This window comes from Umezawaea sp., assembly GCF_057122925.1.
Genome location: NZ_DBNGPQ010000053.1, coordinates 1 through 57,671, shown reverse-complemented (window position 1 = coordinate 57,671; position 57,671 = coordinate 1). Strand labels below are relative to the sequence as shown.

At 70.9% G+C, this 57,671-nt stretch carries 48 protein-coding genes (1 of these 48 running past the window's edge); 23 read left to right on the top strand and 25 right to left on the bottom strand.

The genetic code is table 11. From position 1 onward, the window contains the following. Positions 1 to 890, bottom strand: the 5' portion of a protein-coding gene (locus AC156L_RS11950) for a CoA-acylating methylmalonate-semialdehyde dehydrogenase (RefSeq protein WP_330880284.1). Its footprint begins 601 nt before the window's first position; the window shows 890 of its 1,491 coding nt (coding positions 1–890); its start codon is at positions 888 to 890; its stop codon lies beyond the left edge, outside the window. Continuing rightward, a complete protein-coding gene (locus AC156L_RS11945; protein WP_330880286.1) occupies positions 887 to 2,194 on the bottom strand; it encodes an aspartate aminotransferase family protein in 1,308 nt (435 codons plus the stop codon). The genes AC156L_RS11950 and AC156L_RS11945 overlap by 4 nt, the downstream gene beginning before the upstream one ends. 107 nt (positions 2,195 to 2,301) lie before the next feature. On the opposite strand from AC156L_RS11945, the gene AC156L_RS11940 reads away from it, so the two are divergent. Continuing rightward, the gene (locus tag AC156L_RS11940; RefSeq protein ID WP_330880288.1) at positions 2,302 to 3,918 is read left to right on the top strand and encodes a PucR family transcriptional regulator; all 1,617 of its coding nucleotides are present in this window, start codon (positions 2,302 to 2,304) and stop codon (positions 3,916 to 3,918) included. Positions 3,919 to 3,958: 40 nt separating this feature from the next. Here the strand turns inward: AC156L_RS11940 and AC156L_RS11935 are convergent, their stop codons facing one another. Next, a complete protein-coding gene (locus AC156L_RS11935; protein ID WP_330880290.1) occupies positions 3,959 to 4,309 on the bottom strand; it encodes a hypothetical protein in 351 nt (116 codons plus the stop codon). A gap of 194 nt (positions 4,310 to 4,503) precedes the next feature. After that, positions 4,504 to 4,995, bottom strand: coding sequence for a hypothetical protein (locus AC156L_RS11930; RefSeq protein ID WP_330880292.1), 492 nt, complete (start codon positions 4,993 to 4,995; stop codon positions 4,504 to 4,506). Between the two features lie 157 nt (positions 4,996 to 5,152). On the opposite strand from AC156L_RS11930, the gene AC156L_RS11925 reads away from it, so the two are divergent. The 5 genes from AC156L_RS11925 to AC156L_RS11905 all read left to right on the top strand — a co-directional run bounded on the left by AC156L_RS11925 (position 5,153) and on the right by AC156L_RS11905 (position 12,016). Beyond that, complete coding sequence (locus AC156L_RS11925) at positions 5,153 to 7,060, top strand: tetratricopeptide repeat protein (RefSeq protein WP_330880294.1); 1,908 nt, start codon at positions 5,153 to 5,155, stop codon at positions 7,058 to 7,060. A 175-nt stretch (positions 7,061 to 7,235) separates the two neighbouring features. Further along, entirely contained in the window at positions 7,236 to 8,789 is a 1,554-nt protein-coding gene (locus AC156L_RS11920; protein WP_330880296.1) for an NCS1 family nucleobase:cation symporter-1, read from the top strand. Beyond that, complete coding sequence (locus tag AC156L_RS11915) at positions 8,786 to 9,628, top strand: nitrilase-related carbon-nitrogen hydrolase (RefSeq protein WP_330880298.1); 843 nt, start codon at positions 8,786 to 8,788, stop codon at positions 9,626 to 9,628. The genes AC156L_RS11920 and AC156L_RS11915 overlap by 4 nt, the downstream gene beginning before the upstream one ends. Then, positions 9,625 to 11,010 carry a dihydropyrimidinase gene (gene hydA, locus AC156L_RS11910; protein ID WP_330880301.1) on the top strand — a complete coding sequence of 462 codons (1,386 nt, stop codon included), beginning with the start codon at positions 9,625 to 9,627 and terminating at the stop codon, positions 11,008 to 11,010. The genes AC156L_RS11915 and hydA overlap by 4 nt, the downstream gene beginning before the upstream one ends. 13 nt (positions 11,011 to 11,023) lie before the next feature. After that, the gene (locus AC156L_RS11905; RefSeq protein ID WP_330880303.1) at positions 11,024 to 12,016 is read left to right on the top strand and encodes a TIGR03842 family LLM class F420-dependent oxidoreductase; all 993 of its coding nucleotides are present in this window, start codon (positions 11,024 to 11,026) and stop codon (positions 12,014 to 12,016) included. Between the two features lie 51 nt (positions 12,017 to 12,067). Here the strand turns inward: AC156L_RS11905 and AC156L_RS11900 are convergent, their stop codons facing one another. The 6 genes from AC156L_RS11900 to AC156L_RS11875 all read right to left on the bottom strand — a co-directional run bounded on the left by AC156L_RS11900 (position 12,068) and on the right by AC156L_RS11875 (position 17,205). Beyond that, a complete protein-coding gene (locus AC156L_RS11900) occupies positions 12,068 to 12,427 on the bottom strand; it encodes a helix-turn-helix domain-containing protein (protein WP_330880305.1) in 360 nt (119 codons plus the stop codon). Positions 12,428 to 12,648: 221 nt separating this feature from the next. Continuing rightward, positions 12,649 to 13,647, bottom strand: a complete 999-nt coding sequence (locus tag AC156L_RS11895) for an NUDIX hydrolase (RefSeq protein WP_330880307.1) — start codon at positions 13,645 to 13,647, stop codon at positions 12,649 to 12,651. Further along, the gene (locus tag AC156L_RS11890; RefSeq protein ID WP_330880308.1) at positions 13,644 to 14,777 is read right to left on the bottom strand and encodes a glycosyltransferase family 4 protein; all 1,134 of its coding nucleotides are present in this window, start codon (positions 14,775 to 14,777) and stop codon (positions 13,644 to 13,646) included. The genes AC156L_RS11895 and AC156L_RS11890 overlap by 4 nt, the downstream gene beginning before the upstream one ends. Further along, a complete protein-coding gene (locus AC156L_RS11885; protein WP_330880310.1) occupies positions 14,774 to 15,700 on the bottom strand; it encodes a phosphatidylinositol mannoside acyltransferase in 927 nt (308 codons plus the stop codon). The genes AC156L_RS11890 and AC156L_RS11885 overlap by 4 nt, the downstream gene beginning before the upstream one ends. Beyond that, positions 15,697 to 16,305 (bottom strand): phosphatidylinositol phosphate synthase, encoded by a 609-nt coding sequence (gene pgsA / locus AC156L_RS11880; RefSeq protein WP_330880312.1) that lies wholly within the window; start codon positions 16,303 to 16,305, stop codon positions 15,697 to 15,699. The genes AC156L_RS11885 and pgsA overlap by 4 nt, the downstream gene beginning before the upstream one ends. A gap of 60 nt (positions 16,306 to 16,365) precedes the next feature. Beyond that, a complete protein-coding gene (locus AC156L_RS11875; protein ID WP_330880314.1) occupies positions 16,366 to 17,205 on the bottom strand; it encodes a helix-turn-helix domain-containing protein in 840 nt (279 codons plus the stop codon). 174 nt (positions 17,206 to 17,379) lie between these two features. On the opposite strand from AC156L_RS11875, the gene AC156L_RS11870 reads away from it, so the two are divergent. After that, positions 17,380 to 17,934 carry a YceI family protein gene (locus AC156L_RS11870; protein ID WP_330880316.1) on the top strand — a complete coding sequence of 185 codons (555 nt, stop codon included), beginning with the start codon at positions 17,380 to 17,382 and terminating at the stop codon, positions 17,932 to 17,934. A 579-nt stretch (positions 17,935 to 18,513) separates the two neighbouring features. Here AC156L_RS11870 and AC156L_RS11865 read toward each other — a convergent pair. Genes AC156L_RS11865 through AC156L_RS11855 form a run of 3 tightly spaced genes read right to left on the bottom strand, consistent with a single transcriptional unit; the run spans position 18,514 to position 21,720 of the window. Then, the gene (locus AC156L_RS11865; RefSeq protein WP_330880318.1) at positions 18,514 to 19,050 is read right to left on the bottom strand and encodes an HIT family protein; all 537 of its coding nucleotides are present in this window, start codon (positions 19,048 to 19,050) and stop codon (positions 18,514 to 18,516) included. Positions 19,051 to 19,076: 26 nt separating this feature from the next. Next, positions 19,077 to 21,134, bottom strand: coding sequence for a threonine--tRNA ligase (thrS, locus tag AC156L_RS11860; RefSeq protein WP_330880320.1), 2,058 nt, complete (start codon positions 21,132 to 21,134; stop codon positions 19,077 to 19,079). 37 nt (positions 21,135 to 21,171) lie between these two features. After that, complete coding sequence (locus AC156L_RS11855) at positions 21,172 to 21,720, bottom strand: GNAT family N-acetyltransferase (RefSeq protein WP_330880322.1); 549 nt, start codon at positions 21,718 to 21,720, stop codon at positions 21,172 to 21,174. 150 nt (positions 21,721 to 21,870) lie between these two features. Between AC156L_RS11855 and AC156L_RS11850 the strand changes: the two genes are divergently transcribed. From AC156L_RS11850 to AC156L_RS11840, 3 genes are all read left to right on the top strand, one after another. Next, the gene (locus tag AC156L_RS11850; RefSeq protein WP_330880324.1) at positions 21,871 to 22,464 is read left to right on the top strand and encodes a hypothetical protein; all 594 of its coding nucleotides are present in this window, start codon (positions 21,871 to 21,873) and stop codon (positions 22,462 to 22,464) included. 98 nt (positions 22,465 to 22,562) lie between these two features. Further along, on the top strand, positions 22,563 to 25,040 hold the full coding sequence (locus AC156L_RS11845; protein WP_330880325.1) for a hypothetical protein: 2,478 nt from the start codon (positions 22,563 to 22,565) through the stop codon (positions 25,038 to 25,040). Positions 25,041 to 25,049: 9 nt separating this feature from the next. Continuing rightward, positions 25,050 to 25,394: a hypothetical protein gene (locus AC156L_RS11840; RefSeq protein ID WP_330880327.1), complete on the top strand. Its 345-nt coding sequence runs from the start codon at positions 25,050 to 25,052 to the stop codon at positions 25,392 to 25,394. A gap of 21 nt (positions 25,395 to 25,415) precedes the next feature. Here the strand turns inward: AC156L_RS11840 and AC156L_RS11835 are convergent, their stop codons facing one another. Genes AC156L_RS11835 through AC156L_RS11815 form a run of 5 tightly spaced genes read right to left on the bottom strand, consistent with a single transcriptional unit; the run spans position 25,416 to position 30,327 of the window. Beyond that, entirely contained in the window at positions 25,416 to 26,144 is a 729-nt protein-coding gene (locus tag AC156L_RS11835) for a FadR/GntR family transcriptional regulator (protein WP_330880329.1), read from the bottom strand. Further along, the gene (locus AC156L_RS11830) at positions 26,144 to 26,911 is read right to left on the bottom strand and encodes a 3-oxoacyl-ACP reductase (RefSeq protein WP_330880331.1); all 768 of its coding nucleotides are present in this window, start codon (positions 26,909 to 26,911) and stop codon (positions 26,144 to 26,146) included. Before AC156L_RS11830 ends, AC156L_RS11835 begins: the two co-directional genes overlap by 1 nt. Continuing rightward, positions 26,911 to 28,284, bottom strand: a complete 1,374-nt coding sequence (locus tag AC156L_RS11825; protein WP_330880333.1) for an aldehyde dehydrogenase family protein — start codon at positions 28,282 to 28,284, stop codon at positions 26,911 to 26,913. The genes AC156L_RS11830 and AC156L_RS11825 overlap by 1 nt, the downstream gene beginning before the upstream one ends. Then, positions 28,281 to 28,985 carry a gamma-glutamyl-gamma-aminobutyrate hydrolase family protein gene (locus AC156L_RS11820; protein ID WP_330880334.1) on the bottom strand — a complete coding sequence of 235 codons (705 nt, stop codon included), beginning with the start codon at positions 28,983 to 28,985 and terminating at the stop codon, positions 28,281 to 28,283. Before AC156L_RS11820 ends, AC156L_RS11825 begins: the two co-directional genes overlap by 4 nt. Next, positions 28,966 to 30,327, bottom strand: a complete 1,362-nt coding sequence (locus AC156L_RS11815; protein ID WP_330880336.1) for a glutamine synthetase family protein — start codon at positions 30,325 to 30,327, stop codon at positions 28,966 to 28,968. The genes AC156L_RS11820 and AC156L_RS11815 overlap by 20 nt, the downstream gene beginning before the upstream one ends. A 209-nt stretch (positions 30,328 to 30,536) precedes the next feature. Here AC156L_RS11815 and eat point away from each other — a divergent pair, with 209 nt between their 5' ends. The 7 genes from eat to AC156L_RS11780 all read left to right on the top strand — a co-directional run bounded on the left by eat (position 30,537) and on the right by AC156L_RS11780 (position 38,162). Further along, a complete protein-coding gene (gene eat, locus AC156L_RS11810) occupies positions 30,537 to 31,961 on the top strand; it encodes an ethanolamine permease (RefSeq protein WP_330880338.1) in 1,425 nt (474 codons plus the stop codon). Between the two features lie 59 nt (positions 31,962 to 32,020). Next, complete coding sequence (locus AC156L_RS11805) at positions 32,021 to 32,881, top strand: 3-hydroxybutyryl-CoA dehydrogenase (protein WP_330880339.1); 861 nt, start codon at positions 32,021 to 32,023, stop codon at positions 32,879 to 32,881. A 347-nt stretch (positions 32,882 to 33,228) separates the two neighbouring features. Further along, a complete protein-coding gene (locus AC156L_RS11800; RefSeq protein ID WP_330880341.1) occupies positions 33,229 to 33,648 on the top strand; it encodes a helix-turn-helix domain-containing protein in 420 nt (139 codons plus the stop codon). Continuing rightward, positions 33,645 to 34,166, top strand: coding sequence for a hypothetical protein (locus AC156L_RS11795; protein ID WP_330880343.1), 522 nt, complete (start codon positions 33,645 to 33,647; stop codon positions 34,164 to 34,166). Before AC156L_RS11800 ends, AC156L_RS11795 begins: the two co-directional genes overlap by 4 nt. Then, complete coding sequence (locus AC156L_RS11790) at positions 34,157 to 35,206, top strand: hypothetical protein (RefSeq protein ID WP_330880345.1); 1,050 nt, start codon at positions 34,157 to 34,159, stop codon at positions 35,204 to 35,206. Before AC156L_RS11795 ends, AC156L_RS11790 begins: the two co-directional genes overlap by 10 nt. A gap of 468 nt (positions 35,207 to 35,674) precedes the next feature. Continuing rightward, positions 35,675 to 36,769 (top strand): tryptophan dimethylallyltransferase family protein, encoded by a 1,095-nt coding sequence (locus AC156L_RS11785; RefSeq protein WP_330880347.1) that lies wholly within the window; start codon positions 35,675 to 35,677, stop codon positions 36,767 to 36,769. Between the two features lie 16 nt (positions 36,770 to 36,785). Then, positions 36,786 to 38,162, top strand: coding sequence for a tryptophanase (locus AC156L_RS11780; protein WP_330880349.1), 1,377 nt, complete (start codon positions 36,786 to 36,788; stop codon positions 38,160 to 38,162). Between the two features lie 78 nt (positions 38,163 to 38,240). Here the strand turns inward: AC156L_RS11780 and AC156L_RS11775 are convergent, their stop codons facing one another. The 5 genes from AC156L_RS11775 to AC156L_RS11755 form a co-directional block, all read right to left on the bottom strand. Then, positions 38,241 to 38,834, bottom strand: coding sequence for a GTP-binding protein (locus AC156L_RS11775; protein WP_330880351.1), 594 nt, complete (start codon positions 38,832 to 38,834; stop codon positions 38,241 to 38,243). Next, the gene (locus AC156L_RS11770) at positions 38,815 to 39,186 is read right to left on the bottom strand and encodes a DUF742 domain-containing protein (protein ID WP_330880353.1); all 372 of its coding nucleotides are present in this window, start codon (positions 39,184 to 39,186) and stop codon (positions 38,815 to 38,817) included. The genes AC156L_RS11775 and AC156L_RS11770 overlap by 20 nt, the downstream gene beginning before the upstream one ends. Further along, the gene (locus tag AC156L_RS11765; RefSeq protein ID WP_259628709.1) at positions 39,186 to 39,623 is read right to left on the bottom strand and encodes a roadblock/LC7 domain-containing protein; all 438 of its coding nucleotides are present in this window, start codon (positions 39,621 to 39,623) and stop codon (positions 39,186 to 39,188) included. Before AC156L_RS11765 ends, AC156L_RS11770 begins: the two co-directional genes overlap by 1 nt. A 41-nt stretch (positions 39,624 to 39,664) precedes the next feature. Further along, on the bottom strand, positions 39,665 to 42,109 hold the full coding sequence (locus tag AC156L_RS11760) for a sensor histidine kinase (protein WP_330880356.1): 2,445 nt from the start codon (positions 42,107 to 42,109) through the stop codon (positions 39,665 to 39,667). A 256-nt stretch (positions 42,110 to 42,365) separates the two neighbouring features. Beyond that, positions 42,366 to 43,295 carry an SMP-30/gluconolactonase/LRE family protein gene (locus tag AC156L_RS11755; RefSeq protein ID WP_330880358.1) on the bottom strand — a complete coding sequence of 310 codons (930 nt, stop codon included), beginning with the start codon at positions 43,293 to 43,295 and terminating at the stop codon, positions 42,366 to 42,368. A 347-nt stretch (positions 43,296 to 43,642) separates the two neighbouring features. Here AC156L_RS11755 and AC156L_RS11750 point away from each other — a divergent pair, with 347 nt between their 5' ends. Then, on the top strand, positions 43,643 to 45,010 hold the full coding sequence (locus AC156L_RS11750; RefSeq protein ID WP_330880360.1) for an amino acid permease: 1,368 nt from the start codon (positions 43,643 to 43,645) through the stop codon (positions 45,008 to 45,010). A gap of 976 nt (positions 45,011 to 45,986) precedes the next feature. Here AC156L_RS11750 and AC156L_RS11745 read toward each other — a convergent pair. Beyond that, positions 45,987 to 48,722: a BTAD domain-containing putative transcriptional regulator gene (locus AC156L_RS11745; RefSeq protein ID WP_330880362.1), complete on the bottom strand. Its 2,736-nt coding sequence runs from the start codon at positions 48,720 to 48,722 to the stop codon at positions 45,987 to 45,989. Positions 48,723 to 49,302: 580 nt separating this feature from the next. Between AC156L_RS11745 and AC156L_RS11740 the strand changes: the two genes are divergently transcribed. Further along, positions 49,303 to 50,568: a nucleotide sugar dehydrogenase gene (locus tag AC156L_RS11740; RefSeq protein WP_330880364.1), complete on the top strand. Its 1,266-nt coding sequence runs from the start codon at positions 49,303 to 49,305 to the stop codon at positions 50,566 to 50,568. A 13-nt stretch (positions 50,569 to 50,581) separates the two neighbouring features. Next, on the top strand, positions 50,582 to 51,793 hold the full coding sequence (locus AC156L_RS11735; protein ID WP_330880366.1) for a hypothetical protein: 1,212 nt from the start codon (positions 50,582 to 50,584) through the stop codon (positions 51,791 to 51,793). 259 nt (positions 51,794 to 52,052) lie between these two features. On the opposite strand, the gene AC156L_RS11730 is transcribed toward AC156L_RS11735, so the two are convergent. Beyond that, positions 52,053 to 54,191, bottom strand: a complete 2,139-nt coding sequence (locus AC156L_RS11730) for an ATP-binding protein (protein WP_330880367.1) — start codon at positions 54,189 to 54,191, stop codon at positions 52,053 to 52,055. A 91-nt stretch (positions 54,192 to 54,282) separates the two neighbouring features. Between AC156L_RS11730 and AC156L_RS11725 the strand changes: the two genes are divergently transcribed. The 3 genes from AC156L_RS11725 to AC156L_RS11715 all read left to right on the top strand — a co-directional run bounded on the left by AC156L_RS11725 (position 54,283) and on the right by AC156L_RS11715 (position 57,620). Next, positions 54,283 to 55,461, top strand: coding sequence for a hypothetical protein (locus AC156L_RS11725; RefSeq protein WP_330880369.1), 1,179 nt, complete (start codon positions 54,283 to 54,285; stop codon positions 55,459 to 55,461). A 300-nt stretch (positions 55,462 to 55,761) separates the two neighbouring features. Continuing rightward, positions 55,762 to 57,207 carry a DUF1996 domain-containing protein gene (locus AC156L_RS11720; RefSeq protein WP_330880371.1) on the top strand — a complete coding sequence of 482 codons (1,446 nt, stop codon included), beginning with the start codon at positions 55,762 to 55,764 and terminating at the stop codon, positions 57,205 to 57,207. 2 nt (positions 57,208 to 57,209) lie between these two features. Then, positions 57,210 to 57,620: an Imm1 family immunity protein gene (locus tag AC156L_RS11715; RefSeq protein ID WP_330880373.1), complete on the top strand. Its 411-nt coding sequence runs from the start codon at positions 57,210 to 57,212 to the stop codon at positions 57,618 to 57,620. Positions 57,621 to 57,671: the final 51 nt, after the last annotated feature.

The following is a 57,671-nucleotide window of genomic DNA, read 5'->3' as shown; positions in this document are numbered from 1 at the left end:
ACCAGCTCGTCGGCGACCGGGTCGACCGCGACGACGACGGAGATCGCCATGCAGCGCTCGCCCGCCGAGCCGAAGCCCGCCGACACCGCCGCGTCCGCCGCGAGGTCGAGGTCGGCGTCGGGCAGCACCACCATGTGGTTCTTGGCCCCTCCCAACGCCTGCACGCGCTTGCCGTGGGCGGTGCCGGTCTCGTAGACGTACCGGGCGATCGGCGTGGAGCCGACGAACGACACCGCCTTCACGTCCCGGTGCTCCAGGATCCGGTCCACCGCGACCTTGTCGCCGTGCACGACGTTCAGCACGCCGTCGGGCAGACCCGCCTCGGCGAACAGCTCCGCGATGAAGTTCGCCGCGGACGGGTCCTTCTCGCTCGGCTTGAGCACCACGGTGTTGCCGCAGGCGATGGCGTTCGGCACGAACCAGAGCGGCACCATCGCCGGGAAGTTGAACGGCGAGATCACCCCGACCACGCCGAGCGGCTGGAGGATCGAGTAGACGTCGACCTTGGTGGAGGCGTTCTCGCTGAAGCCGCCCTTGAGCAGGCTCGGGATTCCGCAGGCGAACTCGACGGCCTCCAGAGCCCGCTGGACCTCCCCCGCGGCGTCGGAGAGCACCTTGCCGTGCTCGGCGGTCACGATCGCGGTCAGGTCGGCCTTGCGGGCGTTGAACAGCTCGCGGAACGCGAACACGACCGACGCGCGCTGAGCGAGGGACGCGCCGCGCCACCCGGTGAACGCCGCCTTCGCCGCCGCCACGGCCTCGTCCACGTCGGCCGCGCTGGCGAAGTCGACCCTGGCGGCGACGCGGCCGGTGGCCGGGTCGTAGACGTCGCCGGAGCGCTCGGCGGTGCCGGTCCACGGCTTGCCGCCGATCCGGTGCGTGATCCTCACGCCGACGCCCCCTCGATCGCCCCGCGCAGCGCCACGAGGGCCTCCTCGACCTCGTCGTCGGTCAGCGTCATCGGCGGCGCGAGCCGGATCACGTTGCCGTACAGGCCGCCCTTGCCGATCAGGAGACCGCGCTCGCGCGCCCCTTCGAGCACCGCGACGGCCGCCTTCGGAGCGGGCGCGCCGTCCGCGTCCACCAGTTCGACGCCGATCATCAGCCCCTTGCCGCGCACGTCGCCGATGACCGGGTTCTCCGCCGCGATGGCCCGCAGGCCCTCGAACAGCCGGGCGCCGAGCTTCGCGGCGTTGGCCTGGAGGTCGTGCTCCAGCACGTAGTCCAGCGTCGCCAGGGCTCCCGCCGTGGACACGGGGTTGCCGCCGAACGTGGACAGCGAGTTCGCGCCGAGGCAGTCCATCAGGTCGCCGCGCGCCACGACACCGCCGATCGCGAGCCCGTTGCCGAGGCCCTTCGCGAACGTCATCGCGTCCGGCACCACGCCGTGCGCCTGGATGCCCCAGAAGTGCTCGCCGGTCCGGCCCCAGCCGGTCTGCACCTCGTCGGAGACCAGCAGGACGCCGTACTCGTCCAGCACCTCCTGGAACGCGGCGAACAGCCCGTCCGGCGGCAGGGTGAACCCGCCGACGCCCTGGATCGGCTCGACGATCATGCAGGCCACGTCACCGGACGTGGTCACCTCGATGACCTCGCGCAGGTCGTCCACGCAGGCCTTGACGTAGTCGGCGTCGGACAGGTGCCGGAACGGGCTGCGGTAGCGGTAGCCGCCGTGCACCCAGCTCACCTTGACCGGGCTCAGCGAGCTGGCCGACCAGCCGCGGTTGCCGGTGATCGCGACGGTCGCGAACGCGCGCCCGTGGTAGGAGTTGCGCAGCGCGATGACCTGGTCGCTGCGGCGGTACTGGGTGGCGAGCATGAGCGCCGTCTCGTTGGCCTCGGTGCCCGAGTTGGTGAAGAACACCTTGGCGTCCGGGATGCCCGACAGCTCGGCGATCTTCTCGGCCAGCTCCACCTGCTTCTCGATCAGGTAGAGCGTCGAGGTGTGGAACACGCCGGTCGCGAGCTGGGCGCGCACGGCGTCGCTGATCTCGGGGACGTCGTAGCCGACGGCGTTGGTCAGGATGCCCGCGAAGAAGTCGAGGTACGTGCGACCCTCGCGGTCGGTCACCCGCCTGCCGCTCGCGCTCGCGATCTCGATCGGCTCGTCGTAGTACAGGGCCATCCAGTTGGGCATGACCGCTCGGTGCCGGGCCAGCAGCTCCCGGTGCTTCCCCTGTTCTTGGGCAGCCATCAGCGTCCTCCGTGAGGTAGGTCCTGCTCAGGAGTCTGGTGGCGCGGGCGACCGCCCGCCATGCACAACGTGTACCGCTTTCGCGGTGACCGCATTACGTTGTGTCCATGTACCCGACGGTCGCCGAAGCGCTCGCCCTGCCGGTGGTCCGCCGCGGCGGTCCGACGGTGGTCGCGGGTGCCTCCGGGATGCAGGGCAGGGTGCGCTGGGCGCACGTCGCCGAGGTCGCGGACATAGCCCACCTGCTGCGCGGCGGCGAACTCGTGCTGACGACCGGGCTGCTGCTCCCGGCCGACGACGCGGGCCTCACCCGCTACGTCGACGACCTGGCCGCCGTGGGCGCCGCGGGGCTCGTCGTGGAGCTGGTGCGGCGGTGGAGCGAGGAGATCCCCCGCTCCCTCGTCGCCGCGGCCGAGAAGCACGGGCTGCCCCTGGTCACGCTCGCCAACGAGACCCGGTTCGTGACCGTCACCGAGGCCGTCGTTGCGCTGATCGTGGACGCCCAGCTCGCCGAGCTGCGGGCCGCCGAACAGGTGCACGAGACGTTCACCGCGCTGACGGTGGCGGGCGCCGAACCCGCCGAGGTGCTGCGCGAGGTGGCCCGCACCGCCGGGCTGCCGGTCGTGCTGGAGACGCTCGGCCACGAGGTGCTGGCCTACGACGCGGCGGGCGCGGACCCGACGGCGCTGCTCGCCGACTGGGGCCAGCGGTCCCGGTCGGTCACGGTGACCGAGCGCACCGCCTACCACCGGGACGCGGGCTGGCTCGTCACCGTCGTGGGCGCGCGCGGGGCCGACTGGGGCAGGCTCGTGCTGGTCTCCCCCGAGCCGCCGCCGCACCGGCACGTGGTCGTCGCCGAGCGCGCCGCGTCCGCGCTCGCCGTGCACCGCCTGGTGGCCCGCGACCGCGAGTCGCTGGAACGCCAGACGCACCGCACGCTGCTGGCCCAGCTGCTCGGCGAGGCGCTGCCGCCCGCGGACCTGTCGGCCAGGGCCGCCGCGCTGGGCGTGCCCCTGGAGCGCAGGCAGCTCGTCGGCGTCGCGATCCGCCCCGGCACGTCCCCGGCGCCCGCGCAAACCCTTGCCACGCAAGAGGTCCTGCGCGACCTCGCCGAGGCCACCGCGCTGGCGGCCCGGCGCGTGACCGTACCCGCGCTCGTCGGCGTCGTGGACGACACCAGCGTCCGGGCGCTGCTGTCCCTGCCACCTCAGGCGGGTCTGGACGGCGTGCTGCGACGGCTGGCCAAGGAGGTGCACCGGGTGGCCGCCACGACCCAGCACGGGCTGCCGGTGGTCGTGGCGGCGGGCACGACCGTCACCGTCGTGGCCGACGTGCGCCGCAGCCTCGGCGAGGCCGTGCACATCGCGGGCGCCGCGCTGCGGTCACCCGGCACCCGGCTCTACCACCGGCTGGACGACGTGCGCCTGCACGGGCTGCTGCACCTGCTGCGCGAGGACGAGCGGCTCCGCGCCTTCGCCGACCGCGAACTGGGGCCGCTCCTGGCCCGCGACACCAACCAGGGCAGCCGGCTGGTGGAGCTGCTGCGCCGCCTGTGCGAGCACGGCGGCAACAAGTCGGCCGCCGCGGCGGCGGCGCACCTGTCCCGCACGGCGTACTACCAGCAGCTGGCCCGCATCGAACAGGTGCTCGGTGTCTCCCTGGAGGACCCGGAGTCGATCCTGTCGCTGCACGTGGCGCTGCTCGTGCACGACCTGGGGTCGTGACGGTTCGGCCCGAGTCGGGGGCTCGGGCCGAACCGGTCCGTCAGGTGCGGTCCACGCGCGTCGGCGAGCAGACGTCCTGGAACTCGGTGTCCACGCACACCTGGTAGGTGATGCGCAGTCCGGTCGGGGTGTCGAGGTACCAGCGCGCGACCGAGCCCGGCCCGCCGCGGTTGTACCCGACGACCGGCGAGCTGCCCTGCACCTGCCACCGCGCGTAGACGGCGTGGCCGTCGTCGGCGGTGTCGTACAGGGTGAAGACGTGGGTCGGCGTGTCGAACGTCAGCCGTGCGCCCGGAACCACGACCTCCCCGCTGGCGGAGGCGACCCCGGACAGGCCGAGCACCGCGGCGGACGCGACGACGAGCACGGTGGTGATCCGGCGTACTGGCATGAGTTCCCCCTCGGTTCTCCCCGTCCCGCAACGGTAGCAACGCGGGGGACGCGCCCGCCGGGAATTCGGGAGGATCCGCGGATGTGCCGGGTGAGGGGGAATACCCCGCCGCCACAACGGAACGCCGACCGTCCACACGCGACAAGCCCATGACGCAGGTGCCACTGCGCCATGGGCTTGCGGGGGTGCGAGGTCTAGCCCAGACCGGGCAGCGACACCGGGAGGTTGCCGAGCTGCGGGAGCTGGACGGGCAGTTCATCGGTGCTCGGGAGCGTGTCGGTGCTCGGGAGCTGGTTCAGCGGGAGCTGGTTGAGCTGGACCTGGTCCGCGAGCGGCAGGGAGGAGGCCGCCGGGAGGGCGCGCGCCTCGGACCCGCCGAGCACGGCCGGGCTCTGGGGAGCGGGCAGCGCGTGCGAGGGGTCCGGGGCCTGGGGAGCGGGCTGCTGGAGCACGGTGGAGTTCCGCACGTCGGTGGGCGCGGGCAGCCCGACGGACCTGCCGCTCGCGATCTTGCCTGCCTGGTCCGTGACGGCGCTGGTCAGCTCGGGTCCCTGTCCGATCGCGCCCCCCAGACCGTCGAGCGACGGCGCGGGGGCGGCTGCGGCCACTCCTGCGAGCAGCGGCGAGGCGCCGACGGCGAGCAGGGCGGCGGCACGGAGGGAACCACGCGGGCGGGTACGAAACACAGTGTTCCTAACCTTGAGGGGACCTGAAGTGGTCTTCTCAGACATCGGCACGAACGACGTCGATCTACATCCACACGATGGGGTGATGCCCGCCGGGGCCCGGTTCCCCGCGCGGGAACCCTGGTGCGCCGAACCCGGCCGCGGGTAGAACTGTCCGATGGGCAACAAGGTCACCGGTGAGGTCAACGGCCAGGTCGTGCAGGCCGAGAGGGTCGGCACGGTGGTCCTGCACCAGGCCCCGGACCGGCCGACCGCCCTCAACGGGCTGCCCCCGGTCTCCGGCGCCTTCGCGGGCCGATTACCGGACCTGGAGGAGCTCGCCGCGGGCACCGGCCTGACCCTGGTCCACGGCCTCGGCGGCGTCGGCAAGACCGAGCTGCTGCTGCGGTACGGCCACCTGACCCGCTTCCCCGGCGGGAAGCTCTACCTCGACCTGCACGGCTACGACCCCGAGCACCACGTGGCCCCGTCGGAGGCGCTCTCCTCGCTGCTGTGGATGCTCGGCGTCGAGAGCCCGCCGGGCGAGGCGGAGCGGGCGGCCCTGTTCCGCACCGAGATGGCCCGCCGCGACCGCACGCTCCTGCTGTTGGACAACGCGTCGTCCACGGCCCAGGTCCGGCCGCTCCTGGTCGACGGCCACCGGGTGGTGGTCTCCAGCCGCAACACCCTCACCAGCCTCTCTGCCGACCAGCTCGAACTGGGCGTGCTGAGCCTGGCCGAGGCGGTCGAGCTGGTCGACGACGAGGAGATCGCCGAGCGGTGCGGGCGGCTGCCGCTGGCGCTGCGGATCATGGCCGCGCTGATCGAGTCCGACCCGGACAACGACTGGGCGGCGGAACTGCGCGAGGCGCGCCTGGACGTGCTGGACGACGGCGACGACCGGGCCGTGCGCGCGGCCTTCCGCCTGTCCTACGACGCGCTCGCCCCCGACCGGCGGCGGCTGTTCCGCCTGCTCGCCCTGCACCCCGGCGACATCGACGTCGCGAGCACGGCCGCGCTCGCGGACGTGCCGCCCACCAGGGCCCGCAGGCTGCTCGCGGACCTGCGGGCGGCGCACCTGCTGGAGCGGGACAACCGGTTCCACGACCTCGTCCGGCTCTACGCCCTCAGCTGCCTGGAGGACGAGGGGGTGCCCAACCCCGACGGCGTGGCGGCGCTGGGGCGGCTGGCCGCGTACTACCCGCGCACCGCCGCCGAGCACGCCGAGCACATCCAGAACCACCTCTGCGACCGGACGTCGCTCGCGTGGATGGACCTCAACCACGAGACCGTCCTGGCGATGGCGGTCCAGGAGCACCGGCGGGGCGGGAACGTGGTCCCCTTCGCCAACGCGATGTACCGCTACTTCTCCCTCCGCAAGCGCCTGGCCCCGTGGCTGCGGTTGCAGACCCTGGCCGTCGAGTCCGCCCGCGCGTCGGGCGACCGCGGGGTGCTGGCGAAGGAGCTGAGGCGGCTCGGCACGGTGCACCGGCACGCGCGGCGGTTCGACGAGGCCGTCGCACTGGGTCGGGAATCGCTCCGCCTGCACGAGGAGGCGGGCGACCGGATCGGCATCGGCTCCACGCTGGTCACGCTGTCCGCGACCTACCGGCTCATGGGCCGCCCGGACGAGGCGCTCGCCTGCTGCGAGCGGTCGCTGCGGATCAGGGAGGAGATCGGCGACCGGTACGGCCTGGGCATCACCCTCACCAACCTCGGCGCCACCCACCTGGTGCTGGGGAACCCGGACGAGGCCATCGCCCACTACCGGGAGGCCCTGGAGCTCCAGCGGCGGCTCGGGTACGAGGGCAGCGAGGCGATCACCCTGCACGACCTCGGCAAGGCCCACCACGCCAGGGGCGAGCCGGGCCCGGCCGTCGAGCACTTCCTCGCGGCCCTGCGGATCCACCGGCACCGCGACGACCGGTTCCAGGCGGGCGTCACGCTCAGGGACCTGGGCACCGTCCACCGCGAACTGGGCCGCCGCGCCGAGGCCGACGAGGCGTACCGCCAAGCGCTGGTCGCGTTCGAGGAGGTGGACGACCGGTACGACGCGCACGTGGTCCGGGAGCTGCTCAGCCGGTGACCGCCCGCGCCCCGAGCACCGGGGCCGGGTCGACGTGCAACCGACGGAGTGTTCACTGATCATGGCAAACGTGGACACTTCGACACTGCCCCCGGCGCACCCGCCATCCCAGGATTCCGGGATGGAACGCGCACACCGACCACGCTGTTTCACCAGCGTAACAGGGATGTGACCGATGGCCGTCGAGCCCTCAGAGCCCACCTCAGCAAGCCACATCACATCGACGAGGCAGATCAGCCACCCGGATGGGCGAGTCGAGCTGCGCGACTTCTCCGGGATCTCGGAGAGCCGGTACTTCAACCCCGAACTGGCCCCGGTGCCGCTGGAGCAGCGGACCTGGACGACGTACAACTTCTTCGCGCTGTGGATGGGGATGGCGCACAACATCCCCAGCTACACGCTCGCGGCGTCGCTGATCGCGCTGGGCATGGACTGGGTCCAGGCGTTCATGACCATCACGCTCGGCAACCTGATCGTGCTGGTCCCGATGCTGCTGAACAGCCACGCGGGCACGAAGTACGGCATCCCGTTCCCGGTGTTCGCCCGCGCGTTCTACGGGGTGCGCGGGGCCAACCTGGTGGCGCTGCTGAGGGCGTTCATCGCGTGCGCCTGGTTCGGCATCCAGACGTGGGTCGGCGGCCTGGCGCTGCACGTGATCGTGGGCAAGCTGGTCGGCGGCTGGTGGCTGGCCGCGCCGGAGGTGCTGGGGCAGAAGTGGACGCTGTGGCTGTGCTTCCTGGGCTTCTGGGTCGTGCAGATGCTGATCATCTGGCGCGGCATGGAGGCGATCCGCAAGTTCGAGAACTGGACGGCGCCGCTGGTGTCGGTCGGCTTCCTGGTCCTGCTGGCGTACGTGGCCGTGAAGGCGGGCGGCTTCGGCCCCATCCTGTCCGAACCGTCCAAGCTGGGCTGGGGCGCGGACTTCTGGAAGGTGTTCTTCCCGTCGCTGATGGGCATGATCGCGTTCTGGTCGACGCTGTCGCTCAACATGCCGGACTTCACCCGCTTCGGCGGTAGCCAGAAGAAGCAGGCGCTCGGCCAGGTGCTCGGCCTGCCGACGACGATGTCGTTCATCGCGATCGTGGCGATCCTGACGACGTCCGGCTCGATCGCCCTGTACGGCGAGGCCATCTGGGACCCGGCGACGCTCGCGAGCCGGTTCGACAACCCGCTGGTCGTGGTCGTCGCGCTGGTGGCGCTGGTGCTCGCGACGATCTCGGCGAACCTCGCGGCGAACGTCGTCAGCCCGTCCTACGACTTCTCCAACGCGTTCCCGAAGCGCATCACGTTCGCGGTCGGAGGGCTGATCACCGGCGTGATCGGCGTGGTGATCCAGCCGTGGCGGCTGATCTCCGACCCGAGCATCTACATCTTCGCGTGGCTGGGCTTCTACGGCGGCCTGCTGGCGTCGGTGGCGGGCGTGTTCATCGCCGGGTACTGGCTGCTCGGCGGGACCCGCATCGAACTCGACGCGCTCTACATGGACGGCAGGGGGGCCTACTGGTTCTCCGGGGGCTGGAACTACCGCGCGGTCGTCGCGACCGCCGTCGGCGGCGTCCTCGCGGTCGGCGGCGCCTACGGCGGCCCGTTCCCGGCCGACGGGCTGATCCCGTTCCTCAAGCCGCTCTACGACTACAACTGGGTGGTCGGCCTGGTCGGCGGACTCGTCACCTACCTGGCGCTGTCGCGGACAGCGGCCGACCGCAGCAACGAGGGAGTGATCAAGTGACGAACATCGTCCGAGCCGGCCTGATCCAGGCGAAGTGGACCGGCGACAAGGAGTCGATGATCGCGAACGCGGTCGCGGCCATCGCCACGGCGGCCTCGCGGGGCGCGCAGGTGGTCTGCCTCCAGGAACTGTTCTACGGCCCGTACTTCTGCCAGGTGCAGGACGCGGACTACTACTCCTACACCGAGCAGATCCCCGACGGTCCGACGACCCGGTTGATGTGCGAGGTCGCCGCGCAGCACGGCGTGGTGCTCGTGGTGCCCATGTACGAGGAGGAGCAGCCCGGCGTCTACTACAACACCGCCGCGGTGATCGACGCGGACGGCACGTACCTGGGCAAGCACCGCAAGAACCACATCCCGCAGGTCAAGGGGTTCTGGGAGAAGTTCTACTTCAAGCCGGGCAACCTCGGCTACCCGGTGTTCGACACCGCGGTCGGCCGGATCGGCGTCTACATCTGCTACGAGCGCCACTTCCCCGAGGGCTGGCGGGCGCTCGGCCTGGCGGGCGCGAAGATCGTGTTCAACCCGTCGGCGACCAGCCGCGGCCTGTCGGAGTACCTGTGGCGGCTGGAGCAGCCCGCCGCGGCCGTGGCGAACGAGTACTTCGTCGGCACGATCAACCGCGTCGGCGTGGAACCGCTGGGCGACAACGACTTCTACGGCCAGACGTACTTCGCCGACCCGCGCGGCCAGCTCGTCGGCGAGGCGGCGTCCGACACCGAGGAGGAGATCGTCGTCCGCGACCTGGACATGGACCTGCTGACGGAGGTCCGCGACCTGTGGGCGTTCTACCGCGACCGCAGGCCCGACACCTACGACTCGCTGGTGCGGCCGTGAGCACCCTGATCCGCGGTGGCACCGTCGTGAACGCGACGGGCGCGGTCGCCGCAGACGTGCTGGTGCGGGGCGAGAAGATCGCCGCCCTCGTGGCTCCCGGTTTCGAGGTCCAGGCCGACACCGTCATCGACGCGACCGGCAAGTACGTGATCCCCGGCGGGATCGACGGCCACACGCACATGGAGATGCCGTTCGGCGGCACGTCCAGCGCGGACACGTTCGAGACGGGGACGGTGGCCGCCGCGTGGGGCGGCACGACGACGATCATCGACTTCGCCGTGCAGGCCAAGGGGACCTCCCTCCTGTCCACACTGGACAAGTGGCACGCCAAGGCCGACGGCAACTGCGCCGTCGACTACGGGTTCCACATGATCGTCTCCGACGTCAACGACTCGTCGTTGAAGGAGATGGAGTCCTGCATCGACGCGGGCGTGAACACGTTCAAGATGTTCATGGCCTACCCCGGCGTCTTCTACGCCACGGACGGCGAGATCCTGCGCGCCATGCAGAAGGCCCGCGAGACCGGCGCCACGGTCATGATGCACGCGGAGAACGGCATCGCGATCGACCAGCTCGTCGCGCAAGCGCTCGCGAACGGCCGGACCGACCCCGTCCAGCACGGCCTCACCAGGCCGCCGGAGCTGGAGGGCGAGGCGACGTCGAGGGCCATCGCGCTGGCGAAGGTGACCGGTTCCCCGCTCTACATCGTCCACCTGTCGGCGTCGCACGCGCTGGACGCGGTGACGAAGGCTCGCGACACCGGCCAGAACGTCTTCGCCGAGACCTGCCCCCAGTACCTGTTCCTGTCGCTGGAGGACCTGGCGAAGCCGGACTTCGAGGGCGCGAAGTACGTGGCCTCTCCCCCGCTGCGCCCGAAGGAGCACCAGACCGAGCTGTGGCGCGGGCTGCGCACCAACGACCTGTCGCTGGTGTCGACCGACCACTGCCCGTTCTGCTTCAAGGACCAGAAGGAGTTGGGGCGCGGCGACTTCTCCAAGATCCCGAACGGGATGCCGGGCGTTGAGCACCGCATGGACCTGCTGCACCAGGGCGTCGTGCGCGGCGAGCTGTCCCTCGAACGCTGGGTCGAGATCAGCTCCACCACGCCCGCCAGGATGTTCGGCCTCTACCCCCGCAAGGGCGTCATCGCGCCGGGGGCGGACGCGGACGTCGTCGTGTACGACCCGTCGGCCGAGCAGACGCTGTCGGCGGCCACGCACCACATGAACGTGGACTACTCCGCCTACGAGGGCATGGAGCTGACCGGCAGGGTCGACACGGTGCTGTCGCGCGGCGCGGTCGTCGTGGACGGATCGGGCTTCCACGGCGGCGCGGGCCACGGCAAGTTCCTCGGCCGCGACCTCAACCAGTACCTGATCTAGGAGGGGTGGCGGCATGGACTTCGGTGTCGTACTGCAAACCGACCCGCCCGCGAGCGACGTCGTGGCGGGCATGAGATCCGCCGAGGACAACGGCTTCAGCTACGGCTGGACGTTCGACTCGGCCGTGCTCTGGCAGGAGCCGTTCGTCATCTACTCCCAGGTCCTGGCGAACACCACGAACCTCGTGGTGGGGCCGATGGTGACCAACCCGAGCACCAGGGACTGGTCGGTGACCGCGTCCCTGTTCGCCACCCTCAACGACATGTTCGGCAACCGCACGGTGTGCGGCATCGGCAGGGGCGACTCGGCGAGGAGGGTCATCGGCAGGCCCCCCGCGACCCTCGCCACCCTCGGCAGGGCCATGACGGTCATCAAGGAGCTGGCGGAGGGCCGGGAGGTCGAGCACCACGGCACCCCGGTCCGCATCCCGTGGGTGCGCGACGGGAAGCTGGAGATCTGGATGGCCGCCTACGGCCCGAAGGCGCTCAAGATGGTGGGCGAGCAGGCGGACGGCTTCATCCTCCAGACCGCCGACCCGGACATCGCCAGGTGGACCATCGGCTCGGTGCGCGACGCCGCCACGGCGGCGGGCCGCGACCCCGACGCCATCACCATGTGCGTGGCGGCGCCCGCCTACGTCGGCACGGACCTGGCCCACCAGCGGGACCAGCTCCGCTGGTTCGGCGGCATGGTCGGCAACCACGTCGCGGACCTGGTGGCGCGGTACGGCGACTCGGGCGTGGTGCCCGAGGCGTTGACCGACTACATCAAGGGCCGCGAGGGCTACGACTACAGCCACCACGGCAGGGCGGGCAACCGGTCGACGGACTTCGTCCCGGACGAGATCGTCGACCGGTTCTGCCTGACCGGCCCGGCGGAGGCCCACGTCGACCGGCTCCAGGAGCTCGCGGAGATCGGCGTGACCAACTTCGCCCTCTACCTCATGCACGACGAGAAGGACAAAACCCTGGCCGCGTACGGCAGCGAGGTCATCACCGCCGTGTAGCGGGGCGGCGTCCGGCCCCTCCCGCCACGGCGCGGGAGGGCCCGGACCGCGTCACCCGTCCACGACCCGCTGCCCGGCCAGCACCGCCACCATCGCCGCCCTGGTCGGCACGTCGAGCTTCGCGAAGATCCGCCGCAGGTGCGTCGACACCGTGTAGAGGCTGATCCCCAGCGCCGCCGCGATCATCTTGTTGGTGAACCCCAGCCCGACCATCCGCGCGACCTCGCGCTCCCGCGGGCTCAACACGGCCCCGTCCCCGCGGTCGGCGGGCGTCAACACGCACCGCACCCCCAACTCCTGCACGTCCAGCACCGGTGCCCCGCCCTCCAGCGGCCCCAGCTCGTGGACCCTCCGCACCAGCGCTCTCAGCAACGTGCGGACACGCTCGTCCTGCCCCACGACTTCCCCCACAACGCCTCCCCCGGCGTGATTCCCCGACCACCAGGAAAGCCGATCCAGTGGAGAAACGCGTCCCCAATACAGGTGACACCCGTTTGCCGCAGCGCACTCAGCCGAGTGCCCGGCGCGGCTCCACGAGGTACGGCCCGGCGTCGAAGCAGATCAGCGGGACCAACGCCGGGGCCGACCACGAGCAGCCCGAACAACCCGGTGGACCTCACCGGTCGGCACGGCTAGCGCACGGTCCGCAGCGACCCGTCCCACACCCCGCCGAGCACGTCCGGCAGCAGGTCGGCCAGCTGCACCGGGTACACGGCGTCCTCGGTCGCGCGCAGCTCGTCCGAGGACCACCAGCGGTGCCGCCGGATGGTCAGCCGCTCGACGTCGTCCCAGCCCGAGGTGTCGACCTCGAAGCCCTCCGGCACCGCGTCCGCGAGGAAGAACCACTCCTCGGCCGCGTAGCTCAGGCCGTCGAAGCTGAACACGGTGTGCCGCTTCCACACCGGCCCGACCAGGTCGGCCTCGGCGAGCTTCAGGCCGGTCTCCTCGGCGACCTCGCGCACGGCCGCCGCGCGCAGGTCCTCACCGGGATCGACGCCGCCGCCGACGGTGAACCAGAACGACTCCTGCGGCCTCGCCGGGTCGTTGCCCTCGAACAGCAGCACCCGTCCCGAGCCGTCCACGAGCAGCACGCGCGCCGACGTGCGGGGCGTGAGGACGGTCGACTCGGCGGCTTCGAGTGGTTCGGCGATCTCGAAGTACTCCGGCCGCGGCGCGGTGCCCGCGAGCTTGAGCCACCGGACGGCCCGCCTCCCGCGCAGCGACAGCGTGTCGCGCACGGCGTCGTTGTGCACCCGCCGCGCCAGCACGACCCGCTGCTCGGCGTCGGCCAGCTCCGCCGCCAGCACGGGGGGCAGGGCGGCGCGGTCCAGGTCGGCGAGCAGTCCGCTCAGCTCGTTCTCCGCGGCCTCCCGCTCGGCGCGCGGCGCGCGTTCCGCCCGGTCGGCCACGTTGCGCAGCATCGTCGCCTCGTCCGCGTCGAGCACGGCCGTGACGACGGTCCTGGTCACGACGGCGCGGCGGGCCAGTGCCGCGTCCAGGCCCGCCCAGGCGGCGTCCGTGCGCACGTGCAGCCGGTCGAGCCGGTTCGCCGTGCCGAGCACCCAGGGTCCGATGAGGACGACCAGCGCGAGGACGACCAGCAGCGTCGTCACGAACCACGAACTGGTCACTCCTCGGCCTCCCCGACGCGGCGCGGGTCGGCGGCCATGGCGCTCTCGTACACGCGCAGCACCTGGTTCGCGACGACGGACCAGTCGAAGGTCATCACCCGCTGCCGGGCGACCTCGACGAAGTCGGCGCGACGCCCCGCGTCGGCGAGCAGGTCCCGCAGCCCGTCGGCCAGCGCCGCGGAGTCCTCGACCGGCGTCAGCACCCCGGCCTTGCCGTCGTCCAGCACCCGCCGGAACGCGTCCAGGTCGCTGGCGGCGACCGCCGCGCCCGCGGACATCGCCTCGGTCAGGATGATGCCGAAGCTCTCGCCGCCGGTGTTCGGCGCGCAGTACACGTCGACGCTGCGCAGCGCGCGCGCCTTGGTCTCGTCGTCGACCTGCCCGAGCAGCACGATCCGCCGGGCCAGCTCGGGTCCGGCGTCCTTGAGCAGCTCCTCGTCGTCACCCCGCCCGACCACCAGGAGCTGGAGGTCCGGCAGTTCGGCGGCGAGCACGCGGAACGCCTCCAGCAGCACCTGCATCCCCTTGCGGGGCTCGGTGAAGCGGCCGACGAACCCGATCGTGCCGCCCTCGCGCGGGTAGCCCTCCAGCGGCTCCGCGTCGGCGAAGAACCCGACGTCCACGCCGTTGGGGATCTCGACCGCGTCACCCCCGAGGTGCTCGACCTGCACCCGCCTGGCCAGCGCGGACACCGCGATCCGGGCGGTGATCTTCTCCACGAACGGCTGGAGCACGACCTGGAACGCGGCCAGGATCTTCGAGCGCGGCGTGGAGGTGTGGAACGTGGCCACGATCGGGCCGTCCGCCACCATCAGCGCGAGGAACGACAGGCTCGGCGCGGTCGGCTCGTGCAGGTGCAGCACGTCGAAGTCGTTGTCGGTGATCCACCGCCGGACCCGCGAGTACGACACGGGGCCGAAGGAGAGCCGGGCCACGGAACCGTTGTAGGGGATGCCGACGGCGCGGCCCGCGGACGTGACGAAGTCCGGCAGCGCCGTGTCCTCGTCGGCGGGCGCCAGCACGTTCACCTCGTGGCCGAGGCCGATCAGCGCGCGGGCCAGGTCGACGACGTGCGCCTGCACCCCTCCGGGGACGTCGAGGGAGTACGGGCAGACGATGCCGACCTTCACGGCGACCCCCGCCTGCGGGCGAGGGCGCGCTGCCTGCTCTCCGGCAGGTCGGACAGCCAGAGCTTCTGGAGCATGTGCCAGTCGGCGGGGTGCGCGGCGATGTCGGCGGCGAAGACGTCGGCGAGCGCCTGCGTGGCCACCGGGACCTGCGCGGTGCCCGCGACCCGGATCGGCGGGTGGATGCGGAACACCCAGCCGTCCTCGGTGAACCACAGGCCCACCGGCAGCAGCGCCGCTCCGGTCGTCGCGGCCAGGTGCGCCGGACCGGCGGGCATCATCGTCTGCTCGCCGAAGAACGTCACCGGGACTCCGGTGGCGGTGAGGTCGCGGTCGGCCAGCAGGCAGACGACCTTGTTCTCGCGCAACCGTTCCGCCAGCACCTTGGCGGGCGCGCGGTCGCCGCCGGTCAGCGGCAGCACCTCGAAGCCGAGGGTTTCGCGGAAGTCGATGAACCGCCGGTACAGCGATTCGGGCTTGAGGCGCTCGGCGACCGTGGCGAACGTGCCGGAGTGGCCGACCAGCCAGACGCCAGCCATGTCCCAGTTGCCGCTGTGCGGGAGCGCGATGACCGCGCCCGACCCCTGCTCCAGCGCGGCGTCCAGGTACTCCTGGCCGCTGACGAGCGAGTCGCACGTGGCGTAGACGGCCTTGAGGTCCATCGACGGCAGCCGGAACGCCTCGCGCCAGTAGCGGGCGTAGGACCGCAGCGACTGGCGGACCAGCTCGTCGAGCTCCTTCTCCCCCGCCTGCGGCACGACGCGGGACAGGTTCGCGCGCAGCTGCCGGACCCCGGGCCCGCCGCGCGCGGCGGCCCGGTCCGCCGCGAAGTCGAACGCGCGGCGCACCCACTGCTCGGGCAGCACCCGGACGAGCTTCCAGCCCGCCGAGTACCCGAGCACGGCCAGTCTCTCCCCGATGCTCATCCGACGACCTCCGTGGCGGCGCGGTGCGCCGCGAGCAGGCGCTGCACGACCGTCGCGGCGGTCAGCACCGCGCACAGCCACAGCGCCACGTCCAGGATGTACGGCACCCCGAGCCCGGACAGGCCCGAGCCGACCAGCACGACGATCAGCCGCTCCGCCCGTTCGGCGAGGCCGCCGTCCGCGTTGAGCCCGGACGCCTCGGCGCGCGCCTTCACGTACGACACGACCTGGGCGGCGACCAGCGAGACCAGCGCCGCGACGGCCAGCCACCGGTTGCCGACGCCGAACGCGTACCAGGCCAGCGCCGCGAACAGGGCGCCGTCGGCGATGCGGTCGCAGCTCGCGTCCAGCACGGCGCCGAAGGGCGTGCCGCTGCCCTGCGCCCTGGCCATGGCCCCGTCGAGCAGGTCGAACAGCACGAACGCGGTGACCGCGAGCGCGCCGACGAAGAGCTGGCCGCGTGGGAAGAACCAGAGCGTGGCGGCGACCGTGCCGATGGTGCCCAGCACGGTGACGGAGTTCGGTGTGAGCCCGCGTCGGACCAGCCACGCCCCGATGGGATCGGTGACGCGCGAGACCGAAGCTCGGGCGAAGATGTTCAGCATGAGGCTGGGACTGCACCTACCGGCGGGGACGATGTGTCCACGGCAGAGTAACCGCCCAGCTCAGCCGAGCTGCCGGTGGTCCCTGGAGATTCGGGCGAGCAGCGCTTCGAGCTGATCGCCACGGGCCGCCAGGCGCTCCAGCCTGGTGAACAGCGCCACGTACTCGCGCACGTCGTGCGGGTCGGTGATGGTGGCGTTCCCGGTCAGCACGCTGATCGTCACCACCCGCTCGTCGTAGACCTGGAACCCGTGCAGCGCAACGAGGTTCGCGTCCGCGGACCACGGCACAACACCCAGCTGGACGTTGGGTCGGCGCATGGTCTGGGAGAGGTGGTCGATCTGGTCGCACATCAGGTCGGCGGACCCCATGCGCCACCGCAGCGCGCTCTCGCTCAGCAGGAAGATGAACTTCTTGTTCGGGTCGTCCAGCCGGGCGCGTCGGGCTCTCAGCGTCGTCACGGCGGAGTCCTGCTCGCGGCCCGGCGTGGCCGCCAGCACCACGCGGAGGTAGTTCTCGCTCTGGAGCAGGGACGGAACGCCCGCGAGCTGGAAGAAGCGGCTGGTGGTGGCGCGGGCCTCGATGCGGGCCACCGTCTGCTGGTGGCGGTGCGCCCCCCGGTGCAGGACCACCCGTCTGGTCTCGGCTTCGGCGTGGAGCTGGCGGGCCAGTTCGACGAGCTCTAATCGGGTCTCCCTCGTGGCGGACAACTCCGCCACCAGGCGTTCGACGTCGATCACCGACGGCAGCAACATGCCGTTCTCGATCTTCGAGAGCTTCGACTGGCTCATACCGGTCGCCTGCGCCGTGGCCGTACCGGTCATCCGGGCCTCGGTCCGCAGCCTGCGTAACTCGCGCGACAGTCGATCTCGCGCGAGCCTAGAGCGCTCGGGTGCGGTCATGGATCGCACCGTATCGAGCGGCGTGGAGCTTGACGATCAGCCAACCGGGTCTCCGATAGATCACCCGATTTCGGAGAGTGATCCATGACACAGCGGGGAATCACTTTAAACGTCAAGCGTTGTAGTTCAATGTTCAACCAGAGCCACTACGACCCCCTCACGGAGGACAACGCAATGACCACCGCCATCCAGATCCCCGGCTACGTCGCCGGCACCTGGACCATCGACGCCACCCACTCGGCCGTCTCGTTCAGCGTCCGGCACCTGATGGTCAGCAAGGTCCGCGGCAGCTTCCGCACGTTCGAGGGCACCCTGGTCACCGCGGAGAACCCCGCCGACTCCTCCGTGACCGCGACGATCGACCTGACGTCGATCGACACCAACAACGCGGACCGCGACAACCACATCCGCTCCGCGGACTTCTTCGAGGTCGAGAAGTACCCGACCATGACCTACCGCTCCACCGGCCTGCGCGCCGACGGCGACGACTTCATCCTCGACGGTGAACTCGACCTGCACGGCGTCGTGAAGAGCGTCCCGCTCAAGCTGGAGCTGAACGGCTTCGGCCCGGACCCGTACGGCGGCACCCGCGTCGGCTTCTCCGCCACCGCGGAGATCTCCCGCAACGACTTCGGCATCGACATCCACATGCCGCTCGACGGCGGCGGCGTGGTCATCGGCGACAAGATCGCCATCTCCCTGGAGATCGAGGCCGTTCTCCAGGCCTGATTCCCAGACATCGACAAAGGACCCCGCTGGTGGCGGGGTCCTTTTCGTTTTCTTGATCCGCCGGACGGGTGAAGACGGTCACTCGATCGGAAGACCCGGCTCAGCCAATAGATACGGAACCGGACAGAGCAGACTGGAGACGGAGACGGAGACGGAGACGGGAGCGAAACCGGACTCGGGCTGGGGCTGGGGCTCGGACTGGGACTTGAACAGATCGGGACCTGCCTGACCTGGCTGATCAGGATGTGTGCCGATTGACCGACAAACCGGAGGTCGGTGCCCTAGACCGTGGCCGATTTCACTCGGGGGATTTGCCCCTTACCCTGGTGGATCGGGCAGGCCACCGCCCCTGCCCGCAAGCCCGATCAAGGGGCAAATCCAGGGGCCCTCGAGTCAAATCGGCCACCCCGCTGGGACCAGCAGCCACCCGATCCGACGAGACCGACAGCCACCCGATCCGGATAGGACCAGCAGCTACCCCAATCCGACGAGGACCAGCAGCCACCCCGATCCGACGAGGACCAGCAGCCACCCCGATCCGACGGAACCGGCAGCCACCCGACCAGCCACCAAAGCCCCCTACTCCACCATCCCCCAAGAATCCGCCAGCATCTGCCGAGTCTCACCCAGCAACTGCGGCAGCACCTTCGTCTGCCCGATCACCGGCATGAAGTTCGCATCCCCACCCCACCGCGGCACCACGTGCTGATGCAGGTGAGCAGCGATCCCGGCCCCGGCCACCACCCCCTGGTTCATCCCGATGTTGAACCCGTGGGGCGCGGCGGCGTGCCGAACCACCCTCATCGCCTTCTGCGTGAACTCGGCGAACTCCACCGTCTCAGCCGCCGTCAGGTCCGTGTAGTCCGGCACGTGCCGATAGGGCAGCACCATCAGGTGCCCCGGGTTGTACGGGTACAGGTTCAGGATCGAGAACACCGCGACCCCGCGCGCCACGATCAACCCGTCGGCATCGTCCAGCTCCACCACCTGGCAGAACGGGCACCCGGCTGGCGACGACCCGACCGGTTTCCCCTCCCCCTTGATGTAGGACATCCGGTGCGGGGTCCACAACCGCTGCAACGCGTCGTGGACCCCGACACCGGCCTGCTCCTCCAAGCCGGAGCCCGCGGATCCCTCGGAACTCACTGCGCCGCCGAGACGGACTCGGCGGTCGGCGACGAGTTCTCCCGCCGCCCGATCCAGTCCACGATCGTCCGCACGGCGCTGTCCACCGGCACCCCGTTGATCTGCGTGCCGTCGCGGAACCGGAACGACACGGCACCGGACTCCACGTCGTTCCCGCCCGCGACCAGCATGAACGGCACCTTCTGCATGGTGTGCGTGCGGATCTTCTTCTGCATCCGGTCGTCCGACACGTCCACGTCGACGCGCACGCCACGGGCGCGCAGGGCGTCGCGCACCGCCAGCAGGTGGTCGACGTGCTCGTCGGCGATCGGGATGCCGACGACCTGCACGGGCGCCAGCCACGCCGGGAACGCGCCCGCGTAGTGCTCGGTCAGCACGCCGAAGAACCGCTCGACCGAGCCGAACAACGCGCGGTGGATCATGACCGGGCGCTGGCGCGTGCCGTCGCTGGCGGAGTACTCCAGCTCGAACCGCTCGGGCAGGTTGAAGTCGACCTGGATCGTCGACATCTGCCACGTGCGGCCCAGGGCGTCCTTGGCCTGCACGGAGATCTTCGGGCCGTAGAACGCGGCGCCGCCGGGGTCGGGCACGAGTTCGAGGCCGGAGTCCTCGGCCGCGACGCGCAGCGCCTCGGTCGCGGTCTCCCACACCTCGTCGGAGCCGACGTACTTCTCGTCGTTGCGGGTCGACAGCTCCAGGTAGAAGTCGTCGAGGCCGTAGTCCTTCAGCAGCCCCAGCACGAACGACAGCAGCGACTTCAGCTCGTCCTGCACCTGGTCGGGCGTGCAGAAGATGTGCGCGTCGTCCTGCGTCATGCCGCGAACGCGGGTCAGGCCGTGGATCACCCCGGACTTCTCGTACCGGTACACCGAGCCGAACTCGAACATCCGCAGCGGCAGCTCGCGGTAGGACCGCCCGCGCGACTTGAAGATCAGGTCGTGGAACGGGCAGTTCATCGGCTTGAGGTAGTAGTCCTGGCCCGGCTTGCGGACCGTGCCGTCCTCGTTGTGCTCGGCGTCGAGGTGCATCGCCGGGTACATGCCGTCCTTGTACCAGTCGAGGTGACCGGAGGTCTCGAACAGCGTGCCCTTGGTGATGTGCGGCGAGTAGACGAACTCGTAGCCCTCCTCGGTGTGCCGCTTCCGGGAGTAGTTCTCCATCTCCTGCCGGATGATCCCGCCCTTGGGGTGGAACACGGCCAGGCCGGACCCGATCTCGTCGGGGAAGCTGAACAGGTCCAGCTCGACACCGAGCTTGCGGTGGTCGCGGCGCTCGGCCTCGGCCAGCAGCTCCAGGTGCTTGTCGAGCGCCTCCTGCGACTCCCACGCCGTGCCGTAGATGCGCTGGAGCTGCGGGTTCTTGTCGTTGCCCCGCCAGTACGCGGCGGCGACGCGGCTCAGCTTGAACGCCGGGATGTGCTTGGTCGTCGGCACGTGCGGACCGCGGCACAGGTCGCCCCAGATCCGGTCGCCGGAGCGCGGGTCCAGGTTGTCGTAGATCGTCAGCTCGCCGCCGCCGACCTCCATGACCTCGGCGGTGTCCACGTCGGACTTGATGTCCACCAGTTCGAGCTTGAACGGCTCGGCGGCCAGCTCGGCCTTCGCGGCGTCGACCGACTCGACCACGCGGCGGGAGAACCGCTGCGAGCCCTTGACGATCTGCTTCATCCGCTTCTCCAGCGCGGCCAGGTCGTCGAGCGTGAACGGCCGTTCCACCTGGAAGTCGTAGTAGAAGCCGTCCTTGACCGGCGGGCCGATGCCCAGCTTGGCCTCGGAGAACTGCTGCTGCACTGCCTGGGCCAGCACGTGCGCCGTCGAGTGCCGGATGACCGCGCGGCCGTCCTCGGTGTTGGCCGCGACGGCTTCGACCTCGACGTCCACCCGCGGCACCCACGACAGGTCGCGGAGGTGCCCCTCGGGGTCGCGGACGACCACGATCGCGTCCGGCCCCTTCCCCGGCAGGTCGGCCTCGCGCACCGCCGCCCCCGCGGTGGTCCCCGACGGCACCACCACGCGCGGTGGGGTGACGACGGCTGCGGGACGCGACTCGGACACGGTGACTCCTAGGTGGGTGGGTGCAGGTGCGAACCCGTCAGATGTTATCGGTGCGCAGCGCGCCCATGAGCAGAGCGTCGTGCCACCGGCCGTCCCAGCGCAGCGCGTCGCGCTTGCGCCCCTCCTCCACGAAGCCGCACTTGAGGTAGGACGCGATGGCGCGCGGGTTGAAGTCGTACACCTCCAGCTCGACGCGGTGCAGGCCGATCACGTCGAACGCGTAGCGCAGGACGAGTCGGATCGCCTCGGTCCCGTAGCCCTCGCCCTGCTCGGCGACGAGCGCGATGCGGAAGCCCATGGACTCGTTGTCGACGTCGAGGTCGTTCAGCACGACGTCGCCGAGCAGCTTCCCGTCCTCGGCGCGCAGGACCGCCAGGTCGACGCGGTCGGTCTGCTCCCGGCGGGTCGCGGCGTACCGCTCGACGTCCTCGTAGGTGTGCACGCGGTGGGTGCCCGTCAGCCGGGTCACCTCGGGGTCCTTCCCGCCCTCGTACAGGTCGCGGGCGTGGGTGACGTCCAGCGGGACCAGGCGGACCCGCTCGCCCACGAGGGTCGGTTTGTCGATGACGGCGTGAACGTTGACCATGACGTCGATGCAACCCGGTCCGGGCCGTCTTGTCGCCTCATTTCCGCCTTTCAGGCGAGCGACAGGTTCTCCTCAGCGTCCGCACAGGTCAGGGGCGCACGCTGGCGGTGGGACCGGTGCCGGGCCGGCCCGCGAGACCAGGAGCGCGCCGTGCCCGACCCGAAGGACCTCCCTGGTTCGACCCCCGAACCGACACCTCGGCCACCACGGGCCGAGCAGCCGACGACGCCGCTGCCCTCGACCGACCCGCCGCCACGGCCCGCGCCCGAACCGGCGGCCGCCGCGGCGCAGCAGCCACCTCCCCAGCCCGCGCCGACACCCCGGCCCACCGCTGAGCCGCCCACCTCCGGCGCATCCCGGCCCACCGCCGAACCGCCCACCCCCGAAGCACGGCACCCCGCCGCAGCTCCCCCACCTCCCGGCGCACCGGGCCCGACCGCCCAGCAGCCCGCCGACCAGGTCTCGACCGCTGCCGAGGCACCTCCAGGAGCCCCGGCCCCGCTCCCCGCGCCCGCCCCGCGCCGCCGGTTCCGGCAGGTCGTCGCCCACCGCGCCACCCAACTGGTCGCCGTCGGCGTGCTCGGCCTGATCATCGGCGGCGGTCTCGTGGCCCTGCTGGACCGCGACGGCCACGGCGGCGGCCACGGCCGTCCCGGCATCTCGCGCACGGACGACCGGGGCGCGCCCGGCCCGCGCGGCGGCCACGGCCCGCGCTGGGACGACCACGGCCGCTTCGAGCGCTGACACCCGGCGGCCGCACGTCCGCGGCACCGTGCGACCGGTACCCGGTCGGGTTCCTCGAACACGACGTCGTGATCCACCGCGCCCACTAGTTTCGGGGGATGGATTTCTCCGTCTCGCGGCACGAGGGCGATCCGCTCGACGCCGTCGCCGCGTTCACCGGGACGCACGCTCTCGTCGTGGTCGCCGACCCGGCGTCGTGGGAGAGGATCAGCCTGGGCCTGGAACCGGGGCGGGCGACCACGACCGTGGTGTCCCGCCCGGCCAGGATGTTCACCGCCGTCGCGATCGACCTGCGCGACTTCAGGCAGTCGGCCCGCAAGGCGGCGCTCGCCCTCGTCACCGACGTGCCCGGCGACGTGCTGGCCGTGCACGAGAACAGCCGCTGGGGCAAGGCGGCCTCCACGAACTTCCGCAAGCAGCTCCTCGGGCTGGGCAAGCCGGTGGTGCTCTTCGTCGAGGGCTGGACGGAACTGCCCGGCCTCGACCGGACGGCCGTCCTCGTCGGGACCATCGGCGACACCACCGTGACCGGCTCGCCCGTGCGGGGCGCGGGGAGCGCCCGCGTCGACGACGTCCTCGCGCGGTTCGACTCCTCGCCCGGTCCCGTCCCAGGGCCATGGCGCGACGGCCCCGTCCCAGGGACATGGCCCGACGGCCCCGTCACGACCCCCTGGTCGGTGAACGTCCCGCAGGGCACCTCTGGCGGCACCTACCAGGGCGGTTCCCCGTACGACGGTCCTCACCAGGGATTCCCGCAGCCTCCCGCGTACGAGCAGCGCACCGACCGGCCACGCCTGCGCCCGGCCCGTCCGGAGGCGCGGGCGGTCAACTCGCTGGTCGTCGAACCGGGGCGGGACGACCCCGTCCCCGGCTCCGGGCCGCTCCGACCGGGCGCCGACTACGAGGTGCTGGTGAACATCGGCCCGCACCGCACCGCGAGCCTCCTCACCGAGGCGGACGCCCGCTGGCCCGCCGAGAACCTGCCGGACGGGGCCCTGGCGCTGCGCGCCGTGCTGAGCATGGACGGGACGCTCACCCCGCAGGTCGTCCGCTTCACCCTGCCGGACGACGGGTCCAGCTTCGTCTGCCACTGCGACGCCGGGCACGGCCCGTACTGCGCCCGCCAGCCCTGGGTGCGGTTCCCGATCACCGCGCCGGGAACGCCGACCGTGTGGACAGGTGAGCTGGTCGTCTACTACGGCGTGGTCGCCGTCCACTCCCAGCAGCTCGTGCTGCCCGTCGGCACGACCACCGACAGCGGCCCGCACGCCCGCCTGCTGCACCGCCTGACCAGCACCTTCGCCGACCTCGGCCCGCTCGCGGAACGGGCGGCGAGCATCCTGGTCACCGACGACGGCGCACGGGCGCTGGTCAACGGCGTGCGGTTCGCGGACAACCCGACGTGGATCAGCCCGAACGCCGCCGACAACGCCATCCGCGCGGCGCGGCAGCTCCTGCACGACATCCACCTGGCGGCGGGTCCGGTCAGCAGGATGGACGCCGACCACGGCAAGAGCCTCGCCGACTACACCACCGACCTGGCGAACCTGGCCAGGCACGGCGCGGTGCTCTACGACCGCCTGTTCCACGACAACGTCGTGTTCGACACCCTGCCCGACCTCATCAGGCACGAGGCCGCGTCCCGCGCCCGGCCCGCGGTCCTCAACATCGCCGATCCGGCGATCAGCAACCCCGACCGCGCCCACCCGGTCCCGTGGTCCCTGGTCTACGACCTGCCGATGCCGCAGGACCCGAACGGCGCCTACGCCGTGTGCCCGTCGGTCGCCCGCTTCGGCCCCGGCGCGCCCGCCACCCCGGTGCCGCCGCACTGCCCGGAACCCCACCACAGCGGCAACACGTTGTGCCCCTTCGGTTTCTGGGGCCTGTCGTGCGTGGTCGAACAGCCCGCGAGCACCGGTTCGGTCACCTGGCACGTGCACTCCGGCCGAGCACCGGCGTCGGTCGCGGTGGCCGTCGACCCCGGCCTCGACCCCCGCCTCACCGACGGCCACCTGACCGAGCTGCGAGCGGTGCTGCCACCCGGTTCGGTGGCGTCCAACCTGGTGACGTCGCCGGTCCAACTCGCCAGGGCGCTCGCACCGGAGACGATGGACATCGCCTACCTGTACTGCCACGGCGGCTACTACCGGCTCGCCGCGAACGCCCTGCCGTCCCCGGTGCTCCGCTTCGGCGGCAGCATGGTCGACCCGGTGGAGGTCTCCAACTGGAGGCGCGACCAGGCCGTCTGGCCCCGCCCGCACTGGCCGTCCCGCAAGCCGCTGGTGGTGATGAACGGCTGCCACACCTCGGAGATGACGACCGCGACGCTCTCGAACTTCGTGGACGCCTTCGCCAACCGCGCGGGCGCAGCCGGTGTGGTCGGCACCGAGGTCACCGTCGAGCAGGGCATGGCGGGCTGGGCGATGACCCGGTTCCTCAGCCTCCTGGTGGACGGTGCCGGCGCGGGCCAGGCGCTGCGAGAGGTCCGCTGGCACATGGTCAACCGGGGCAACGTGATGGGTTTGGCCTATACCCTTTACGCGGTCGCGGGGCTGCGCCTGCGACCGCCGTCCTGAGGGGGATAAATGGTGTTCGTGACCGCTGTCGGCGCGCTGCTCTTCGGTCTGGTCGTCGGGTTCATCACCTACCGGACCCTGGTGCGCACGACGGAGAAGGCCGCCATCACCGACCTGGTCGCCGTCGTGGGCGTGCTCGGCGGTGGTGTCGTGACCAACCTGTACGACCCGGCGGGTGAGCAGTTCGCCTGGTACGCCATCGGCCTCGCGCTCGGCATGGCCGCCTTCTTCCTCGCCTACTGGAAGATGAACGGCAAGAAGGCGATCGCCAAGGTCATGGGCGACGACACGATCGTCCTGGGCGCCCCCGCGCCGACGCCCGCCCCGCCCGACCCCACGGGTCCCCAGGCGTAGAGCCCGTCCAGTTCCCGGCCTCTAGCTGAGGAACCCCCGGAGCAGCGCGGCCGTGCCCGACAGGTGCTCGGCCATCTCGCGGCGCGCGGCGTCCGCGTCGCCGTCCAGGATGGCGGTGACGATCCGCTCGTGCTGCTCGTTGGAGTGCGCCAGGTTGGGCTCCAGCAACGGGATCGCGTCCAGCAGCTCGTTGGTCCGCATCCGGACGTCCGCGACGGCCGCGGTGAGCGACGCCGACCCGGTCGCCTCCGCGATGGCCAGGTGCAGGCGCGAGTCGCGGCGCCGGTACTCGGCCACGTCGGCCGCCACGCACTCGGCCAGCCTGCCGCGCAGGTTGCGGCGGTCGTTCTGGCCGAGCGACCGGCTCGCGGCGGCTTCGGCGGCCCCCGCCTCCAGGACCTGCCGCAGCGTCAGCGCGTCCGCGAGGTCCGCGCCGCTGCCCCGGTCCGGCGTGGGCTGGGGCAGCGGCAGGACCTCGTTGACGAACGTGCCGCCGTAGCGGCCCCGGCGCGACTCGACGTACCCGGCCTGCTGCAACGACCTGATGGCCTCGCGCAGGGTCACCCGGCTCACGCCGAGCCTGGTGGCCAGTTCGCGTTCGGCGGGCAGGCGTTCACCGGGCACCGCGACGCCCAGCCGGATCGCTTGCAGCAGGCGTTCGACGGTCTCCTCGAACGCGTTGCCCGCGCGGACCGGCCGGAACACCGCGGCGTCCGCGGTGGACGGTGCCTCCTGCCAGGGCTGGGCCATTACAAGGGCGTCACGTAGGCGCCGGAGATGCCGCCGTCGACCAGGAAGTTCGACGCGGTCATGAACGACGAGTCGTCGCTGGCCAGGAACGCCACCGCGGCGGCGATCTCCTCGGGCTCGGCGAACCGGCCGAGCGGCACGTGCACGAGCCGCCGGGCCGCGCGCTCGGCGTCCTTCGCGAACAGCTCCTTGAGCAGGGGCGTGTTCACCGGGCCGGGGCTCAGGGCGTTGACGCGGACGCCGTCGCGGGCGAACTGCACGCCCAGCTCGCGGCTCATCGCCAGCACGCCGCCCTTGGAGGCGGTGTAGGCGATCTGCGAGGTGGCCGCGCCCATCGTGGCGACGAACGACGCGGTGTTGATCACCGAGCCCCTGCCCGCGTCGAGCATGTACGGGATGACGTACTTGCAGCACAGGTACACCGACGTGAGGTTGACGCGGTTGACCCGCTCCCAGGCCTCGATGCCGGTGGTCAGGATCGAGTCGTCCTCGGGCGGCGAGATGCCCGCGTTGTTGAACGCGATGTCGATCCGCCCGTGCATCCCGTGCACGGCCGCGTAGAGCGAGCGCACGTCCTCCTCGTTGGTCACGTCGACCCGGTGGAACTTGCCGTCCACCTCCTTGGCCGCCGCCTCCCCCGCCTCGCGGTCGATGTCGACGATCACGATCCGCGCGCCCTCCGACGCCAGCCTGCGGGCGGACGCGAGTCCGATGCCGCTACCGCCACCGGTGATCACCGCGACGCGGTCTTCGAGCCGTCGTACCATCAGTTCTGCTCCTCAGACGAGATGAACACGTTCTTGGTCTCGGTGAACGGGTCGAGCGCGTCGGGCCCCAGCTCACGGCCGAGCCCGGACTGCTTGAACCCGCCGAAGGGCGTGGAGTAGCGCACGGACGAGTGCGAGTTGACCGACAGGTTCCCGGCCTCGACGCCGCGCGAGACCCGCAGGGCCCGCCCGACGTCACGGGTCCAGATCGAGCCGGACAGGCCGAACTCGCTGTCGTTGGCCAACCGGATCGCGTCGGCCTCGTCGGTGAACCGCAGCACGGACACGACGGGCCCGAAGATCTCCTCGACGGCGGCCGGGTCGGTGGGCGACACCGGCGCCAGGACCGTTGGCGGGAACCAGTAACCGGGCCCGGAAGGAGCGCTGCCGCGGAACGCCACGGGCGCGTCGGACGGCACGTAGGACGACACCCTCGCGCGGTGCGCGGCGGAGATGAGCGGCCCCATCTCGGTCTTCTCGTCACCGGGGTCGCCGACGACGACCCCCTTGACGGCGGGCTCCAGCAGCTCCATGAACCGGTCGTAGACGCTGTCCTGCACCAGGATCCGCGACCGCGCGCAGCAGTCCTGGCCCGCGTTGTCGAACACGCCGTAGGGCGCGGTGGCGGCGGCCCTCTCCAGGTCGGAGTCCGCGAACACGATGTTCGCCGACTTGCCGCCCAGCTCCAGGGTCACCCGCTTCACCTGGTCCGCGCAGCCCGCCATGATCTGCTTGCCGACGCCGGTCGACCCGGTGAACACGACCTTCCGCACGGCCGGGTGCGTGACGAACCGGTGGCCCACCACGGAACCCCTGCCCGGCAGGACCTGGAACACGTCCTCCGGGATGCCCGCCTCGCGGGCCAGCTCACCGAGCCGGATCGCGGTCAGCGGCGTCAGCTCGGCAGGCTTGAGCACCACCGTGTTGCCCGCCGCCAGCGCGGGCGCGAAGCCCCAGCCCGCGATCGGCATCGGGAAGTTCCACGGCACGATCACGCCGACCACGCCGAGGGGCTCGTGGAAGGTGATGTCCACGCCGCCCGCGACCGGGATCTGCCGCCCGAACAGGCGTTCCGGCGCGGCGGAGTAGTAGTGCAGCACGTCGCGGACGTTGCCCGCCTCCCACCGCGCGTTGCCGATGGTGTGCCCGGAGTTCAGCACCTCCAGCGCGGCCAGCTCCTCCACGGCGGAGTCCACGGCGTCGGCGAACCGGCGCAGCAGCCGCGCCCGGTCGGCGGGCGCGACGGCCCGCCACGACACCAGCGCCCTCTCCGCGCGCGCGATGGCCGCGTCGGTCTCCTCGACCGAGGTGAGGTCGACACCGCGCACGACCTCCTCGGTCGCGGGGTTGATCACGTCGAACGTGCTGGTCACCTGCGGACCCCCTCCTTCGCTGCCCGGACGAGCGCGGCGAACAGCCGCACGTCCTCGATGTCCTGCTCCGGGTGCGACTGCACGCCGAGCACGAATCCGGAGCCCTCCAGCTCCACCCCCTCGACGACCCCGTCCGGCGCCGTGGCCACGGCTCGCAGGCCGGTGCCGAGCGCGTCGAGGGCCTGGTGGTGGTGGCACCGCACCGCAGTCCGCTCGCCGACGATCGCGGCCAGCGCGCTGCCGCGCGCGACGTCGACGACGGTCTCGGCGAACACGCCGGGGCTCTTGACGTGCCCCTCCACGTGCTGGTGCAGCGTGCCGCCGAGGACGACGTTGAGCACCTGCATCCCCCGGCACACGCCGAGCAGCGGCAGGTCCAGCTCCAGGGCGGCGCGGGCGAGCGCGAACTCCGAGTCGTCCCGGCTCTGCCTGGGGGCGTCGGTGAGCGGCCCCGGCTCCTGCCCGTAGGCGGCGGGGTTCACGTCCGCGCCGCCGGTGATCACCAGGCCGTCGAGCCAGCCGATCGTCGAGGACCGCCAGTCCCCGCCGGGCGGCAGCAGGACGGGGTTGCCGCCCGCCGCGCGCACGCACTCGACGTAGGTCTCGTGCAGCACCGCGGCCCTCGTGTCCCACAGGCCGAACCGCACGGGTTCGGCGTAGGTGGTGAGGCCGATGAGGGGTTCAGAGCCGTTCGAAGCCACGCACGCGCTCCCAGTCGGTGACGGCCGCGTCGAACGCGGTCAGCTCGACCTTCGCGGCGTTGAGGTAGTGGTCGACCACGTCGTCGCCGAACGCCTCGCGGGCCAGCTCGCTTCCCGCCAGCGCGTCCGCCGCGTCGCGCAGCGTCGTCGGCACGGTCTCGCGGCCGGAGCTGTAGGCGTTGCCGGAGAACGGCTCCTCCAGCTCCAGCTCGGCGTCCACGCCCTTGAGGCCCGCGGCGATCAGGGCCGCGACGGCCAGGTAGGGGTTCACGTCGCCACCGGGCACGCGGTTCTCGAACCGCAGCGACTGGCCGTGGCCGACGACGCGCAGCGCGCACGTCCGGTTGTCGCGGCCCCAGGCGACGGCCGTCGGCGCGAAGCTGCCGGGCACGAACCGCTTGTAGGAGTTGACGTTCGGCGCGAGGAAGTACGTCAGCTCGCGCAGGTGGGCGAGCTGTCCGGCGAGGAAGTGCTCCATCAGCGTCGAGAACCCGTGCTCGCGGTCACCGGCGAACGCGGGCCGGTCGTCGTCGGTGCGCAGGCTCAGGTGGATGTGGCACGAGTTGCCCTCGCGCTCGTTGTACTTCGCCATGAACGTCAGGCTCTTGCCGTGGTTCGCGGCGATCTCCTTGGCACCGTTCTTGTAGATGCTGTGGTTGTCGCACGTGGCCAGGGCCTCGGTGTAGCGGAACGCGATCTCGTGCTGGCCGGGGTTGCACTCCCCCTTGGCCGACTCGACCTGCATCCCGGCGCCCTCCATACCGCGGCGGATGTCGCGCAGCAGGGGTTCGATCCGGCCGGTGCCCAGGATCGAGTAGTCGACGTTGTACTGGTTGGCGGGCTGGAGGCCGTGGTAGGCCTTGTCCCAGGCCTGCTCGTAGGTGTCGTTGAAGACGATGAACTCCAGCTCCGTGCCCACGAACGCGCGCAGTCCGCGTTCGGCGAGCCGGTCGAGCTGGCGGCGCAGGACCTGCCGGGGCGAGGCGGGGACCGGGTCGCCGTTCTCCCACCGCACGTCGCACACCACCAGCGCGGTGCCGGGCAGCCACGGCAGGCGGCGCAGCGTGCTCAGGTCGGGCTTCATGACGAAGTCGCCGTAGCCGGTGTCCCACGAGGACATCGCGTAGCCGCCGACGGTGTTCATGTCGACGTCCACCGCCATCAGGTAGTTGCAGCCCTCGGTGGCGTGCGACAGCACCTCGTTGACGAAGTACCGCGCGGCGCAGCGCTTGCCCTGGAGCCTGCCCTGCATGTCGACGATGGTGACCAGCACGGTGTCGATCGTGCCCGCCTCCACGTGGGAGCGGAGTTCGACCACGCTGAGCAAACCCTCGCTGTGCATCCAGGTTCCCTTCGCTAAAGGTCTGTTGCGGAACCATTGAGGACTATTGCTACACGGACGCAACAGTCGTGTCAACGCAAGCGTTACGCAGCTAGACACGCATTTGGACGCTTGACACTCCCACGTGACCGGGACCACTCTCAAGTCCCTGTCAAAGGACTACCCCGACTCCAATAGGGAGTGCTGTGGCCGCCGAGGGACGCAAACACGTGGCCTACCAGAAGGTGGGCGAGGACTACCTGGAACACCGTCAGCTGAAGCGGGGTGCGGCGGGCTGGGTCCTCCTGGCCGGCCTCGGCGTCTCGTACGTCATCTCCGGCGACTTCGCGGGCTGGAGCTTCGGCCTGGCGCAAGGCGGGTGGGGCGGCCTGCTGATCGCCACCGCCCTGATGGCGACCATGTACACCTGCATGGTGTTCGGCCTGGCCGAACTCGCCGCCGCCCTGCCCGTCGCGGGAGCGGGCTACGGGTTCGCCCGGCGCGCGCTCGGCCCGCTGGGCGGGTTCGCCACCGGCGTCGCCATCCTCATCGAGTACGCCATCGCACCCGCCGCGATCTCCATCTTCATCGGCGGCTACGTCGAGACGCTGGGGCTGTTCGGCCTCACCAACTCGTGGCCGGTGTACCTGTTCTGCTACGTCGTGTTCATCGGCATCCACGCGTACGGCGTGGGTGAGGCGCTCCGGGTGATGTTCGTGATCACCGGTGTCGCCGTGGTCGCGCTGCTCGCCTACGTCGTCGGGATGATCCCCAAGTTCGACGCGGACAAGCTGTTCGACATCGTGCCGACCGATGCCGTCGGGGCCAGCTCGTTCCTGCCGTTCGGGTTCGTGGGCGTGCTCGGCGCGCTCGTCTACGGGATCTGGTTCTTCCTGGCCGTGGAGGGGGTCCCGCTCGCCGCCGAGGAGGCGCGCGACCCGAGGAGGGACATGCCGCGCGGCATCATCGCGGCCATGGCGGCGCTGCTGGTGTTCGCCGCGCTGATCCTCGTCGTCACGCCCGGCGGCGCGGGCTCGGACGCGGTGAAGAGCGCGGACAACCCGCTGCCGCTGGCCGTGCGGGCGGCGTACGGCGGGGACAACCTGCTCGCGCAGGTGGTGAACTACGTCGGTCTCGCAGGCCTGGTCGCCAGCTTCTTCTCGATCATCTACGCCTACTCGCGGCAGCTGTTCGCGCTGTCCCGCGCGGGCTACCTGCCGCGCTGGATGTCGCGGACGGGCAGGCGCAAGACGCCGTACCTGGCGCTGATCGTGCCCGGCACCATCGGATTCGTCCTCGCCGTCGCCACGAAGGACGGCGCGCTGCTGATCAACATCGCGGTGTTCGGCGCGGCCGTGTCGTACGTGCTGATGATGGTGTCGCACATCGTGCTGCGGATCCGCGAGCCGAACATGGAACGCCCCTACCGCACGCCGGGCGGCGCGATCACCACCGGCGTGGCGCTCGTGCTGGCGCTCGCCGCCGTGGTCGCGACCTTCGTGGTCGACCTGCTCGCCTCCGGCATCACGGCGGGCATCTTCCTCGTCGCCATCGCCTACTTCTGGTTCTACAGCCGCCACCGCCTGGTGGCCGCCGCGCCGGAGGAGGAGTTCGCCGCCATCCAGCAGGCCGAGGCGGAGCTGGCCGACGACTGACCAGCGGTGGAACGGGGCTGGCGTGCCCGTCCCGTTCCACGACCTGGCACGATCGCGGTGTGAGTGACATTCAACGTGTGGGAGTGGTCGGCTCGGGGCTCATGGGCTCCGGGATCGCCGAGGTGTGCGCGCGAGCCGGTCTCGACGTCCTGATCGCCGAGGTGGACCTGGGCGCGACCGAGGCGGCGAAGAAGCGGATCGCGACCTCGCTCGGCCGGGGCGTGCGCAGCGGCAAGCTGTCCGAACAGGACCGCGACGCCGCGCTGGACCGGATGCGGTTCACGACCGACGTCGCCGACTTCGCCGACCGGAACCTGGTCGTCGAGGCCGTGGCGGAGCAGGAGCAGGTCAAGACGGAGGTGTTCACGGCCCTGGACAAGGTCGTGGAGGACCGGAACGCGATCTTCGCGTCGAACACCTCGTCGATCCCGATCATGAAGCTGGGCATGGCCACGAGCCGCCCCGAGCAGGTCATCGGGGTGCACTTCTTCAACCCCGTGCCGGTGCTCAAGCTGGTCGAGCTGGTGCCGTCGCTGCTGACCGGGCAGGAGACGCAGGACCGGGCGCGCGAGTTCGTGACGACCGTGCTGGGCAAGGAGGTCATCCGGTCGCAGGACCGCGCGGGCTTCGTGGTGAACGCCCTGCTGATCCCCTACCTGCTGTCGTCGATCCGGATGCTCGAATCCGGCTTCGCGTCGGCCGAGGACATCGACAACGGCATGGTGCTGGGCTGCGCGCACCCGATGGGCCCGCTGCGCCTGGCCGACCTGATCGGCCTGGACACCACGAAGGCCATCGCCGAGTCGATGTACGACGAGTTCAAGGAGCCGCTGTACTCCCCGCCGCCGCTGCTGCTGCGGATGGTGGACGCGGGTCTGCTGGGCAAGAAGAGCGGTCGGGGCTTCCACAACTACGCGTGACGAGCGTCGAGCGAGGGCCGTTCCACTCCCGTGGGGCGGCCCTCCGGCGCCCTGGAGCGTGCGCGGCGCCGCGGGTTCGCGCGCCCGCGGCACCGCGCACACCCACCCCCCAGTCCCCCCTGGCGCGGTTCCACCACAACGGGGAGGCCGGGCGGAACCGCACCACCATGTCTACCGGAGTGACGTGTTGAACCCAATCCCCAGTTACCGAATCACCCCGATGGAGCACGGCGTTCCCCACGGAGGTTGCCCGCTCCCTTAACTGGGATTGATACTTGCCGCCCGATGCGGGCGTCGTCACGTCGCGTGGGACAGTGATCATCTCAAGCGCGACAGGAGGCGCCGGAGTGACGCAGGACGACCCGCGCGACGCCATCGGAGGCTTCTCCACGTTCGCCGAGCGGTTCGACCACCTCATGTCGCACATCCCGCGGTCGCGGCCGGACGAGAACCGCCGCCGCCGGTCGCCGTTCTACTCCAACGCCGAGATCGGCCGCCTGATCGGCAAGAGCGAGCCGTACATCTCGAACCTGCGGAACAACAAGAGCGACAACCCGACCATGGACGTGATCGTCGCCATCGCGGAGGTCTTCGCGGTGCACCCCGGCGACCTCATACCGGTCGCCACGACCCACCGCAGGACCCACTCCAGCCGGGCCATGCACATCGCCGCCCGCGCCCAGCACCTGAGCCCCCGGTCGCTGGAGACCCTGGAGGCGATGGTCGAGCACTTCGCGGCGACCGACGCGGCGCACGACGAGACGTGACCGGCCGGGACCGGTTCGACGACGTCCAGCACGTGGTCGACGCGGCCCTGGCCGCGCTGCGCCGGAACGGCGTCACCATCCCGTCCCCGTGGGACGCCCGCGCGCTGTGCGACGACCTGGCCGCGCTGCGCGGCAGGCCCGTCCACCTCGTGCCCGGCTCCCGGTTCGGCTGGCGGTTCGACCACCTGTGGACCTCCGGCGACAACGCGGACTTCATCGTCCGGGCCGACCGCTCCAGCCCGGTGCACCAGCGGCACGGCGTCCTGCACGAGATCGGCCACCTGGTCCTCGGGCACGCCTGCGTGCCGATCGCTCCCGGAGCGGGGCCGGGGGCACCGCGCCCGCGCCTGGGCTACGACGACCCGGACGAGGTCGAGGCGGAGTGCTCCGCCACCACCGCGGGTCTGGAGGCCGAGGCCAGGCCGGGTGCCGTGGTCAGCACGCTCACCCCGGAGGACCGGGCCGCCGCCGACCGGCTCGCCGTGATGCTGGGCACCGAGGCGGTCACGTGGAACTGACGTCGTGGGTGCTGGTCGGCTCCACGGCGTCGGGCGCGGCGGCGGTCGTGAGCACCGCCTACGCGCTGCTGCGCGGCGGCTCCGCGGCGACGCGCCACCTCGCCGCCGGGGTCGCGCTGCTGACGACCGCGCTGTTCGTCCAGGCGGCTCCCGCGCGCACGTTCACGTTCGGCTCGCCGCACCTGGCGTGGACGCTCCAGCACGTCGCCGCGCTCGGAGCCGCCTACCTGGTCCCGTCGGGGTTCGCGCGCGTGGTCGAGGGCTCGCAGGACGGGGTCGACCGCTTCCCCCGGCCGCGCCTGGCGCTGCTGTGGGTCGCGCTCGCGGTGGTCGTCGGGTGCTTCGCCGCCCGCCCGCACGCGTCGGACTGGCTCTTCAGCCCCGCGGGCCGCTACGAGGCGGGCGGGCCCGGCGACCCGTTCGCGGCACTGGCCCACGCCACCTTCGGCGCCTACCTCGCCCGGGCCGTGGCCGCGGTGATCGGGCTGTCCCGGCGCACGGCCCGCCTGGCGAGGGCGGCGGGACGCGGACGCGTGGCGACCGGGATGCTGGTGCACGCGTGGGGCGAGGTGCCGATCCTCGTCTTCGCCCTGCACGTGGTCGCCGACAACACCGCCCTGCTGTTCGGGGTGGTGCCGCCGTGGCCGGAGGCGGCCGTCGACCAGGTGCTGATGCCGTTCGGCACGTGCCTGCTCCTGCTGGGCCTCGCCATCGCGCGGCGGGCGGCGGGAGCCACCTCCGGCGCTTCCGTTACCACCGGTACCGCGCGCTCGTCCATCCACTGTGGACCGGGGTCACGGGGGTGGTGCCGTCCGTCGCCCACACCGACCTCCCCGCGGCAGGCGGGTTCCTGCCCGGCCCGCACGCCGAGCGGCACGCCTACCGGACGTGGTGGAGCTGCGCGACGCGCTGGTCCCGCTGTGCCAGGTCGGGATCGACGTCCCGGACTCCGACGGGACCGAGGAGGGGGCGGCGAGACGGGCGGCCGAGGTGTTCGCGGCGGGTCTGCCCGCCTGGCGGGCGGGCGCGCGTCCCGGTGACGGGGAACCCGTGGACCCGCCGGTGACCTCGGCGCCGACCCTCTTGATCGAGTTGCGCTGGTGGGTCCGGGTCGTGAAAGTGGCGGACTCGATAACGACGGATCCTCACAACTCACCCCTGGTGAACGGGACATCCGACGACCCCCCGAACGGCAAAACCAATTCGAAACACGGCTTCCGCAACCTGGGTTAAGTTTTCCACCCACGGGAATCAGGCGAAACTACAACCCGTGACCAGAGTCTCAGGTGGACTAGTGCAAGCGAATGAACAGGGTGGGAGTCAAGGGTCCGAATAGCCTACCATCGCTTACCCGAGCCACCCCGACAAAGGCCCCTAATTGACGCTTGACCCTGAGTCAATTGTGTGGAGGTTCACTCAGAGTCCAGCTAGCACAACGGCATTCGGGTGGACAAAAGCCTCCAGCGGAGCGTACCTTTTCCCACGCCACGGACAAGGAGTGTCGCATCGTGAACCCCACAGGCGTCTCGATTCGAGATTTTGGCGGTAGTCAACTTCGCGACCTACTTCATTCCGTCCACCTGGGTGGTATCGCGAATAATTCAGTCGAACTCCTGAGCGAGACACTTGGCCCAGGCGGCTTTCGGCCATTGTCCAATTCCCCCTCGTGGCGCTCGGGCGTGGCCGACGACCACACACCGTTCGAGTTCTCCACGGCCTTCGCGGTCGGCGAGCCCGCGATGGTCAGGGTGCTCGTCGAGCCGACGGCCGCCGAACCGAGCCCCGCGGCCAACATGGACGCGGCGCTGGACGTGCTGGACTCGCTCGCCGGGCGCCACGGGCTCCCGCTGGACCGCTTCGACGCCGTGCGGGACCTGTTCCTGCCGTCCGAGCCGCAGGGCGAGTTCTCCCTGTGGTTCTCCCTGGTGTTCCGCGCCGACGCGAAGCCGGTCATCAAGGTCTACCTGAACCCCGAGGTGCGCGGCCGGGCCGAGGCCCCGCTGCTGGTCGGCGAGGGACTGGCCCGCCTCGGCTACGGCGCCGGGCACGCCACGATCGTCGACCACGCGCGCAGGCGCGGCGACCTGGACCGGTACTCGTTCTTCGCGCTCGACCTCACCGAGTCCTCGGGCGCCCGCGCCAAGGTCTACCTGTCCCACCAGGACGCCACCCCGGACGACGCGGTGGTCGCCGCGAGCGCGGCCCACGGCGTGGACGCCGAGACCGTGCGCGACTTCTGCCTGGTCGCGGGCGGGCGGTCCGATCCGTTCACCGGACGGCCCCTGATCTCCAGCTACACGTTCCTGCCCGGCGACGTCGACCGGCCGAGCGGCTACTCGCTCTACCTGCCGGTGCGGTCCTACGTCAACGACGACAGCGAGGCGCGGCTGCGCGTCCTCGCCACCCTCGACCAGCACCTGATCGACCCCACCGCGTTCCGCAGCGCGCTGGGGGCCGTCGCGAGGCGTCCGCTCGCCGACGGCGTCGGGCTCATCGCGCACGTGTCGCTGCGCATCGGCGCACCGCGTCCCGGTGTCACGGTCTACCTGTCGTCGGAAGCCCACAGCACGGCTTCGCCGAGAGTCGCAACGCTGGTCAGCTAGGAGAAAGAACACCGTCATGCCCCTCATGGAGCCGTACCGGATCAAGGTCGTCGAACCGATCCCGATCACCACACGCCCCTACCGCGAGCTCGCCCTCGCCCGCGCCGGGTACAACCAGTTCAACCTGACGGCCGAGGACGTCACCATCGACCTCCTCAGCGACTCCGGCACCGGCGCGCTGTCCGCCGAGCAGCAGGCCGCGGGCATCAGGGGCGACGAGACCTACGCGGGCTCCAGGTCGTTCTTCCGCTTCCGCGACGTCGTGACCGAGCTGACCGGGTACGAGCACATCTACCCCGTGCACCAGGGCCGCGGCGCCGAGCGGATCCTGTTCTCCTCGCTGCTCAAGCCGGGCCAGGTGTGCGTCAGCAACACGCACTTCGACACCACCCGCGCGAACGTCGAGCTGGCCCACGCCGTGGCCCTGGACCTGCCGTGCCAGGAGTCGAAGGACCTCGACAGCGACCACCCGTTCAAGGGCGACGTCGACCTGGCGGCGCTGCGGGCGGTGCTGGAGGGCCCCGAGGACGTCGGCCTGGTGCTCATGACGATCACCAACAACGGCGGCGGCGGTCAGCCGGTGTCGATGGCGAACCTGGAGGCCGTCGCGGGGCTCGCCCGCGCGCACGGCGTGCCGTTCTTCCTGGACGCGGCCCGGTTCGCCGAGAACGCGTGGCTGGTGACCGAGCGCGAGCCCGGCTACGGCGACCAGACGCCGCGCGAGGTGGCCCGGCGGGCGTTCGCGCTGGCCGACGGCTGCGTGGCCAGCCTGAAGAAGGACGGCATCGTCCACATCGGGGGGCTGCTCGCGATGCGGGACCCGGAGCTGGCCAAGCGGTGCGAGCTCCTGCTGATCGCGACCGAGGGCTTCAAGACCTACGGCGGACTCGCGGGCCGCGACCTGGACATGCTGGCCCAGGGGCTGCTGGAGGTCACCGAGCCGACCTACCTGCGCGCCCGCGCCTCCGCCACGGCGTACCTCGCGGACCTGGCGCGGCGCGGTGGCGTGGACAGCGTCCGGCCGACCGGGGTGCACGCGGTCTACCTGAACGCGGGCAGGCTGCTGCCGCACCTGCCGTCGGAGAGCTTCCCCGGTCACGCGCTGGCGTTGGAGCTGTTCCTGGCGGGCGGCATCCGGTGCGCCGAGGTCGGCTCGCTGTACCTGGGCGAGCTGGACGAGGACGGGAGGATGCTGAAACCCGCGCCCTACGAGCTGGTGCGGCTCGCGATCCCCCGCCGCGTCTACACCCAGAGCCACCTGGAGTACGTGGGCGAGGTCATCGCGGGCATCGCGAAGGACCCGGAGCGCGTCCCCGGCTACCGGATGGTCTACGCGCCGCCCCTGCTGCGGCCGTTCAACTGCACGCTGGAGCCGCTCGCACAACGGTCGTAGCGGCCCACCGGCACCCCGCCAGCCCGACACGGCGAAAGGCCCCCCACGAGTCCGTGGGGGGCCTTTCCCGCGTGGTCGTCAGGCCATCGCGTCGAGCCGCGACATCGCGTGCTCGATGATGCCGACGAGCACGGACTTGCTCGACTCGCGGTCGCGCACGTCGCACAGCATGACCGGGATCGACTTGTCCAGGTCGAGCGCTCCGCGCACCTCGTCGACGGCGTACTTGTGCGCGTCGTCGAAGCAGTTCACCGCGACGATGAACGGGATGTCGCGGCGCTCGAAGAAGTCGATCGACGGGAAGCTGCTGTCCAGCCTGCGGGTGTCGACCAGCACGACGGCGCCGATCGCGCCCTGCGCCAGCTCGTCCCACATGAACCAGAAGCGACCCTGTCCGGGCGTGCCGAAGAGGTACAGCACGATCTCGGGGCTGATCGTGATGCGGCCGAAGTCCAGGGCGACCGTGGTCGTGGTCTTGCCCTCGACGCCCGCCAGGTCGTCGACGCCGACGCTCGCCTCGGTCAGCAGCTCCTCGGTGTGCAGCGGAGCGATCTCGCTGACCGACTTGACCATCGTCGTCTTGCCGGTGCCGAAGCCACCGGCGATGACGATCTTGACCGGGGTGGGAACGAGCAGCTCTCCGCCCGGCCGCTCAGATTCCACGGACGCCATCCAGCACCGCCTGAAGTAGGTTCCTGTCCGGAATTTCCGCGACCCGCGCGGGGTCGCGGATGACGACGTCACCGCGCTGGATGAGGTCGCTCAACAACACCTTCACCACGACGAGCGGGACGTCGAGGTAGGCGGCGACCTCGGCGACCGACAGCGGGCGCCTGCACAGCTCCATGATCTCCAAGTGCTCCACCGTCAGCGACTCCGGGTCGGAGGCCGACGGCATCGCGCGCACCTGGGTCACGAGGTGCAGCTCGGCGGTCACCGGGCGGGTGCGGCCACGCACCATCGCGTACGGACGCACCACCGGACCGGCGGCCTCGTCGTACCACCAATCGCCGCGGCCGGTCATCAGGACGACCTACGGGCCGAAGGCAGCGGCGGTACTACTTCGACCCTCGGCGCCGAGGAGAGGTAAGTACCGACTCTTTTCACGAGCATGTTCATCTCGTAGGCGATCATGCCCATGTCGGCGTCCTCCTCCCCGAGCACAGCGAGGCACGCCCCGTGGCCCGCCGCTGTGACGAACAGGTAGGCGTGCTCCATCTCGACGATGGTCTGCCGCACCGCTCCTCCGCCGAACTGCCGTCCGGTCCCTCTGGCGAGGCTCTGGAACGCGGACGCCATCGCGGACAGGTGGTCCGAGTCGTCCTTCGACAGTCCCGGAGACCGGCCGAGGAGGAGCCCGTCCGCGGAGAGGACCACGGCGTGCCGTGCTCCCACCACGCGGCCGACCAGGTCTTCCAACAACCAGTTCAGTTCGTGGTGCTGGCTGTTCATGTCGTTCATGTGGAGATTGCCCCTTCCAGGCTCACGTCATCCACGACGAATCACGGTTCGAGGTCGTTGTCGCTGCGACGAGCCTCGCGCGCGCCCTTTTGGAATGCCGCCAAGCCCTGACGTGTGCGTTCGGCCGACCGTTCTATCTCGGCCTCCGCGATGGGTGCGGGGGCCGTGAGGTGTTCGTCGGTCGCCAGTTGTGGCGCCAGGTTCTGCTGGCGGCGTCTGCGAGGGAGCTCTGGCCGGTCCCGCGGCGAATTCATCTCCATCTGCACGGTCTCCGGCGCCTCCGGGTCGTCCACCGGCCATTGGGCTTCCCTCGGTCGCTGGGGCAACTCCACCTGTGCGATCACGGACGATCGCGGCGCTGCGTGGGAATCTCCGGCGACGTCCGTCTCCGCTTTCGCCCAGAAGTCTTCCACTCCACTGGAAAACTCGCCTGGTGCGCCCGGAAACCTGGCGTCCTCGCCGAGGTCGCCCTGGCGGGCCGCCTCAGAGTGGACGAGGTTGTGCTCCGGCGCGCCGCGCCGCGTCGCGACCTCGGCGGCGTTCGCGGGCTCGACGTTGGCCGAGGGGCCCGCGATGATCTCGGACGGGATGAGCACGAGCGCGAGGGTGCCGCCGTAGAGCGACTCGCGCAGCTCGACGCGGATCTTGCGGCGGTCGGCGAGGCGGGCGACCACGAACAGCCCGAGCCGCGACTCCCCGCGCAGCGACATGGCGTCGAACTCGGGTGGGTTGGCGAGCATCTCGTTGGCGCGGGCCCGGTCCTCCGGGCTCATGCCGAGGCCGTGGTCCTCGATCTCGACCACGATGCCCTGGGGCACCTGGCTGCTGTGCACCTGGACCTGGGAGCGGGGCGACGAGAACGCCGTGGCGTTGTCGACCAGCTCCGCGACCAGGTGGATCGTGTCGGCGACCGCGCCGCCGACCAGCGCCGTCTCGGGCACCGGGTTCATCTTGACGCGCACGTACTGCTCGGTCTCGGCGACCCCCGCCCGCAGGATGTCGATCATGCGCACGGGCTTGCGCCACTGACGGCCGGGCTGCTCACCGGCGAGGATGATCAGGTTCTCGGCGTTGCGGCGGGCGCGGGTGGCGAGGTGGTCGAGCTGGAACAGCGCGTCGAGCTGGTCCGGGTTCTCCTCCTCGCGCTCCAGCTTGTCGAGGATCTTGAGCTGGCGGTGCACGAGGCCCTGGTTGCGGTGCGCGATGTCGAGGAACACGCGGTTCACACCGTCGCGGACCTGGCTCTCCTTGACCGCCGCGGCGACGGCCGTGAACTGCGCCGCGTTGAACGCGTCGGCCACCTGCCCGATCTCGTCCTGCCCGTAGTCGAGCGGCGGGACCTCGGTCTCCACGTCGACGTGCTCGCCCTTGCGCAGGCGGTCGACGATGCTCGGCAGCCGCTCGTGCGCCAGGTCGAGCGAGTCGTTCTTGAGCTTGACCAGGCGCGAGATGAGGGCGCGGTTGACCAGGCGGTTGGAGATCCGCACGGCCACGACGATGCCGATGATCACCGCGAGCAGCGCGATCAGGCTGCCGATGAGGACCGTGTTGAACTTGTTCTCGCCGTTGGCCAGCGTGAAGTCGGCGACGGCCGTGGCCTGCTCGCTGACCAGCTCGGTCAGCTCGGCGTTGACCGGGGTCGTGGCCGCCTGCCAGTCCGCGAGGGAGACGACCCGCGAGATCTGCTCCTCGTTGCGGATCAGACCCGCCTGGTAGGACTCGGTCCTCTTCCAGTCCTCGGTGCTGGTGATCTTGCGGTAGTGGTCGCGCACGGTCGGCTCGGCGTAGGGCTCGATGGCGCCGAGCGCCGAGCGGTACGCGCCGACCAGGTTCGCGAACTCCACCCGGTCGTCCGGGGTGAAGTCACCCGCGGCCAGCGCGCCGGACGCGAGCGAGGTCGAGCGGGACATCCAGTCGGCGGCCTGGAAGTACTGGATGCCCGCGAGGGCACCCTGCACGGACTCCGGGTCGGGCACGATGCGCGCCTGGACGTTGAACAGCGCGATGCCCGCGTCGAGCACGCTGTTGTAGTAGTCGTAGATCTCCCGCTTCGGGACCTTGGCGGCCTCGACCTGGGCGCGCCGGTTCGGGAGCTGCGTCAGCAGGCCGTTCAGGTTGTTGATGCCGTCGACCACCTGCTGCGGCGCTGCGGACGCCAGTTCGGCGAAGGCGGCCTTCATGGTGCTGACCTTCTCGTCGGTCCGCAGCTGCTGCGCGCGCAGGTCGGCCGCGCTGGCTCCCGGCTGGCCGAGGCTGGTCATGCTCAGCTCGCGCTCCTGCTGGATCGCGGCGAACGTGGAGACGGCGGGGATCGAGGCGTCCTTCACACCGGCGGCGACCGAACGCTGGTAGAAACCGTCGAAGACGGTGTAGGACGAGAACAGCGCCCACATCACCAACAACACGACACTGGGGACGACCACGACACCGGTGAGTCGTGACCGGATGGTCTTGTAGTTCGTCTCCGAACTGCTCTTCTGCTTCACAGCGCTCCGCAGCTTCGTGAAATCTGGTTTTGCCAGGGCAGGCGCTGCACGAGAGTCCGCCAGCGGCCACTTCATTCGTTTGGCCACGAAACGGTAACACTGAAGATCATCATTACCAAGAGGCAGCGGTCACTCGCACGGCGCGAGCGAGAGGGTACCCATTCGTGTGACGCATGGGAACACGGGGCCGACGTGGAATCCCGGAAATGGGAACGCCGACCCCGTCACCTCCCCGTTTACCTCCTGTTAGCGCGCGTCACGGCTTGGGGATGGCCACGGCGTTATACGTCGTCTCCGGCGTCGGCGGGGTCGTGAACCGCGCGTTCGGCAAGTAGAGCTTCCGACCGAAGGAGGCGACCGTCGTCGGCACATCAAACCGAGGATCAGTCACTTTTGTCACCAGGGAACCGCGGGTTCCCGCGCGGTCGAGCGAGAACTCCGCGACCGTGTTCAGCCTGTTCTGCACCACGTAGAGCGTTCGCCCCTCGACCAGCAGGCCGTCACCGTTGGTCAGCACCTCGCCCCCGAGGTCGACCTCCTCCGTCGCGCCGGAGGCGGGGTCGACGCGGAACAGCTTGCCCGTGTTGCTCTGCACGACCAGCAGTGCGCGCCCGTCCGGCGTCTCCGCGATGCCGTTCGCGTTGTTGACGCCGGGCGTCAGCACGAAGTCGCCGGTCAACGGCACCGTGACCGCCGCCTCCGGCAACGACCCGCCCCGGCCGAGGGCCAGTTTGTAAAGCACCGATTTGCGCGAGTCCGTGAACCACACCGCCCGGTCGGCGACCACGACGTCGTTGACGAACGTGTCGGCGTCCGGGGAGAACCGGTAGCTCCTCAGGATCGCGCCGGACCGCGCGTCGACCACCCGGCCGTTGCCCGCGGTGCCACCCGCGACGAACAGCCTCTTCCGCGCGTCGACCTTCAGCCCGACCGAGGGCGTTCCGGGCCCCTGGCTGAACACGGAACCGGTTCCGGTGCGCAGGTCGACCCGGTAGATCGACCCGTCACCGCGCGACCCGAAGTACGCGGTCGGCTCGGTTCCGATCGCGATGCCCTCGGGCAGGAAACCGCTGGGTAGCGCGAACTCCGTCGGGAACGCGCGACCGTGGTCCGCCGTTGCCGGTACCGCGCTCACCAGTGACAGACCGAGTACCGCGGCGGCCATCACGCCGATTCTGCGAGACATGCCCAACTCCTGTCCGTTCGCGCGGTTCGTGTCCGCGACGACTGGGAGTCTTTCGCAACGACCGCGACCGAACCACCGCTCTTCAGCAAACCGACAGGCCGGAATGGGGGAACGGCGCCATAGAAGATGCGAATAACCTTCACGGATTGGCGTTGAGGGGGAAATGCGCCGCGCGTGGACGTGATCCGCCATCACGGCGGTGATGAATTCCGCACTGGTGCGGCACCGATCACGAACCGGACACGGCCCGTCCTCCCACCGGTTCCCACCGCGAACCGGTGGCGCACCCCGTCCCCGGAACGGGTGCGGCGACCCCGGTGCCCGACGGCCCCTGCGAGACTCCCCCGATGAGCGGTTTCCGGCAGCGCCACCTCACCATGATCGCCCTGGGCGGCGCGATCGGCTCCGGCCTGTTCGTCGGCACCGGCGCGGGCATCGCCGCGGCGGGACCCGGCGTCCTCCTCTCGTTCGCGGCGGCCGCGGGCCTCGCCCTGCTGGTGCTGCGGATGCTCGGCGAGATGGCCGCCGCCTACCCGTCCACGGGCGCCTTCTCGTTCCACGCCGAGAAGGCGCTCGGGAGGTGGGCGGGCTTCACCGTCGGCTGGCTCTACTGGTCCGCCCTGGTGGTCGTCCTGGCCGTCGAGGCGACCGGGGCCGCCACGATCGCCGCCGGGTGGCTGCCCGCCGTCCCGCAGTGGGCGTGGGTCCTGCTCTTCATGACCGCGTTCACCGCGGTCAACCTCGTCGGCACCCGCGAGTTCGGCGAGTTCGAGTACTGGTTCGCCTGGATCAAGGTGGCCGCCATCATCGCCTTCCTCGCGGTGGGCGTCCTGGCGATCGTCGGCCTGCTCCCCGGCACCTCCCCCGTCGGCCTCACCAACCTGACCGCTCAGGGCTTCCTCCCCCACGGCTGGGCAGGCGCCGTGGCGGGCCTGCTCGTGGTCGTCTTCGCCTTCGGCGGCATCGAGGTCGTCACCATCGCCGCCGCCGAGACCGACGACCCCGCCGCCTCCGTCGCCAAGGCCATCAAGGACTCGGTCCTGCGGGTCGTGGTCTTCTACCTGGGTTCCCTGGCCGTGGTCGTGACCCTGCTCCCCCACGACGACGACGCGGTCACCAGGAGCCCCTACGTCGCGGTCCTGGAGCACCTGGGCATCCCCGGCGCGGCACAGCTCATGAGCGCGGTCATCTTCCTGGCCCTGCTGTCCGCCCTCAACGCCACCCTGTACGGCGCCTCCCGCATGCTGTCCAACCTGGCCGACCGCGACGACGCCCCGAAGTCCTTGCGCACCAACGGCGTTCCCCGCCGAGCAGTCCTGTTCTCCACCGCGTTCGGCTTCGTCTCGGTCCTCCTCAACGCCCTCTACCCGGACACCGTCTTCCTCGTCCTGATCAGCGCGGCGGGCTCCACGGTCCTCATCGTCTGGGCCCTCATCACGATCTCCCAACTACGCCTGCGCAGGCACCTGGAACACCACGCCCCGAACCGCCTGACGTTCCGCATGTGGGCCTTCCCGTACCTCAGCTACCTCGCGCTGGCGGGCATCACCGCGATCGTGGTGCTCATGGCGACCGACCCGGTCGCCCGCATCCAACTCCTGTGCGCGGCGGGCGTGACGGCGGTCGTGCTGATCTGCGCGGTCATCCACACGCGCGGAACCGCCCGACCCGCGGAGGAACCGCCCGGTTTCCAGTTCGACCAGCGAGTGGGATGACATCGATCCATCACATATCGAAACAATTTCGTTCCGCTAACGAGCGGCCCGGAACAGGAATCGTCGAGCGGTCTCACGGAGCCGCGACCGGCCTCCGAACCCCACACCGGAAGTTGACTACGCAGAGTCACAGTCGCCGTCGGTCCACGTCCTCGCGGCACCCGTCGGGCATCCCCACGCGGCCATACGGCAAGGTTGTCGACAGTACCAATGCGGCTTCAGGTATTCGGCGGCATTCTTCACCTGCTGCTATGGCGGACCCGCCTGCCACTCGCCGGATGCCCGATCGGGCATCCGGCTCACATTTGGTCCGAAAGCACCGCTCCGCTCACCCACTCGCCCACCACCGTGGTGCGTCTCCCATCACCAACTCGGCATGGCTACTTGTAACCGGTCCAATGGCCCTCCATCCTGGATCGGCACAAAAAGAGGCCCGGCTCGGTTGGCCCCGAGCCGGGCGGTGGTGTGCTGGCTGGATATCGAAGGTGCCGACCCCGTGGTCAGCCGAGAAGCTCGTTATCCCCAGCGCATTGAGTTGGCGCCGCAGGAGGATCCCCCCGCGGCACCGGACGCAGCGGCGGCCACGGTCGTGGCCGCCGCTGTCGTCGGGCTCTCCGCAGCACTGGCACCCGAGGGTGCCAGCAGCAACGCGAGAGCAGTGAGTACGCCGACAGCCAGGGCCTGAACGCGCCCCTTCGGTTTTTTGTTACGCATCACGGGGGCAACCTACAGCCAACCGGTCAGTCGCGAGCACCCAGGGTGACGATCTCACCCCCATCCGAGACGAACCAGCCACCCCTACAAGCCTCGAAACCGCCGATTTAGGCAAATTTATTCATTATCATTCACCCTCGGCGGGCATATCACTCAAATGGGTCTACGCTCCAACGTGTGAACTCGTACTGAACGGCCATCCACCCGATCAAGGAATACGTGACACTACCTCAACATCACCATTCGGTACCAGTGGTCAACTTCAGGTGGTCTCGCCATCACCAACGGGTGACCGCTGTTCTTCCACCGTTTCCGAGCGCGCACTGGGCAAATCCAGGTCAACGCACTCAGCCAGCTGCGCCTGTATTCCAGAGGCCCTGGAATCCTTGAGTTCCACGTAGAGACCCCTGGCCAGTTCCCAGCACTCGCGGGCCTCGTGGTTCCTGCCCTCGCCGCAGCGAACGTGCCCCAGGACGTCCTGCGCCCGAGCCTGGCGAAGCGGGTCCCTGGCCCTCCTGCTCAGGTCCACGGCCAGCTCCGCGTAGAAGGCCGCCCACTTCCAGTCCCCGAGGTCCCGGTGGACGACGGCCGCGACGACAGCGGCCTCGCTCTCCAGGGCGAGCTGCCTGGTGTGCCGCAACTCGACCATCGCCCGGTGGGCGAAGCCCAGCGCGCCGTGGTGGTCGCCCTTGCCCAGGAGGACGAGGGCGATGGCCGCCAACGTCGCACCCCGCCCGCGCACGTCGCCTATGCGCTCCCGGAGTCGCCAGGCGGCGTGGAGGTTGACGAGGGCATCGTCCTCCCGCGCCCTGCGGTGCATCGCCTCGCCGATGCGGTGCAGCACGCCCGCCTCGGTGTCGAGGTCCTCCTCCTCGCGCGCGATGTCGAGCGCGCGCTCGAACTTCGCCATCGCCTCGGCGTGGTCACCCAGGACCGAAGCCCGTTCGGCCTGGTTGCGCAGAACGGTGGCCACGCCGATGCGGTCGTCGATGCTCTCCGACAGCTCGTACGCACGCCGGAAGCACCGTTCGGCCTCGTCGTGGTCGTGGAACCGGGCGCAGGCGAAACCCATGTTCGCGAGCGAACCAGCCTCGCCGAAGACGTCCCCGGCCTTCCTCGCAGCGGCCACCGCGGCCGTCATGCCCTGCATTACCTCAGCCTGAAAACCCTGGGAGAGAACAACTTCAAGGCTCACCTGAACGAGCCGCCACACGTGCTCACACAGCCCGGCAGCCGCAGCGGCAGCGATGACCTGCGTGATCTCCCCGCGCTGACTCGTGATCCACTCCAGCGCGGCGTCACCGTCCTCGAAGGACATCGGTTCGACTCCGCCCGCCAGGGGCAGCATCGGAACGGCCTCGCGGAACGCGAAGAGCTTCCGGTCCGCGTTGTTGCACGTGTGCAGGAACCAGTCGGTCATCCGGAGCGTGGCCGAGGCCCGGTCCCGCTCCTCCTCCTCGATCTCGGTCCGCTCGGACGCGTAGTCGCGGAGCAGGTCGTGGAACGCGAACCGGCCGCCCTCCCGCGATTCCAGCATCCTCGCCCACACGAGGTCGTCGAGGTGGGCACGCGCCTCCCCCGCCGGAAGACCCGCGATGGCCGCGGCCACCTCGACGGGGAACTCGAGTCCGGGGTAGATGCCGAGCAGTCGGAACAGCCTCTGCTGCTCGGGACGCAGGTCCCGGTAGGAGCAGTCGAACACGGCTCTCAGCGTGGTGGCCAGACGGCTGCCGTCGTACCGGAGACCGAGCACGGCTCGCCGCTGCTTGAACTGTTCGACGAAATCGGACAGCGAACGCCCCTCCCTGGCCGACACGTACTCGCCGATGATGCCGAGCGCCAGCGGTAGTCCTCCGCCCAGCGCGGCGAGTTGTGCGAGTGCCTGCGGCTGGGCGAGCGCCCTGTCGCCGATCGTCGTCCGAAGCCACTCGGCGGCGTGGTCGTCGGCGAGCGGGGGCACGGTGAGGCACCGCGCTCCGTGGCGCAGGACCAGATCGCTCAACCGCACCCTGCTCGTCACCACCACGACCGAGTTCGAGAACAGCGGGATGAGGGACTCGACGTGGTCCGCGTCGTGGGCGTTGTCCAGCAGGACCAGCATCCGGCGGGAGGTGAGGACGTCGCGCAGCTTCGCCCGGCGAGCGGTGGGCGAGGGCGGGCAGTCGGCCGTCATCCCGAACTCCTCCAGCAGCCCGGTGACCACTTCCTCCTCCTCGACGACCGCGCCCTCCCCGAAACCGTTGAGGTTCACGAACCAGACGCCGTCGGGGAAGCGGTGCCGGACGCGGTGCGCCCACTGCACCGCGAGCGCGGTCTTGCCCACACCGGGCAGCCCGTCGAGCGCGATCACCCCCGGTTGCGACCGGTCGGCGAGGAGGTCGTCCAGTTCGCCGACCAGGTCTGCCCGCCCGGCGAGCGGGGCCGTCCGGTACGGGAGGTTCTGCGGTCCACGAGGGGTTCCGGTCCACTCGGCGGGTGCTTGCCGCGCCGGGTTCGGCGTGATGAACCGCTCGTGGAAGCCACGCAGTTCGTCGGCGCGGAGGGCGTTGTCCGCCGCCCTCGCGCGGTGGTAGTAGTCGAGGTAGTACTCGACGGCGTCGTCCCCGCGGTCCAGGGCGTAGAGCGCCTGGAGCCGGAGCTTCGCCAGCAGCAGGTCGAGGTCGTGGTCGACCTGGATCGCCTGGAGCACGTCCAGCACCTCGGCGAACTCGCCGACGTGGCTGAGGCTCTTCAGCAGCGCCTTGGTGGTCGAGAGCCACTCGTCGCGGATCGCAACTCGGCGCCAGTTCGCGGCCCTGTCGGTGTCCAGGTCGGCGAGCGGCTCCCCCTGCCACAGGGTGAGGGCCTCCCGGAGGAGGACGCGAGCGGTGTCCCGGTCGCCCGCGCCGTCCGCCTTCCGCGCCTCGCCCACCCGTGCCCGGAATGCCGCGTAGTCGATCGACGACCGGTCGACCGAAAGCCGGTAGGAGCCGTCGTCGCACGCGAGATCGAATTCCACTCCACTTCGACGCAAAGCCGCGCGTATTCGTGTCGTGTACGTGTACAGAGCGCCGATCGGATCTCGCGGAGCCTTCCCTTCGGCCCACACCCATTCCGCCAAAGTGCGGGCGGAAATGACCTTTCCCGCGTGCAGCAACAGCACCGCGAGCACACCACGCTCCTTGGGAGCCCCCCAGTTGCCGATGAACTCGTCACCCACGCGCAAGCACGTGCGACCCAGGATCCGGAAATCGATGGTCACCAGCGCCACCCCCGCTGGAAGCAATTATTGACTGCGAGTGTGCCCGTGATCCGAGCCGCTTACCAGCACTTCGTCACCATCCGATATAGCCATGTGACGGAACGTAGTCCATTCGGAGTAGTCAAAAGTCCCCCTTGGGGCGCGAAAGATAAATGAAGGGGACCTGAAGGGCCAATCCATCGAGCAAATGCCGCACTAACACGGATTGAGCAATCCGAAGATCGCTCACAAGCCTCCGATCAGGCATGACACCACCCTGACAGGAACCGGAAAGGACGTCGACCAGGACGCCTCGCACGCTGATGGCACCACTTCTCACCGCACAAAGGAGCCATCGATGAGACCACCGGATGTAGTGGTATTGGGGCTGGGGTTCACCGGATTGCCCACCGCGCTCGCCGCGGCGGAAGCGGGATCGGCCGTCGTCGGCCTCGACGTCTCGCCGGAGCGCGTTCGCCGGATCACCGAGGGGGTGCCGGGCTTCGGGCTGGGGACCGTGTCGGAGCGAGCGGTCGGGGAGGTGATCGCCAGGGGCGGGCTGCGGGTGTCGGGTGGCGCCGTTCCCCGTGCCGGGACGTACGTCGTGTGCGTCCCGACACCTCCGGACCGGCGAGGGGACGTCGACCTGACCGCGCTGACGGCGGCCGTGACGGCGCTCGCGGCGGTGATCGGGGTCGGTGACCTGGTGCTGGTGCAGAGCACGTGCCCGCCGCGGACCCTGGACCGGCACCTCGTGCCGCTGCTGGAGGAGCGCTCCGGTCTGCGGGCGGGCCGGGACTTCGCCGTCGCCAGCGCGCCGATGCGGGTCGACCCCGGCCGGGCGTCGCACCCGTTCCACGCGGTGCCCCGCGTGATCGGCGGCTACACGCGGGCGTGCGCACGGCGCGCCAAGGGGTTCCTGGACGCCGTCGGCGGCCCGGTGGTCGAGGTCGGGTCGTCCGCGGCCGCCGAGTTGGTCAAGGTCTTCGAGAACACCTTCCGGATGGTCAACATCTCGTTGGCCAACGAGCTCGCGGCCCTGTGCCGGGCCCACGGGGTGGACGTGGACGAGGTCGTGGACGCGGCGGCCACGAAGCCGTACGGCTTCCTGGCGCACAGGCCCAGCGCGGGTGCCGGGGGCGACTGCGTGCCGGTCGCGGCGCGGTTCCTCTCCCTCAGCGCGCGCAGGGAGGGCCTGCACTGCTCGGTGGTCGACGCGGCGCTCGCCGTCAACGACGCGATGCCGCTGCGCACCGCCCACCGGATCGAGGAGGTGTGCGGGAAGTCGTTGCGGGGCAGCAGGGTCCTGGTCGTCGGCGTCACCTACAAGGCCGACGTGCCGAACGTCCGGCAGTCGGCGGCCGTGGCCGTGCTGGAGGAACTGCGGCGGGTGGCGACCGTCGAGTACCACGACCCGCACGTACCCCGGCTGGAGCTGTCCGACGGGTCGGTCCTGCTCGGCGTCGCGCTCGACGACGTGGACTGGTCGCTCGTCGACGCCGTGGTGGTCATGACGAGGCACCGGGTCGTCGACCACGAGGCGCTGGCGGCTCGCGGCGCGCCCGTGTTCGACTGCGGCACGGGTGACCCCGTGCGCCTGCCCGACACCGGCCTCGCGGCCTGAAGGGGGTGCGACGATGACTCGGGAGCACTGGATCCGCGGGCCCGTCGGGCTCGACGCGGACAGGCGCGTCACGGTGGCGGGGTGCCGGACCGTCTTGGTCGTGGTGCCGCACCTCGCCGCGGGCACGAGGCTCGTCTCGGACGTGATTCCGTTGCTGCGCAACGACCATCGCGTTCAAGTCGTCTTCAGCGTGTCCGAGACCGGGAGGCTGTGGCACGGCACGGAGGAGTTCGTGCGGCGGCAGGGCGGGCTGGTCGTCCCGTGGCACCAGGCGGCGGAGAACGAGTTCGACCTCGTCCTCGCCGCCGGGCACAACGACCTCGACCAGGTGCGCGGCCGGGTGCTGCTGCTGCCGCACGGCGCGAGCAGCCTCGCGTCCCGCAAGTTCGGACGGCACGCGGGTCCGGGATCGATCCCGCTCCCCGGCCTGAGCCGCGAGGCGCTCGTGCGCCGGGGTCGGCTCCTCGTCTCCGCCGTCGCGCTGACGCACGAGGACGAGGTCGACGCGCTGCGCGAGTCGTGCCCGGAAGCGCTCGACACGGCCGTGGTGGTCGGTGACGTCTGCCTGGACCGGATGGTGGCGAGCGCGCACCGGCGCGCCGACTACCGCCGGGCGCTGGGGGTCGCGGACGACCAGCGGCTCGTCACGATCAGCTCCACGTGGTCCCGCGAGTCCGCTTTCGGCACGTGGTTCGACCTGTGCGGACGTCTGCTGGAGGAACTGCCCCGCCGGGACCACCGGGTCGCGGCGATCCTGCACCCGCACATCTGGGCCGTGCACGGGGCCTGGCAGGTGCGGGCGTGGCTGGACGACCACGTCGCCGCCGGCCTGCTGCTGATCCCACCGGACGAGGGCTGGCGGGCCACCACGATCGCGAGCGACCTGGTGCTCGGCGACCACGGCTCCACGACGCAGTACGCCGCCGCCATCGGCACGCCGGTGCTGTTGGCCGCGTTCCCGCACGACAACGTCCGCGAGGGCAGCCTGGCGGACGTCGTGGCGCGGACGACGCCCCGCGTGGACCCCGGCCGTCCGCTGCTGCCCCAGTTCGGGGAGGTCGCGCCGACCGCGGTGGCCGAGGCCCTCTCCAGCAGACCGGGGGAAGCGTCGCGGGCGCTCCGCACCACCATGTACCGGTTGCTCGACCTGCCGGAGCCGCCCTGCCCCGCCCGCACGTCCCACCTCCCCCTGCCCGTCCCGCTGCGCCACCAGGACGCGGCGTGAGCAGGGGCGTGCACCGGATCGGGTGGGGGTCGCACGACCAGTTCGTGGTGGTGCTCCTGGACGTCGCGCCGCCCGAGCGGTGGTCGTCCGCCGACGCCGTCGTGACGACCGCGCCCGCGGAGCGGGTGTTCCGCTCGCTGCCGGGGTGCGCGGTGGTGCTGCGGGCCACGGGTGACCGGACGTGGACCGCGTGGTCGCGCGGGGGCGGGCGGATCTCCCTGCGGCACGGGGAATCCGCTGTGCGGTGCGCGGCGCTCGCCTACGTCCTGCTGTTGCGGGCCGCCTGCGGCGGGACGTCCGTCAGCGCTTCGAGCCTCGCCCGGAGGTCGACGGCCTTCGGTTCCTCGACCTGCACGTACCGCTCCAGCGCACCCGAGTAGTGCCGCCGCGCGGCGGGGAGGTCGTCGAGCGCCTCGGCGACCTCCCCCAGCGCCGTCAACACCTCGGCCTCGTAGAAGGGGGTTCCCACCAGGCGCACGGCCTCCAGGGCGTCCTGGAGCGCCGCGCTCGCCAGGGAGGCCCGCCCCGAACGCAGGTAGGTCCTCCCGAGGGCCACCAGCGACCACGCCCGCTGCACCTGGTCGCCGAGGCGGGTCATCGCGTCGACCGCCGCGACCAGCTCCCGCACCGCTTCCGGGTAGTGCCCCTGGTCCGCCAGCACCTGGCCGATCCGCCTGCCGCAGAACGCCAGCGCCCGCGGGGTACCGACCTCCCGCCGGATCTCCCTGACCCGGTGCAGCAGGGCCAGCGCGGTCGTCAGGTCGCCACCCGCCTGCGCGATGCCCGCCAGTTGGTTCAGCACCGCGGCGACGGCTCCCCGGTCACCGCCCTCCTCCTCGATCCGCAACGCCGCCTCGCCCTGCTCCAGAGCCTCGTCGTACCTCCTCAGCTCGCTGAGGGAGTACGAGAGCTGAAGGCGCAACCGGGCCTCGGCCGCGCGGTTGGCGGACCTGACCGACGCGGCGACTCCCACGGAGTGGCAGGCGAACCAGTCGTCGTAGTGCCGGGTGTGCAGGAATCCGCTCCACATCGCCTCGCAGAACTGCCAGGCCAGGTCGTCCAGGCCGAGGTCGACCGACCGCAGGCACGCCTGGCGCAGGTTCGCGCGTTCGACGTCGAACCACCGCAGCGCGTCCCGTTCGCCGCCGAACAGCCCGGAGCGGTCGACGGGTGCGGTGAAGCGGGGCCCGACCCGGCGGCGGCTGGGACGCAGCAGTGCCTCGACGGCGACCAGGGTGTCGAGGTACCACCGGACCATCGCCGAGGACAGCGCGCGTCGTTCCGCCGCGGGGATGTCCTGTTCGGCCTTGCGCAGGGCGTGCAACCGCATCAGGTCGTGGTAGCGGAACCGGTGCTCCTCCACCTCGACGAGCAGGTTGGCCTCGACCAGGTCGGCCAGCGCGGTGGCCACCGGTTCGCCGAGCGCGTCCGCGACGACCTCCGCGCCGAACTCGGCGCCGGGGTGCAGCGCGCAGGTCCGGTACACCGACGCCTGCCGCGCGGTCAGCTCGCGGTAGGACAGGTCGAGCACCGCTTCGACCGAGACGTCCGCTCCCAGCGTCAGACCGGGGAACCGGTCGCGCTCCGCGCGGAGGTCACCCGCTTCGCGGGACAGGGTGCGCCTGGGGTGCGCCGACAGCCGGGCCGCCACCACCGACAGCGCGAGCGGCACACCGCCGCACAGGGTCGCGAGCTCCCGTGCCGCGCCGTGCTCGTCGGACAGCCGGTGCTCGCCCACCGCGTTGCCGAGCAGTTCGAGGGACGACTCGGTCTCCATCGGTTCGAGTTCCAGGAACCGCGCGCCCACCATGCCGAGCCCGGCGAGGCGCCACCGGCTCGTGACCACGGCGGCGCACGTGGCCGAGGCGGGGAGCAGTGGTCTGACCTGGGCCGCGTTGCTCGCGTTGTCCAGCAGCACCACCAGGGAGAGCCCTGCGGTGAGCGATCGGAACAGCGCGGTGCGCCCGGCCAGGTCGGGAGGAACGCGGTCGGCCGAGACGCCCAGCGCCAGCAGGAAGCGCTCCAGCGCCTCCTCGGACCGCACGGGCCCCGTCGAGGAGAAGGCGTCGAGGTCGAGGTAGAGCTGGCCGTCGGGGAAGCTGTCGCGCACGTCGTGCAGCCACCGCAGGGCGAGCGACGTCTTGCCGACCCCGCCCGCGCCGCTGATCACCACGCACAGCGGGCCACCGTCGCTCAGCCAGCGCCCCAGGTGGCCCACCTCGAACCGCCTGCCCGCGAACCCGCGCGCAGCGGGCGGCAGCTGCCGGGGAACCACCACGGGCGGAGGCGCTTCGTGCAGGTGCACGCTGCCGATGCTGTTCGCCTGGACGACCTGGCCGACCACCCGGCCGGACACCTCGTTGCTCGTCGTGGACGAGGTCGTGCCACCGCTGGTCACCGCGCCTCACCCCCCGGATCCCAGGGAACCGCGTGACCAGCGGGACCACCAGGGCTCTATCGGGTGACGTCCGGGCGGGCAGGGTGTGGTCATGGAGTGGACGAAGGGACCGGTCGGACCGGGTGCGGCGGGGCGGGTCACGCGGGCAGGCCTGCTGAACGTGCTGGTCGTGGTACCGCACGTGGTGGCGGGCACGAGGCTCGTCGACGTGCTGCCCCTGCTGGTGGACCGGCGGATCCAGGTCGTGTTCACGATCCCGGACTGGGACGGCACGTGGCACGGGACCGAGGAGTTCGTGCGGCGGTGGGGCGGTGTGGTGCTGCCGTGGCGGCAGGCGGTGGCGGAGCGGTTCGACCTGGTGGTCGCGGCCAGCCACCGAGGGGTCGACCGGGTGCGGGGACCGGTGCTGGTGCTGCCGCACGGGGTGGGGGCCATGAAGTCCCGGACGCGGCCGTGGCGGTCGCACGGGCTGGCGCGGGAGGCGCTGGTGCGCGACGGGCGGGTGGTCGCCGCGGCGATCGTGCTGTCGCACGAGGCGGAACTGGCCGTGCTGCGCGGATCGTGTCCCGAGGCGGTGCCCGCCGCCGTGGTCGGCGGGGACGTCTGCCTGGACCGGCTGGTCGCGAGCCTGCCGCACCGCGAGCGCTACCGCCGCGCGCTGGGTGTCGGCGCCGGGCAGACGTTGACCACCGTGAGCTCGACGTGGACGGAGCAGTCGGTGTTCGGCGCGCACCCGGAGGTCTACCGGCGGCTCCTGGACGAGCGGACCGACGACCGGCACCGGGTGGCCGCGGTGCTGCACCCGAACACCTGGGCGGTGCACGGTCCGTGGCAGGTGCGGGCGTGGTTGGCGGACTGCCTGCGCGACGGGCTGCTGCTGGTCCCGCCCGAGGAGGGGTGGCGGGCGACGCTGGTCGCGAGCGACGTGGTGCTCGGCGACCACGGGTCGACCACCCAGTACGCGGCGGCCATCGGGCGGCGGATCGCGCTGGTCCCGTTCCCCGACGTCCGCGAGGGCAGTCCGGCCGACGAGTTGGCGCGGCGCGCGACGGTGGTCGACCTCACCCGGCCGCTGCCGCCCCAGCTCGACGCGGCGACCGGGGGCCACGAGGTGATCGCCAAGTCGATCACGTCCCGGCCGGGTGCCGCGGCGGCCGTGCTGCGGTTGACGATTTTCCGACTGCTCGGGATCTCCGAACCCGAGCAGGAGGTGGAGATCGATCCCGTCCCGCTTCCCCGGCCTCTCGGGGAGTCGCTGGGTTCGGGATGAAAACCCATGCGCCCCAACCACTTCCGCCAGACCGCGCGATCTACGGCGCCCGCGTCACACCGGCCTTAAATCCGGTTCAAGCCGGTGCTCGTTCACCAACCGCGAGAAGCGCGCGAAACCCCACGTCACACCCCGCTCACGTCCGATTTGCCCGCCTTAAGCCAGATAACGGAAAGGTAACGACGGAATCGCGGAGGAGCATCGGCAGAGCATTGGTACGTATGCCCCTGTGTCCACCGCCGTCAGGCGGCCGGGGTTCGAAGCGCTCTGCGCGTACCAAACGACGAGGTGACACATCACATGACGCGTTCCCAGGGACGGCACACCTTCTCCCGCCGCGCGAAGCTGACAGCGGGAATGACCGGATTGGCACTCACGGTTGGTCTGGCCGTCGCGTTCACCACCACCGGGGACCAGGGGCAGGCTCGTGCTGACGGCGCGGACAAGTCGCTGTTCGTCGACATCACCAAGGTCAACGCCAACGTCAAGACCCCGACGCCGCAGGAGGACGCGAGCACCGGCACGTTCACGGTCGACTGCGGTCTGAACGAGAACAAGCACTTCAACGGCGACAACTTCATCGCGGCTCCCGGTGTCGAGAACGGTGCGGAACACCTCCACGACTACGTCGGCAACCTGACGACCGACGCCAACTCCACCGACGCGAGCCTCCAGGCGGGAGGGACCACCTGCAAGAACGGTGACAAGTCGGCCTACTTCTGGCCGGTCATCCGGATCGACAGGGGTGAGGAGGAGGCCGCCGGGGAAGCCCCCGCCGAGGAGAACGCGGGCCAGAACGAGCAGGAGCAGGGCCAGGACCAGCAGCAGGGCCGCGACCAGCAGGGGCAGCAGGGCGGCGACCAGCGCGACGGCCAGAACCGGCAGCAGGGCCAGAACCAGCGCGGTGAGCAGGGCGACCAGCGCGGTGACGACAACCAGGACCGGCCGCAGGGCCTGAAGCAGAACGGCCAGCGCGACGACCAGGACGGCGACCAGCAGCGCGACGGCCAGCGGAACAACCGCCAGGGCCAGGGGCAGCAGCAGAACGACCAGGCCGCGGGCCAGGACAACGCCGCCGAGCAGGACAACGCGGGTCAGCAGGACAACGCGGGCCAGGGCGACGCGGGCGCCCAGGACGACCAGGCCGCGGCGGACGCGGCGCAGAACGAGGCGAACCTGGGTGAGGACGCGGCCGAGGAGCTGCCCGGCAACGACGGCGTGATCCAGGAGCCGAAGGCCGCCGACCTCACCTTCCGCGGCAGCCCCGTCGGCGACGTGGTCGCGATGCCCAAGTTCCTCAAGATCCTCTACGGCGACGCGAAGCGCTCCATCAACGGCGACAAGAACACCAGGGCGTCCTGGACGTGCGCGGGCTTCGAGGACGAGGTGCTGCTCGACAAGTACCCGATCTGCCCGAACGGCGCCGACGTCGTGCGCATCCACGACTTCCCCGGTTGCTGGGACGGCAAGAACACCGACAGCGCGAACCACCGCGACCACGTCGCGTTCGCCGACGCCAACGGCCAGTGCCAGAACGGTTTCAAGGCGATCCCGCAGCTGCGCATCACGCTGACCTACGCCATCCCGGCCGACGTGCAGCAGAACGGCCAGTACGCGGTCGACTCGTTCCCGGCCGAGGAGCACGACCCGCTGACCGACCACGACGACTTCGCCAACGTCATGTCCGACCAGATCATGAAGCGTCTCGTGAACTGCATCAACACCGACAAGACCTGCAAGGAGTAGGCATGATCGAGGCGCACTACTCGGTGGCCGTGGCGGGTAACCGGACCTGGCACGGCCAGGTCGACGAGCTGCGCCAGGGCGATGACGTCCACCGCCTGCTCGACCGCCTCACCGATCCCCGCAGCGACAACGCCCTCCTCATCCACACCGACCGCCCCACGCTGGACTCCGGCTACCCGGACCACGAGGTGACGGTCGGGGTGCGGGGCGACCGGGGCGCGATCCTCTACACGGACTGCACGAACGGCACGTGGGTCACGCTCGGCGAAGGACCGTCGCAGCGGACGGTGTACGCGGGGATCGAGTTCCCGACGCACTGCGAGATCCCCGTGCCGACCCTGGCCGCCGCGCTGGAGGAGTTCCTCCTGACCGGCCAGCGTCCGACCAGGGTGCCGTGGCAACAGGCCCCGTGACGTCCCCCGTCGTCGGAACGGCCGTGGAGGAGCCCGCCAGTGCGGGCTCCT

What these genes read in the sequence shown, in the direction of transcription:
- AC156L_RS11945 (WP_330880286.1), bottom strand. Translation starts at nt 2,194, where the DNA reads ATGGCTGCCCAAGAACAGGGGAAGCACCGGGAGCTGCTGGCCCGGCAC.
- AC156L_RS11940 (WP_330880288.1), top strand. Translation starts at nt 2,302, where the DNA reads ATGTACCCGACGGTCGCCGAAGCGCTCGCCCTGCCGGTGGTCCGCCGC.
- AC156L_RS11935 (WP_330880290.1), bottom strand. Translation starts at nt 4,309, where the DNA reads ATGCCAGTACGCCGGATCACCACCGTGCTCGTCGTCGCGTCCGCCGCG.
- AC156L_RS11925 (WP_330880294.1), top strand. Translation starts at nt 5,153, where the DNA reads ATGGGCAACAAGGTCACCGGTGAGGTCAACGGCCAGGTCGTGCAGGCC.
- AC156L_RS11920 (WP_330880296.1), top strand. Translation starts at nt 7,236, where the DNA reads ATGGCCGTCGAGCCCTCAGAGCCCACCTCAGCAAGCCACATCACATCG.
- AC156L_RS11905 (WP_330880303.1), top strand. Translation starts at nt 11,024, where the DNA reads ATGGACTTCGGTGTCGTACTGCAAACCGACCCGCCCGCGAGCGACGTC.
- AC156L_RS11885 (WP_330880310.1), bottom strand. Translation starts at nt 15,700, where the DNA reads ATGAGCATCGGGGAGAGACTGGCCGTGCTCGGGTACTCGGCGGGCTGG.
- pgsA (WP_330880312.1), bottom strand. Translation starts at nt 16,305, where the DNA reads ATGCTGAACATCTTCGCCCGAGCTTCGGTCTCGCGCGTCACCGATCCC.
- AC156L_RS11875 (WP_330880314.1), bottom strand. Translation starts at nt 17,205, where the DNA reads ATGACCGCACCCGAGCGCTCTAGGCTCGCGCGAGATCGACTGTCGCGC.
- AC156L_RS11870 (WP_330880316.1), top strand. Translation starts at nt 17,380, where the DNA reads ATGACCACCGCCATCCAGATCCCCGGCTACGTCGCCGGCACCTGGACC.
- AC156L_RS11855 (WP_330880322.1), bottom strand. Translation starts at nt 21,720, where the DNA reads ATGGTCAACGTTCACGCCGTCATCGACAAACCGACCCTCGTGGGCGAG.
- AC156L_RS11845 (WP_330880325.1), top strand. Translation starts at nt 22,563, where the DNA reads ATGGATTTCTCCGTCTCGCGGCACGAGGGCGATCCGCTCGACGCCGTC.
- AC156L_RS11840 (WP_330880327.1), top strand. Translation starts at nt 25,050, where the DNA reads ATGGTGTTCGTGACCGCTGTCGGCGCGCTGCTCTTCGGTCTGGTCGTC.
- AC156L_RS11835 (WP_330880329.1), bottom strand. Translation starts at nt 26,144, where the DNA reads ATGGCCCAGCCCTGGCAGGAGGCACCGTCCACCGCGGACGCCGCGGTG.
- AC156L_RS11830 (WP_330880331.1), bottom strand. Translation starts at nt 26,911, where the DNA reads ATGGTACGACGGCTCGAAGACCGCGTCGCGGTGATCACCGGTGGCGGT.
- AC156L_RS11815 (WP_330880336.1), bottom strand. Translation starts at nt 30,327, where the DNA reads ATGCACAGCGAGGGTTTGCTCAGCGTGGTCGAACTCCGCTCCCACGTG.
- AC156L_RS11780 (WP_330880349.1), top strand. Translation starts at nt 36,786, where the DNA reads ATGCCCCTCATGGAGCCGTACCGGATCAAGGTCGTCGAACCGATCCCG.
- AC156L_RS11775 (WP_330880351.1), bottom strand. Translation starts at nt 38,834, where the DNA reads ATGGCGTCCGTGGAATCTGAGCGGCCGGGCGGAGAGCTGCTCGTTCCC.
- AC156L_RS11770 (WP_330880353.1), bottom strand. Translation starts at nt 39,186, where the DNA reads ATGACCGGCCGCGGCGATTGGTGGTACGACGAGGCCGCCGGTCCGGTG.
- AC156L_RS11765 (WP_259628709.1), bottom strand. Translation starts at nt 39,623, where the DNA reads ATGAACGACATGAACAGCCAGCACCACGAACTGAACTGGTTGTTGGAA.
- AC156L_RS11755 (WP_330880358.1), bottom strand. Translation starts at nt 43,295, where the DNA reads ATGTCTCGCAGAATCGGCGTGATGGCCGCCGCGGTACTCGGTCTGTCA.
- AC156L_RS11750 (WP_330880360.1), top strand. Translation starts at nt 43,643, where the DNA reads ATGAGCGGTTTCCGGCAGCGCCACCTCACCATGATCGCCCTGGGCGGC.
- AC156L_RS11740 (WP_330880364.1), top strand. Translation starts at nt 49,303, where the DNA reads ATGAGACCACCGGATGTAGTGGTATTGGGGCTGGGGTTCACCGGATTG.
- AC156L_RS11735 (WP_330880366.1), top strand. Translation starts at nt 50,582, where the DNA reads ATGACTCGGGAGCACTGGATCCGCGGGCCCGTCGGGCTCGACGCGGAC.
- AC156L_RS11725 (WP_330880369.1), top strand. Translation starts at nt 54,283, where the DNA reads ATGGAGTGGACGAAGGGACCGGTCGGACCGGGTGCGGCGGGGCGGGTC.
- AC156L_RS11720 (WP_330880371.1), top strand. Translation starts at nt 55,762, where the DNA reads ATGACGCGTTCCCAGGGACGGCACACCTTCTCCCGCCGCGCGAAGCTG.
- AC156L_RS11715 (WP_330880373.1), top strand. Translation starts at nt 57,210, where the DNA reads ATGATCGAGGCGCACTACTCGGTGGCCGTGGCGGGTAACCGGACCTGG.